Raw genomic sequence first — 57,671 nt, 5'->3', positions numbered from 1 at the left:
ACCCTTTGAGCCGGGCGGGGGCGGCAGCGCACGTGCACCCAGGGCCGCACGATGATCGTGCTGCGGAAACACCTGCTTTGCGCGCTTCAAAAGCGGGGCGTCGTCTTTCTGGCAATGGAGATTTTGATGGACACGGGACAGGCACAATAGCGTGCAGGTTCTTCCTCTGCGCCTTCTGACGAGGCGGACCAGGAAAGCTGCCTCGGCAGCTTCAATCGCGCCGTGGCGCTTCTAGTCGAAGACTTGACAGGGTATCGGACCCCGGCCTTCGCTCGCGCACAGATCCTGGACAGTTGGGTTCATGAAGACGGGCAGGGCGAAGCCGAAAACAGGCGACAGGGGCGCAGGATCAGGGCTTCGGATAACATAGGCGCGCACTCGCTGGATTTGTCCTCGCTCTCGCTGACCGCGCTGCCTGCTGCCCTGCCGCCCAGCTTGGTGGAATTGCGCGCAAGAGCACAACGAGCTCAGTAGCCTGCCCGTTGTCTTCCTGCCTGGTCTCCAGCATCTTCTCATGAGCCACAATCGCTTGACGAGTTTGCCGGACAATCTTCCGGCGACGCTCTCTGAGCTGGAGGTCGCTGACAACAGCTTGACCAGTCTGCCAGCTAACCTTCCGGCCCGGCTCCAGATCCTGAACGCAAACGACAACCATCTCACCAGCCTGCCGCAGGCTCTTCCGAGAGAGCTCACCTCGCTTGCCGTCAGCGGCAATCAGCTGACCGAACTTCCCGCGTCTCTCCCATCGTGGCTTATTGAACTCAATGTTAGCGGCAACCAATTGGCCAGCCTTCCCGATCCTCTTCCGAGCACGCTCCAAACGCTCAATGCCGGCGGTAACCAACTGACCAGCCTGCTTGAAGGTCTTCTCGAGGCGATTTTACCGTATAATAGCCGCGCCTGGAGAGTCTCGAGCTCGCCGATAACGCGCTACCTGACGATGTCCTCTCTCATCTGGCGGCGGCTGAAGGGTTACCGCAGCTTGCGCAGCTATCCCTGCACGAGGCTGCAGCACATTGCTCGCGGGCGACCCGACCGTGCTCTCCGAATGGCGGAACTTTGCCGATGAGCCGGGCGCCCAGGACTACGCAGCGTTCCTTGAGAGGCTGCGAGGCACCGTGAACTACGGCAATGACGGGTTCCGGCAGGCGGTGGCTGATGATCTGCGGCAAGCGGCCGCCAATCGGGCATTGCGGGAGCAGTTTTTTGCCCAGGCGTCTGGGGCCAACACGAGCTGCGAGGACCGCGTTACATTGCACTGGAATGGTATGCAGACCGCGCGCATCAACGCTGACGTCGAGAACGGAGTATATGACGATCGGCTTGGCGATCTGATCCAGCGCGGCCGTGTCACGTTTCGCTTGGAGACGTTGGACGAGGTTGCGCGCGACAGGATCAACTCGCTCGCAAGCAGCAATCCGAACGTAGATGACATCGAGGTCTACCTGGCCTATCAGCATCGGCTGCGCGAGCCACTGGAACTCAGTCATCTCGCCCGTGACATGCGCTTCCTGGAGGTTGCTCACGTCAGCGAGGACGATGCGACGGAAGCTCTCGACCTGGTCCTGGAGCGGAAAGCAAACCAGTTCGCCGACTACATGGCCAGCCGATGGCAACCCTGGGAGACGGTGCTGAGGCGCATCGCTCCAGACGAGCATGCGGCGATGGGAGACTGCGTGGTCGACGACATGGGCGAAGAGTTTGAAACCCGCTTGGCTAAGCGACTGGCCGAGCATAGTCTTCTAGGCGATCCAGATGCCGAGCGGGTGCTCGGAGCACAGGTTGGAAACGAGATCGCTGGCGAGATCAAAGGCGAGGTCATGCAGCGAGTGCTCGCAGAACATGGCCTTGAAGTATGAGGCCCCAAGCCGTTGTCGACATATTTTCATTGCCCTTGCGGACGTAACGAAGTCAAGGCCACGATAGCCCTTCCGATCCATATCTAAAGACGTTGTACGCCATCAATCAACGCCTTCATCAGGGCAGCTCGCTGCCAAAGTTTGATGCCGAAGTCGACAAGACTCGTTGAGTACGGTCCATTGGAGCCTGGTATCGTTAGGTGGGCCGGGCGAGAATGCTTGAACTTCGGCGCACGATCGCAGGCGAGCCCTTGTCATATCCATCCGCCGATTTGGTCAGCTTGCGAGGAAGGGCGGCAAGCCCGGATTGGCCTCGCTGGGGGCGGTGCCGGTGGTTTGGCACGCAGCAAACTCTTGATCTCGTCAGCTTTTCGAAAGCTTGCGGACATAGACAATCGAGAATCTGACTCTTGCCGAGCGCCCCGTTGGTTGGCCGTAATCAAAGCCGTTCGGATTGCTGCAGGGTCTATGCAAACATGAGGAGGGCAGGATGGATCCGGTTGACCCATTCTTTGATTCAGGCGCGTGGATGCGCGAATATGCCGCCCTTCAGGGGCGGTCTGGGGGGCGAGCGGACGGCCCACGCGAGCAGGGTGACTTTGAAGGTCGGCTGCAGGACTTGAATCTCGTTTCCCCTGACGCAAGTAACTCAACTTCGCCTGATCAACCTCGCGCAACAACTGGTCGCGCGGTCCGGCGGGACGATTTCGGCGGCTCGATGCGGCTGCCTCCGCAGTCTATTTTTAGAGAGAGCGCGCGGGGCGATGCGCGTCAGAGCACAGACATTCAGAACTTCCAGCTTCCCGCTTCGGCGCAGCCACAGGCTAGCCTGCGGGATGATCTGTTCAGCAGCGCGCGTTACAGCTTTCCAGACGCAGAGGCGGTTGCCTCGGTCAAGAGCGGAAAAAGCCGCAGCTTATGGTCACGCTTCAAGTCGGGAATCGGCAAGGCCCTTGGCGGGAGCGGGAGCGCAAAATCGTTGCGCGACCTGGACCAATCTGACGTCTTAGCGGCGAATCTACGAATTGATTACGCAAGGCAGCCGGGCCGGACGCGCGGGGTCTCTACCGCCGATGATCAGCTCATCGAAGATTTCAGAAACCAGGCCGCAGGTCATCTCAGCGACGGAACCATCAGGAATGCGGCAGCCGATTTGCGGCATTTGAGCGCGCGCCTGAGCGAGGCCGGCAGGCCCTCGATCGCCGATCGCATTCGCCGGGAATTGGAGAATGCGGAGCTGGAAAATCCTGATGTGGACAATTCCCAGCTGGAAGCCGAGCTCGATGAGGACGTTGACACTTACGCAAAGGATCGCGGCAGGCGCATCAAGGCCGCTTTGAAGAAGCTTCGCGAGGTCAGCGCCGGAAAGAGCCTGGCGGCCGACATCCGCCGGCTGGCTCCTCACGCTGAGGACGCAAATCTCATCCGCATGTGGGCTGAGGCGGACAAAGAGACACACAGGATCGAGCCAAAGACAATCGACAGGCAAACTCGCCGCATGTTCAGGCTGAGTGAGTGGCTGCAGACCCATAACAGGCAGCCGATCGCCGGCCGGCTGTCCACCCCAGGCCTCGCTCGGGATGTCGAGGAATACAAGCACGAAACGGGGGACACCAAGATCAACGCTGATCTGATGAGGCTCGGCCGTTTTCAGCAAATGCATCGGGCGAACAGGGCACTCGGGTTGGCGCCCCCTCGGGACCTTGGTCACCCTGCTGTGGAAGCTGCTCGGCAGGCCCGCTTGCCAAATGAGCTTCCCGCAACGCCGCCTACGCCGAGCGCGGGAGCGTGGGAATGGCTTGGAGAGCAAATGCATGGATCTGGTCGACAGATGCAAGAGCCCGCATCGTCGTCGTCGGTGCGGCCTTCATCGTCAAACATCTATGGCGGTCTCGGCTCCTTCGTTAATCTCGATCCACCCACACCTCTCGACTTGCGTGACGATGCGGGCTCTGCGCCTGCACCTGAATTTGCGACTGCCTCGTCCTCTGCAGGACCGCTGGGAGCGGCGCCGGATCTGCTGGACATTGGAGCGATCGTTGGCGCCAACTGGCGTCACGGCTCCCAGGCGGCTTCCGATGTGTTGATCGATGTCTTGGGCAATATCAATCTGCTGCCAAATCAGTTCGGCCCAAGTCGGTTTGCCATCAATGGAGAGCGATATTCGGCGACATTAGGACCGGGCGGTCGCAGGGATGTTCGCCTGGTTCATCACGCGCGCGCCGGCGTGATGAACGAAGCCGGGCCATCGCGGCCGCTGCATCGGCCGCCGCCGATCGTGAGCGCAAGACAAACGGCGGAAGGTCCGGTCGATCTCGGCCATCTTATCCGGGGCGGCTGGGAGCATAGGGAGCGGTTCCTGCCGCCTCACCTCGTGCGCGTTTTGGAGGGCGAGCGCATCATGCCCCAGCCCGGACGGCCGACCTATTTCGAGATCCGCGGAATACCTTACAGGGGCGAGCTGGTGGAGAGCGAAGGACGCCAGCGTGTTCGCGCCTATCCCGAACCTCGGTGAAAATGCAATGTGATTGCAATTCCAAATGCGCGTCGGGCAACTCGCGGTTCTACCACCCGGCACGCGACGGGATCTGTACCAACCGGTGCGGATTGCAGAGGTGGGGCGTGAATACGCGCCCGGATTCGACAGAGCCAGTCGATGAGAGAACCCGCCTCTCGTCAATGCACCAACCCCGATGCCATGGGGGCGGATCGATTTCGCCAAGACATTCGGTGACAAGCAAACGGTTGGCGTCCAAGACGGTGCGGGCAGGGCACAAACATTGTTTGATTCTCGGCCCTAGCTCTTGAGGTCTCTGCTCTGCGTCGAGAGCGATGTCTCCTTGGAGTTTTGCGACAGCCAACGGTCGTTGCTGATAAGAGAGCCTGCATGCTGCTTCGCCGTAACGGCAGCCATCCCGCCAAGAGCTCCCTCAGGCGGAAGATAGCAGCAGCATCCTTGGGATAAAGAGGCCGCCTGTGTCACTGCCGGCAGACTATAACACCGTTGAGGCAACCGGCATCGCTCTGCCACTTCTCCTGAAGCGGCGCTTGCGCGAGATTGTCGGTATACCTGAACGTCTTCCAGATCGTTCAGGGCGCAGTTTCGCGTCGACAAACCACGGAAATGACGCGTTCGGAACTGGGCTCTTCTAAGCACCGCCTCAGCCTTCCTGGGATCCAGATTCCCTTCCATCGCCTGTTGTCGCTGGCGCAGAGGCAGTCGGCCCTTCACAAGATCGCGCAGTCTCTAGTTCTGTGCAGCACGAGATGGTTGGATCAAAATGGCGTTCGCGATGATCAGAAGAATACCAACGTAGATATCAATAGATTGAGCGCGTGTTCAGTTTGGGGGGTGTGCGTGACGCTTGTAGGGTTGTGAATGTAAGATAGTCCGACGCCCGCATATATTCCCGGGGCAAGATGGGCGGTATAAGTTCCGGTGATTGCCGTAGTATCGCCATGCGCAAGCTGGCCTTTCGCCAGCGCAGCATCCACCGCAAATGTGCTCCACCTCGTCCTGCTAGCAACGATTGCAATCAGATCGCTGGGCCTGCTATCAAAGGTCCCTCTCGCATAAAGACGAAGCTCATAATATTGGCTGATCCTATTGAGGTCGGGCGGAAATCCCATGATGGAGAAGCCGCCATAGATGCCTCGATTCGGCGTCTCATTGACCTTACTCTGCCAGAGCTGCCTGTCCGCCGCGATGTAGTAAAAATGATTGCCGCTCTCTCTTTTTTGCTTGGGATCCACCAAACTCGCGTAGCGGCTGCTGTTGAAACCAACGCCCGCTCGCAACCAAGTGTCGGGTGCGCCTGGAGCTGCTTTGCTCCTATAGCCGGCTTCATCAATGAGAAGGATACCGGCATTGGCCGTGCTCCAGCTCAAGCCTGTGGAATTTTCTTTTATTTGCACATAAGGTCCGTCTGGACTAATCGAGCGCTGGACGGAGATCTTGTTGTACAAGCGATCGTCAAAATTGTACTTCAAGTTGACCGCCGGCGTCGGCGCAGCATTGGTGCTCATCCCCGCCTGGAACAGGGCAGACATGTTCGATCCTGTAATCCCTCCAAACAATGTGCCGGTGAACTCATTTTGGTTTCTGAGATAGCCAAGTTTGAGCTCAACGGTCCTGTCGAACAAAGTCTGGTAGTAGGCGAGCGTATTGAGACCCACTCGATCCGGACCCGAACGATCCCACGTCGAGTATTGCTGCTCGCCCCCTAAGACAATCTGTCCGTCGGAAATGCCAAATCGGCTGAGATCGTAGGTGACGATCATGAAGTTTGCCGACGCGAAGGTGGGATTCTGGCCCATATAAAGCTGATTTGCGATCGTGCTTCGGGCAGCATTTGGCAGCAGGTTGTTTGTAAAGCTGTTGTGCGTCCAACCGATGTAGCCGATGCCGATATCCGCAAGCGCCGATCTAACCCCGCCCTTGTCCTGATCAATCGTGTCCGCAGGCCCAGGTATGTTGAACCAAAGCCCTTTTTCACGCAGATTGTCGTATCTTGCGAGGGGATCGACCGTCCTTTCCGCTCTTGTCCAAACAGCTCTGCCCGCACGAACGTGCTTCTCAAAAGGCGCTCCGCCCGTTGGAGCTGGCGCTGGTGCAGGAGAGCTGATTGTCCGGCTCAACCGGAGCTTTTCAATCCGACCAGTCGCCTTTTGTTTTCTGCTGGCCTGATCTACAAGGCGGTCACTGCGAGCAACGACGCTCGGAGTTTGCGCCAGTACGGAATTATCGAACAGACCGGCCGCTAGCGAAATTGCGACGACAAGCCAACGATGTTGTACTCTCGACCTTAGACTGCAGGAATATGCCGCCGCCGCAGAGTATCTCCGCGGCACAGTCCTAAGGAAGACATCGCTCGCGGCGCACTTCGATTCCATGTCTGGCCGCCATAAATCGATTGCCTGGGCCGAATGGCTAAGACGACTCTCAGCGTCGTCGCGCCCGACGGCGAGGGATGGACTAGGTCTCGATTGTCCCGACCAGAACTCCTCACCTTGCAAGCGCTACCGGCCTGCGGGGCGATGACCAAGTCGCAACCTTGTTCAAGAATGATGATGCCGACGGGCGACCGCAGCTCATCAAAATGAAAAACGAAAGCGCCGCTCTGCCAATGGGCAAAAGCGCTGTGGTTGTTCACCTTGCCCGTCCGTGAGGAAGGCGATTTTGGCGATGAAGCCAGCGTTTGCGTCTCGTAAAGCACGAGACAATTTCCAAGTTCGGCGCGGAGCCTTTAAACTTGCCCATCCGGAAAACTCCGCACAAGGCTTAACCTGCTAGCCAGGACACAGGCAGGACCAGCCTCAGAGCAGCTTTTTCCGCCAACCAGCGGCAGGTTGCTGCCTCTGCCAATTCCGTTGTTACTGCAGAATCTGCGTTCCATCCGATTCCTCAAGGTGACCTGCGTTGTTGGCCACGCTTGGCATTAGCCGCCGCCTCGAACAACCCGCCGGAATTGGTAGTGCACGGGCTCTCTGAATGATGAGAGAATGCTGCTCCATTGCCAACGGGCGCGATAAGGCCGCGAGAGTCTCGTTTCGAAGACGAGCGACCAACCATCGAGTTGCTCAAGTGGGTGACATGGACGCAGGGGAGTTGATCGGGAGGTGGCCAGGATTTCTGATGATGAACGCTGGCAGCTCTTACGCGCGTCATCGTCTCAGGCTGTTGATCGACAAAGAGGCCTGCCGGAACGGGATATTAAGTGAGGAACAATGGAGTTGATTGACGCAGCAGCCCCTTCAGACAGGGGGGCGCTCTTGCAAAGGCCGACACGGAGTCTTGCGGTGCTCTTCGCGATGCCGCTTCTTCTCGTGGGCTTGTGTGCGTCCGGCGCCTGGCTTTGGGCTAACCTCGAACAGTCTGCCGCGATGCCGGAAGCCCAAGATGTCGCTTCAACGACGAACCCTTCGTCAGGGGACACGGGGCTTCTGACGGAGATAAGGTGGGGGCAGCAGAAAGCAGATGATAAAATCTTGGAGCTCGACCGCCGGCTCGATGCCCTGCGCGAGGACCTGAAGGGAATCCAGAATGGAATAACCATCCTGACCTCGCGACTTGACTCGCTGCAGAGCTTGACGCCTCTGCCGTCTGCTGTTCCCGCACCTCCTTTGCCGCTGGGGCGGGGTGTTTCGAGCAGCAACACGAAGCGCCTCGACCGGTCCAAACCAGAAGGACCGGTTTCCGTCGGCGGAGCGCCAGTGGTCGCAGGATCGAAAAAGGCTGGGTCTTAGGTCGAGACTGCCGTAGGTCTTCCTGGGTCTCCTGCAGCGAGGCGAACCATTGCTTCGCAAAGCGGCTCCCTCGCAAAACAGCCTAAGCTTATGCTGTGGCCGCCCATGAGCGAGACTTTTGACGAGGTGCTCATCGTAACGAGATCGCGGTCGGATCCGCTGAGCTGCGCTTTCGATCATCTTCCTCGGCTACAAGCGGTCGGGACTATGACCCACCAAGTGGCCGTCACGTCCGCTGCATTCGCGATGAACCTTGCGGGTCCGTAAAACTCTCTTGCGTAAGAGGTTCAATATTGCGGCAGTCTGCAAATAAAGGGAAATCATTCTGCGAGTTAACGGGTAACTTACTCGTTTGTTTCTTCCGGTCGACGATCTGAGAGACACGGCTGACCCGTCATCAGCGCTTGCCAATCTCGAGGCCATAGCTGAAAGCCCATCCCGCTGTTTCTGGCGATCTGACTGGACGCGCTTCTTCGGATCGTTCCATCGAACAAAAGGCTCCGGTCTGCTTGATGGGAAGTTTAGCTATAAGGAATGCGATCCAGATAAGTATCGAATGCGGCAGCAACTGCACGAATGAGCAACCGATGTTGCTGCTTAACCCGGATAACACCCTCTTCAATGTCAACTATCCCATCTTCGGTAAGCATCCCAAGGCGGCCCGCAGTATCTAGGAGAGGAATCGGGTCAAATCCGTGAGCAGCACAGATCGCGGGCATGTCGGCCTCTAAATCGCACATCAGACGCTCTATGATTGCGGCGCGAAGTCGGTCTTCGGAGGACAGAAAATAGCCTTTTGAGGTCGCCAGGCGCCCGGCGCGGATGTGCTCGTGATAAGACGTGGTTGCAGTCTCGTTTTGAACGTAACCCTCACGCAACCGGCCGATCGCCGACGGACCCAAGCCGATGATGGTCTTGCAAGTATCCGCCGAATAACCGAGGGAGTTGCGACGCAATCGACCGGCTTTCTGCGCCAGCGCGAGTTCATCGTCAGGCAGCGCAAAATGGTCGAGCCCGATCGGGCGGTAGCCGGCCGTGACTAGTGTATCTGCAATGGCCGCGGCTTGCTCGGCACGGGCGATATGATCCGGCAATGCCGTCTCATCGATATGGTGTTGACGTTTCATATAGGAAGGGACGTGAGCATAGCCGAAGACCGCAAGCCGGTCTGGCCGCATCGCCAGCGCTGTCCGCGAGGAATCGACGCAGGAGCGCACCGTCTGATGCGGTAACCCGAAGAGAAGGTCGAAATTGATGTGTCTTATCCCATGCTGGCGTAGACTCTCGACGACCGAAGCCGTCAGTTCTTCGCTCTGCACGCGGTTGACAGACTTTTGAACCACCGGATCAAAGCTTTGCACGCCGATGCTCGCGCGGCCGACGCCGGCCGTTTGCAAAGTTTCGACCATCTCGGCCGTGAGTCCACGCGGATCAATCTCGATGGCGATGGACGTAGACTTGCTGAACTCAAAGCGGTGGCGCAGAAGCTCCATCAAAGCGAGAAAATCGCCGGGTGCAATGATGGTCGGCGTGCCACCCCCGAAATGCACGTCGCTCACCGGCAGAGCGTGCGCGACTTGCTCTGCGACCAAACCTATCTCGTCCCGCAATACTGCGAGATACTCGCGAACCCGTCGCTTGCTGCGAGTAAGGCTCGTATGGAAGCCGCAATACCAACATATTGAGCGACAAAAGGGAACGTGGATGTAGAGCGATGCGGGCGCGTCGGCTGGCAGCTGAGACAGCCATGACGAACAAGTCTTGGCTCCGACCGTCGCGGAAAACTCTCTGACGGTCGGATAAATGGTGTACCAAGGCAGGCGAGGATCGCAATACTTGTTCAGAAGAGAGATCTGCAAGTCCGAACCGTCCCATACTCAAACAGGATTAGGCTGACAGAGGCGCGCCCTAACGTCTTTGCGTTAGGTCAAACCTGGCTCATGTTTCTGAAGCCTGGTGCCGCTTTCAATATCCTGCCTACGCGTGTTGGGGCAGGGTGAAGAAGAGCCGCTCGTTGAGAATTCATGGTTTCAGCATTGGCCGACGGCCAGACATGCTCGAAGCACGGACACGGAGGTCTTATCAGAAACAGCAGAGTGGCCGCGAGACCTTCAACACGTCCTTCCATGCCGATTTCGTTGTTTGGAAACGTTCGATGCGTGCCGCGGTTTGAACCCGCCTGACATAGAAAGACAAATTGCGGGCTACCCGGGAGCGCGGGGAGCGGAATGGCGCAACATGACGCAACGTGCGATTGGCGTCGTTGGCATAGTTGGCTAAAGCAGGTGTGATCTCGCGTATCGACTCATAAGCCTCAATTCCGCCACGCCGATCGTTTCATTGCTACGAGCATCATCACGGATGTACTGATGATGTTGGGGCGACCCCAGCGCACTTTCAGCCGATCGGCGAAGTGCGTCGGGGCGCCTTGGTTCAGGGCGGCGTCTCGCGCCTGTCCGATGCGGCGCATAGACCCACAACGACTCTGGACGTCTTGAATTGTGGCAAGGGAAATCTGTGCGCGACACCATTCGCAATACGTCTATTCCACGCCTCGAGCTAAGGTGTGTTCGTCTTGACAACGCCTTTGCAGTTATCCGCTGCAAAACCTGCAGTCATGTTCGCTGAGGTGAAACCACCTTAAGCTATTGCCGTTCTACACGGGCATCTTTCATACCCGCGCTCGTCGGTTTTAGGAGTTAGGCAAGGAAGCTCGGACCGAAATCTAAGCTGCAGCCCACTACGTTGCCTTCCGATCCTGACGCGCTGGATCTCGTGCCGAGCCCATCAAAAACCAAGTTCAGACTTTCAAGCCAAAAACCAATTGGATGCCAGCGAAGACCAGGAGCGCCACGAGAACGAATCTAGTGCATGTCGGGTTCAGCCATTTCAGGCCGATAATCGTTCCAGCGACCGCCCCTGACAGTGCGGAGATCGCGTAAAGGATCAAAGCCGGAGAAGGAATTTGCCCGGTAAAAAGAGATCCGACGAAGCCGACTGCTGAATTGGCCAATATAAAAGGCGGTGATAGCGCCACGGCCTGCTTCGCTGATGCCCAATTCAGTGCGACGAGCGTCGGGGCGAGGAACACTCCGCCGCCCACACCGGTCAGGCCGGAAACGAGTCCAAGGATCGCGCCAATACTTACGCTTGCCCACAGCGGAGGTTCGCAAGCGCGGTCGGCACCTCCTCTTCGCTGCATGATTATCCCTGCGCTTGCCAGAAGAAGTACGAGCCCCGTCAGTGTTTTGTACGTGGGCTCCCCGAGGACAATCAAGCCGCCGGCAAGCGAAGCTGGTAGGGACGAAAAGAGAAGTGGGCGCAGGATTGACCACTCAACAATCTTGTTGCGATTGAAGAGCCACGTCGAATAAGTCGCGACAATAATGTTAAGACCAAGTGCCGTCGGGCGCATCTCTGTCGACGACATGCCAGAAAATGCCATCAGCGAGAGGAATGCAGTGCCACCAGCCTGGCCGACGCTCGTATAGAGCAGTGAAATGATCGCGATGAGCAGGCAAACCATGCTTCACCGATTTTGGCGGCGATGGTCGCCTTCTTCCACCATGCTCATCATATTTCATTCATGAGAAACGGCCCATTTGTGTTCTGCTCGATGGGATCCAGCGTGGCTTCGCCGAAACGCTCAGCGGACTGCAATTGGTTCAAGTGGCTCGAGAAGTACCAATTGTGGATCTCCCGATCAATTGCCGAAATTGGTACTTGACCAGGTCGCAACATGCCTTTGAGGCCTGAAAGGCGGCTCTTGATGTGGCCAAACCGAGCCGCGGAGGCGAATTCCACCTCTCGACGTAGCTCACCTTGCGTCGCTGCTGGTAATGATCCTGTCGCGTTTCCCTCAAATGTCATGAATGCGTCGAGGTACTAGCCTCGCAACAAACCGTGCGCGTTCGGAACGAGTTCTGCCGCTAGAATTAGCGAAACCCAGAGTTGGTATCGCATTTGCTGGTCCGGCCGAAATCGTCTCCCCTGCTGGAGAAGCGCATGCAAAGTGTCCTCCGCGTCAAGCAGATCTCGCGGGTACCGCTTGCTCCTATTACGTCCCGGAACAGGCCGGTTCCTAAGCGCTCGGTCCTGTTGCGCTTTTTCTGCCGGGCGAAGTCGTGGGGACACCTGACGATGATGCGAAGAAAATGTCATCTGACTTGGCTGTTTCGCGTTGCCCGTCGATTTCGTCCCCGACGCCGCCGTAGTGCGGAGGATGAGCGACCTGATAGTGATGGCGAGTCGCGATCGAGGTAGAAGAGCTGATGTGCCTGTTATCCTTTTGTCAGCAAGGTCTTAATAGCGAAGGGGGGCAGATTTGGCCATCTCAGGCTGGCCGAGCTGTTCTCAGACCGCCTCAACCGACGCCGTGTGGAATCGACTAATTGGCTTGTGACTCGGCGCGGCGGCCTCGCTTTAGCAAGCGGGTGATACTTTACTTAAACCAGTTTGCACTTGAGGCGTCGAAACTTTGGGCGGAGAGGAATTTGCGCAAAGAACCCCGGCCGCGGGCCGGGGCTCCGATTCATGCGAGAGCGTGGAGATCGCTATCGGGCAAACGGCGAGCCAAATTTGTAGTTAAGCCGAGCCGTGATGAGATCGACGTCCTGATGCACGCGGTCTGCGCCAAGGGCGGCTGGGAAGCTGATGTTGCTACGCTGCATGAACAAGTGGTTATACTCGACGCCAGCTGACCAGTTCGGCGTGAGGCTGACTTCGGCACCGGCGCCCAGCACGCCTCCCCAACGCACATCATTGTTTGTCCCAACCTCCGCGCCAGTTGCCACCGTGCTGATGCGATAAGTGTTGCTGGTCAACGCAGCACCGCCCTTGCCGTAAAGGAGCACGGCACTGTATGCGTATCCGATGTGGCCAGTGAGTAGACCAAATGCATCTGTCGTGGTGCCGTTGGTGTCTGCCGGGAAGGCGGTGCTGACATTGGAGCCTTTGAAGTCAGCCCAGTTGCCCTGACCTTCGATGCCGTAGACCATGTTGAAGACTTGCCAACGATAGCCGATCTGACCGCCAAAGGTGCCGCCAGCCGAATCATGGCAGCCCTCGGAAGTGACGCCATTGAAATCCCAGCAATTGCGGCTCGTTCCCCAGCCGCCATTGACGCCGAGATAGTATCCGGACCAATCGATGATTGGGACAGCGGCCGGCAGCGGCGCCGCCTTGACCTTGACCGGCTGCTCGGCCAAGTCCGCGCCGAATGAGGGGGTGACCGCCCCAAGTGCGGCGATGCTGGCAGTCAGAATGAGAATCTTTTTCATCAGAGTGTCGTTTCCTTTCGGTGCCCCCAGCACCGTGCGTTTAGCAACGTGAACGGGAATTGCTGTAACTGGCGCACAACATGGCTCGAAAAGAAATGTGTTCAATCGCACGCGACGTCAGATTGCGCGGCGCGTGCCCCGCCGCCAGCTCGCTTCTGCCGTGACGCTACGGCTTCGCAGTGGCCCTCTCACCGACTTTTGTTGATAAAAACCGTCTATGATGGTCTGCAACGGAGCGCCGAGATGTCTGGCCTCACCGCTCTCCAACGGACGCTGACAGGCCGCGCCTAAAATGCTGGCTCAAAATGCGAGTACGTCTTTGGATGTGCAAGGCTGTGTCAAACTCAAGTCAGGATAAAAGTGCTGATCGGCCTTCTGAGCCAATTCAAACTCGTGGCCGCGCGTCTCATCGCTGATTTGAACCTGCATTCCGCTCAAGGGTCTCCGGTCGGCCGATCGGCGAAAAGCGGGTTACAGCTTGAAGGGAACGTTCTCAACAACGAAGGTGCATTTCAGTAGAGGAAACTCTGCTCGATCCGAGCCGACCCGTTTGTCCTGCCGTGGCGCCGAAGTGCGTTAATGACGTCAAAAGGCACACAACACGACAGTACAAGCGCTTTACTGCCGGGTCGACGGGGCCAATTCGGCCCGTAAGTTGCGTATCGCCTCGTTTGCCAGATTCAGAGTATTCCGCTCGCCCGTTTTTATCGAACATTCGAGGTGAGTGCGCAATCGGCTATGAAGAACGGCCTTGAGATGATGTGCGAGCAATGGGTCTGCCTCGACAAAGCTCCAGGCCTTGTCAAATGCGGCGCTCACGACGAGGTCTGGCACCTGCTCCTTCTCGGAAAAGAACTGATCCATCTCAAGTACTCCTGGACATCCCAAAACAAAGCAAACCGAGATTCTGCGGCGTGCTTCAGCCAGCAGGATTTGAACCCTGCGAATCTTCTATCGGATTGCTCTCGGTGGTTCGCCAGAATATATACGTGCTTGTTGAAAGTCCGATGACCCGGGCGTGGCATTGTCACGCGCATTTGGCATGGTTCGGAAAAATAGTAAAATGGTACGGATCGTCGCTCCCTTCTCCTCACGGTTGACATCGGTCTAAATCACGAGATGTGCCGCTCTTGAAACAGGAAGTTCGACGAGAAGCGGAAGCGGCGAAAGCGGAGTGTGCTGAGAAAGACCCTGGCCCATCACCGCTGGAGGCAAAGAAGTGTCTCAAAACGTAGCCGCGCTCGGTAATAGCCGCGGTGGGACCACGTGAGCTGTTACGGATGCGACATGTCGGCTTTCTGGCAAATAGCCTGTCATTCCGTTACGTCACCCCGTGTATGGCTTGCCGCTCGGAGTGTGCGCTTCTCTTCCAGGTCAGTGGCCTTAGCCAGGGAGCAAGGTGCAACGCTGGTAGCGCAACGGCTTCTTTGCATGTGCCAAAGTGTGGCCGTGCGTGACGGGCTGGAGGCACGGAGGACGCTGGCAAGTCGGCGCCGGGCAAACGCAGGTGAAATCTCATTCCACTGCCGCACGTGAAAAAATGAGCTTGGCAATCGTCATTCGATTGGCTGAAGTTCGCAGCGTTTCTGGTAAAGCCGCCACAGTCTGATCATAAAGGCGTCCCAAAATTCGGAGATCCTCGGGGTAGTAAACGCCACCGACTTGCGACAGTCGCATTCGTCCAGCGCTGGTCTTGGCATCGCCAAGCTGGACCAGCTCTTGCTCCGCCGTAATCATTTGGCCTATGAGCGCGTTGAGCAGCCGGACCGCTTCGAGTTCGTTGCCTTCTTCCCGCATGAGTGCTGCAATGATGTCGAGTTGAAGGTCGATGCGATCCTCGAGATACTGGATGCGTGAATTGGAAGGATCAAGTTCCATGGTATTTCTCCAAAGTAGCGAATGCAACACAGGCTGAGCAAAGGTACCGCTTCGCGTTCGCCAAATGGCGCACGCTTCCCGGGGCGAGTGACGGCTGCGCGAGAGGTGCAGCAATTTCCGGGAAGCTGGCACGCAAGTGCCGCGAAAGATTTGCAAAAGCGCAAAGCGCGCCTGGCGAGGAACGAACAATGATGGAGATGGCGAGGGAGGTGAACGAATGGTCGAACCGTCCAGCGCGCTGGACGAATGCGTAAAATCTGTTCGGCGCCACGCATCAGATTGTGCCGCTTTGGCCGCAGGCTGCGCTGACGGCGACGAATGTTTGACGCTATCGCCATGGTCGGAGCTAAGAATCCGGCCCCCCTCGATGCAGAGGGCAGTTCGTCTGACATAGCTCTATGCTGCGGAGCATTTACCATTGCCGCACAGTTTATGTGAGAGCTGACGTCTTAAGGTCATCAAATATCATGCCAAAGGGCGGCGCCGATCTAACGGCTTGCACCGCAGACCGCCATTTGGCCTTCGCACTGCATTCGTCAACCGCGTAAATCGCTGCCAAACAATGTTTGACGGAGCCGTGACAGAGGCGAGCTGCAGGGCGACAGAGCTGAAAAGGATCCATAAACATGCGCATTCGTGAACTGTGCTTTCCGTAAGCCGGCGGCCGACTTATGCGGCCTAGGGCTGGAACTAGTAAAATCGAAAGTGTTGATGGGATGCATCCAGTTCGTTGATAGCGCAGGCGAGCAATATCGCTGGCCTCATCGTGACCCCGATAATTGGTCGCCACTGCGGTCTAGCTCCGGTGATCGGAGAGGATGTCAGGCAGGCTGCTGATCAGCTGATGATCGGCCATGATGAGGGGCACGAAGTAGCAGCGCGAACAGCTTTCACCTGGGCTTCATTCCCAGGGTCTTCGCAAACCGAAGAAAGCGATGCGGAATCTCGACGCCTGTCCATCCGCTCGCTCCAAGTGTCAGCACGATGGACCGGGCAAGGCGTTGCTATTTGTCTATCATCGGACGGAGCAGCTCGGTCAGATGCAAGCTCGGCAGCTCTGCGAGCGCTGCAGCGAACGCGAAAAAAGCGCCGAAAGCAGCAAGTATGATGCAACTAGCGAGTATCGCTGCGAAGACCGTCTGACGGCGTCTCATCATTCGTGATCGCTTGCGTTCGCGGAAGTGGCGGTGCATACGAATTATGGCTCCTTGACGCGTTCAACCTGGCCGTTGTGCCAGCGGTAAACCAGAAATCCAGAAGCCGAGTTGTCGCCTTTTCCGTCAAATCTAACCTTGCCAATCACCGTGTCGATCGGCTTTGAGCGAAGTGCGCTAGGGACCAGCAAAGGATCGAAGGAGCCGCTGCGCTTCGCCGCCTCTGCCCAGGCTTGCACAGCTGCGTAAGCGTATAGCGTGTAGCCTTCGGCGGACCGGCCTGAAGCTTTGAGTGCGGCGACCAGGCCGGTCACCGAGGCATTCCTGGCGGGGTCAACCATGAAAGTGAACAATGTGCCATTTCCGGCGCTACCGGTTATGGCCCAGAATTCTGAGGTCATGAGCGGATCATTGGCCATGACGATGACGTTGGCTTTCGCTTCCGACGCCTGGCGGACAATTAAGCTTATTTCGGTGTGATAGCCGCCAATATAGGCAATACGTACCTGCTCCTTCTTCATTCTAGAAATCAACGCTCTGAAGTCCTTTTCACCGGCGAGGTAGCTTTGCCGAGTGACCCGTCGCCCGAATCGATGAAGCTGGGCTTCAACCACGTCGGCAACACCCTTACCAGCCGTGCTCTTGTCGTCGAGCACCGCAATGTTATCGTTGGATGGTTTGCATAAATGTACTCGGCGGCAAGGATCCCCTGTTGGTCATCGCGGCCGCAGATCCGAAAGACAGTCTGAAGCCCGCGCTCGGTCAGACGAGGGCTTGACGAGCCCGGCGACACCTGAACGATCCCCGCTTCAGCGTAGATGTCGGAGGCTGCGATCGACGAAGCGGAACAGAAATGGCCAACTACCAACAGAACCCGCTCGGTCGCCAGCTTGTTCGCGACTTCTACAGCTTGCCTCGGGTCGCAGCCGTCGTCGGCAACACTCAGTACGACCTTGGCGTGATCGGGAAGCAGGCCCGAAGCGTTTATGACCTCAACTGCAGCCGCCGCACCATCGCGCATCTGCGCGCCAAACGTTGCGCTGCTTCCGGTCATTGGGCCAGCAATGGCTATCCGCAGTTCAGAACCGCGCGTAAAGAGAACGAAGAGTGCAAAAGAGAAGCGCTGCACTTGCCCCAGAGATAGCCCGTATACTTATCATGCCGATGGTCATCTGAAGTAAAACCGCTAGAAATTGCGATAGGATGGCTGCTGGTTCGGCAAGCGCTCGCTACTTCGAACGTGCGCTCGACGAGCGTCCACCGGCGGCAAGGTCTACAATGTGACGTTAGGTGCGGATCAAGCCCTTTTGGGTCGGGCCATGTATGCGTCATGAATGCGGATCCACGGACAGATTGCATCTGTCGGCTCGATGCAAGCTCACAGTCCTACCAAGAGCGCTGCCAGCAATCCTGCCGCGTTTGAGCTTGCCTTAGCTCTCGGATGAAAGCGGAGACGAATGCATCAGGACGGCTGATCCTCTAGTCCGCCAAGGGCGAGATCGAGATATTGCATCAGGCAGGGATCCCAGCCCGCCAGGCTGCGGGGAGCACTTAACCGTGCGAGCACTGTCAGGATCATCGAAACGCGTGTATCGGCGCCGGCGATTTCGCCGATCAGCAGGCGCGCAGCCGTGGCAACAGCCTTTGCACGCTCGCCGCACGGCTCCTCACCTTCATCCATGCATGCGCGGAGGTCATCGCGGATACGTCGCCAACGATCCTCGCGCTCCGCAGCAAGATTGCAGATGCACGGCGGCGTCCCACCACGTGGCGCGACCCGCGCCATTGCATTCAGCGTCGCAGGTAGTTCATCCACGCTGACGTGCGCCTCGCCATCGATGGTCATGTTACGTAAGCGGTCGCGCAACTGAGTGGCTCGCGCAACTTGAATCTCTATTCGCTCTAGGTGTTTGCGCAAAAGGTCCGTGAGTGAGGTCGTGCCCTCCATCGCTTTACGGATCTCGATCAGTGAGAAACCAAGCTCACGCAACGCGCGAATCTGATGAACCCGCTGCACGCTTTCGCGGTCGTACATCCGGTGGCCACCTTCGGTACGCGCAGTGGCTGCCAGGAGCCCAGTGTGCTCATAGTGGTGCAGCGTGCGCACCGTTACTCCGGTCGCATCTGCAAGTTCGCCAATGCGCCATTGACGCCTTCTTGGTGCAGCTCTGTTCATGTTGTTCAATTTCAAAGCCTACAACCTGACGCCACGTATGATTCAAGCGGCTTTCTAAATGACCAGCCAAATCGTCTTCCATTGCAGCCCGCGAGTGGTGACTAACCTTAAGAGAGCCGCCGATCAACCCTCGGGGGTAAGAGCCATGAGCAAGTTCAACAAGCGAGCTAATTGAGTCTCGCCAGCCGTCGATCGCTGCAAGATGACTTTGGCGATCGCTGTGCGATTTTCATCACTCCGCATCGATGGAGGTAGCGCGTCAACTGCGCCGTCATAAACTCGTCCGAGGGTTAAAAGCTCTTCCGGATCGAAGACCCCGCTGCAATGCGTCAACGTTCAGCTCCTTGTTTGAAAGCGTCAAGCGTAGCGCACGTCAGCAAGACGTTTGGCTGCGGTAGGGCCAAAACAAGTCATACCTGCGGCAACAGCGATGAAGCGTCGATGTTCTGCTGGGTGATGCCACAACGCCACATGCCTGCGCGGCGCTTTCTCGCCGGCCCGGTGGGGCCTTTGCCATGTACTTTGCTGAGGCGCCGCCATGCTCAAAATGAAAATAGGGGAGGCTCCAAGGAAGCGAATCGGATCCGACCATCCGGAGCAACTACTGACCTAGCGAGTTGACGAGGAGAGCTTTGTTCATGCCCACTCTTTCATGCCCACTCTTTGAGACAGGTGCGTCCCGCGTACCGGGTCTGTAGCGTAAGCGGCGGCTCGAGCGTAAATGCGTTGCTCCGCCGATGTCTCTAAAGGCTGTTCTGCAGTCTTCCGTTCGAAGAACCTGACGCGAATGTAGGGAAGCTTCGAGAATGTCGCGCGGCCTGTGCGCTGAGAGCGTCCCTCGCCCTGGCGGTGAGGGCAAACCACGCGAGGCGATCGTGTTAGGACCGGTATTGCGAATGTGATGTTTGGAGAGACGGAACGTTGTTCCGACGAAAGCGAGACCGACCACATGATATGTCCCGCTGCGTCCGCGCCGAAGCGCCAATGATAGGAGGAATCTTGCGCAGTTGCGACGTCGGAGGCCTCCTGAAAAGTCCCATCATTCACAGGCTTTCCAAGGACCTTGTTGTGAAGCGCGGGCCATTGCACCGCTTCAGTGAGGCTTGGGAGCGGATGCGGAGCCTCGACGATCTGAAGGGACATTGTTGCTTGGAAATGCCTGGCCAGCCCCGGAGGTATCAGCCCTACGCGGTTAGTACCAAGCAAGAGGGCGGCTGAAGGTCTGTCCGCGTATGTCGATGCGACGAGAGCGGCCTAGATTGATTGAGGATGATCGCTCGTTTGACGTCTGGGGCTGGCCTTGCTGCTTAACTACGACATGGCCCATCGACATACATTGATCGGATGAGCGTCGGCATTGTCGTTCCCTATTCGTGCCGCTGCTGATGCAGACGAGCCTCTCCGCCTTGGCTCGCTCGAATGGACGTCGACACATCCTGACATCGCGAAGGAATCCCGCGACGTGATTGCTACAATAGAGATCAGCAGGAAGCCGATCGGACCAGCGCCTCCAGCTGGACGGTCTCGCCAAGTCCGCCGTCCCACGCGGTCGGGCTCGCTGGTGGCAGATCATCCCGATTTCGGTGAGCGCGGTGAGCCTATCAAAGCGCCCCGTCGACGGCGCGCGGCATGCAGTACTAGTCAGGATCGTCAGGCTTCAACCTGACGCAATGTGCGATTCCAAGTGATTTCATTCGCCAAGCAAAACACATATTCTGAAGACATGTTGTTTGGCGATCGTGCTTGAAGAAATCAAAGTAGCGCAGGCGCATCAGGCCCAACGTGTGATCTCACCGCGCGGACCTGGGAATGCGTTGGCCAGTCGCCCGCAATTGCTGGTCTGTGGCTGTTTGTCCGCAATGGAACTTAAAGCAAGGAAAGGAACAGGGTGCAAAGAAAGGTCTACGTCGTGTTGGGTCGTTCAGGTCGCGCTTGTGGTAAGCCTAGCAGCGCCTGCGAGTTGGAAGCTTCTGCTCCTCAGATGTCATGTTGGACGCCTCTTCGAGGAATATCCGCCGCATCCAGATGCTCGCGGGATCAGTGTTGTGGAAGGAGGGCCACTGCAGCGCCTCTGTGAATGTGGGCAGGGGCAAAGGCGGCTCAATGATCCGCAGGGGCATCCGCCTTTCAAAGTGCCTGGCCAGTCGTAAGGGCATCGTGCCGATACGGCTCGTGTTTAGCACGATAGGTGGAATGAGGCTAAAGCCCTGCACGACGACCTCAATTCGCCTTCTGAGTCCGTGCTCAAGCAAAAACCATTCTTCAAGGTTCGGTCTCAGTGCCCGCCCGAATTTAGCAGTGACGTGCCCCATGGAGGTATATTTCTCGAACGTAAGCGGCCGGGTCAGCTGCTTGTTCGCGCGGCATCCCACGCATATGAGAGTTTCGTCGAACAGCGTCGCCTTCGGATGCGCGCTCGACATGAACAGTTCCGGCAGCATGAGAAAGTCGACCTCGCCTCGCCGCAGCAGGTCATCTGGTTCATCGGAAAATGGCAACAATTCGAAGCGCACGGCCGGAGCTTCTTGCGCCATGCGGTCGACAATTCTACGAAAGAAGACAATTGTCATAAAATCCGAGAGAATGACCCTGAAGCGCCGACTAGACTGAGCGGGGTCGAACGCGTCGCGCGATATGATCGAGAGTTGGATGTGCAGCAGGGCTTCGCGAACCGGGCCTGCAAGCGCCTCCGCACCAGGGGTCGGGACAAGTTCTCGACCTTTCATAGTAAAGAGGTCGTCGCGGAAATAGGTGCGCAGCCTTGCAATGGCAGCGCTCATGGCTGGCTGGCTCAAGTTAATTTTGCGAGCCGCCGCCGTTAGGTTGCGCTCTGTCATCAGAGCGTCGAGCGCAACCAGAAGATTTAGATCAAGGCCTTTGAACCGCATGTCGGGAGTCTATCCATCGTGTGGATGCGTTCTATCGAAACAATCGATTTTACCAAACTGCGGGAGATTAGATAGCAAACTGAAGTTTGGAAAAGTAACTAGGGCGAACCACGATGGGCGTTGGCCGTTCACTCTCGCTTCGAGCGAGGCTCGCATGTGGACGAGCGGACTGCTCTATGTATTTTAATGGCCGCTATGGGTATGCGCTGTCGCGTCCTATCGCCGCTAGGGCCACTCGCTCGAATGCCAAGCAAGTCCCAATAAACCTTGGTATGCGGATTTCATCCATTCCCATATTCGAGGTTTACTCGCGTACAATTGAGAGCGCGCTCAGCCTCATTCTAGTGTCGAGAAATGGCGGCAAGCGCAGCTTGCAAATGCCGCTAAATCAAGGGCCGATTTTGACCGGCCTGGTTGAGCAGCGTATGCGGGGCGTTCTGAAGATGTTTAAGAAGCAGTTTGATTCGACGTCGCTCAGATGCGCAATCGATGGGGCAGTCGCGCGCCTCGCTGGCTTGGGTCCAGGCGTGAATATGCCGGACAACGCTAAGATAGGAACAGCAAAAGCTGCCTGGTGCAGGTCCTGGCGGGTTCAACCGGCTCAAAACCGTCTAACGCGGTCGCCTCTCCGCAGATTGGCGAGATCATGAGTACGGACCGCCGGGCAGCTCCGTTGCGGGAAAAGAAAGTGCGGCGCGGCGCGAACGAGCGATGCAGCGCTCCGACCAAGCACAGCGGCGCATCGCTGCTCCTATCGCTGCCGGCGAGTGACGAGATCCTGTGACCATCTCCGAAATCAATTCCACTGGCGTAAGGAAGCTCGCCATGAACATTGCCATATCCCCGACTACGGAGGGTGCCTCGGCGCGCGCCCAGGTGCGCTGGAGCCTCCGATGGGAAAGCGAACTGGGGCTTGACGATCACGCAGAGCTTGCTGAGTTCTTCCGTAAAAGTTACGGGCCGACCGGTGCGTTCAACGCCGAGCCGTTTCAGGGAAGCCGAAGTTGGGCCGGCGCAAGACCCGAGGTGCGTCTCATTGGTTACGACTCGCAAGGGATAGCAGCTCACATCGGACTACTACGGCGCTACATCAAAGTTGGTGGCGCTGATCTCCTTGTGGGAGAACTGGGGTTATATGCGGTGCGTCCAGATCTCGAGGGGCTCGGAATTAGCCACGCCATGCGCGTGACGTATCCGATACTGCACGAGTTGGGCGTTCCTTTTGGCTTTGGTACGGTCCGGCCGGCACTCGAAAAACATATGAGGAGACTGTTCCAAAGGCAGGGGCTGGCCACCTTGCTGAACGGCATCCGAGTCCTTTCGACCCAGCCGGATGTCTATCCAAATTTGTCGCCGACGCGCATCGAAGACGTGATCGTGGTGGTGTTTCCGGTTGGTCGCTCGATAAGTGAATGGCCAGCCGGAACGCTCATTGATCGGAACGGGCCTGAGCTATGACAGGCCGTTCCTCAATATCTGTTGTCCGCTGCGACTACGCTGACATGAGCGGAAGTCGAGCTGTCTATTTGACGTTTGACGACGGGCCAAACCCACTTTGTACGCCTGCGGTGCTCGACGTCCTTGCGCAACATCGGGTGCCCGCGACATTTTTTGTCATTGGCTCGTATGCGATCGAGCATCCCGACCTCATCCGACGCGTCGTTGCTGAAGGACATGAGGTTGCGAACCATACGATGACGCATCCCGATCTATCCATGTGCGGTCCTGCGGAGCTCCACGATGAAGTGCTAACCGCGAGCGACGCGATTCGTCTGGTATGCCCGGAGGCCTCGCTCAGGCATATGCGAGCGCCTTACGGAATATGGACGCAAGAGGTGCTTGCAATGACAGCGAACGCCGGCCTGACGGCTCTGCACTGGTCGGTCGACCCTCGAGATTGGTCCCGCCCCGGGGTTGATGCAATTGTGAATATGGTCCTCGCGAACGTTCGTCCGGGCGCAATTGTGCTCCTGCATGACGGATATCCTCCCGCTGAGGAGCAGCTGGGCATTGATACAACGCTGCGCGATCAGACAACGATGGCACTGGCGTTTCTCATTCCGGCACTACAACGGCGCGGGTTTGCAATCCGTCCACTTCCTCAACTCCACTGAAAAATCGATACCCAATGGACCTGCTTGCGACAACCAGTGCTGCCGCCGTTTCATCATATGCGCTCCTCTCGACTATCTATAAGAGCTTACAAGCGTTATATGCCCGGCCGGCAATGAGCTCACATCGACAGGACGAGCAGGGAGCAGCCGAGGCGCTTCTTCCCACCGTTGATGTCATCGTGCCGTGCTTCAATGAGGATCCAAACATCCTCGCTGGATGCCTACATTCGCTTGCCAGTCAAGATTACGCTGGAAAGATGCGGGTCTATGTGGTCGATGATGGGTCTGCAAACCGCGATGTTGTCGCGCCTGTGCACGAGTTATATGCGGACGATCCAAGATTCAGCATCATCTTGCTTGCAAGCAATGTTGGAAAGCGCAAAGCGCAAATCGCCGCAATACGTAGCTCATCCGGTGATCTCGTTCTCAATGTCGATTCCGATACGATACTTGCTGCTGACGTCGTCACAAAGCTCGTATTGAAGATGCGTGGTCCGGACATTGGGGCGGCGATGGGCCAGTTGGTGGCTAGTAATCGCAAGCAGACCTGGCTGACCAGGCTGATCGATATGGAATATTGGCTCGCGTGCAACGAGGAACGTGCGGCACAGGCTCGCTTCGGTGCCGTCATGTGCTGCTGCGGCCCGTGCGCCATGTATCGGCGTTCCGCACTCAACTTGCTTCTTGATCAATATGAGGCACAATTCTTTCGGGGAAAGCCGAGCGACTTCGGTGAGGATCGGCATCTAACAATACTTATGCTGAAGGCGGGGTTTCGAACCGAATATGTGCCGGACGCGATCGCATCCACGGTCGTCCCGCCGAGTCTTGGGCCTTATCTACGGCAGCAACTCCGCTGGGCGCGCAGTACCTTCAGGGACACGTTTCTAGCGTTGCGTCTGCTGCCAGAGCTCGATGGTTATTTGACGCTAGATGTCGTCGGGCAAAATCTTGGCCCAATACTCCTCGCCATTTCATCCCTTGCGGCGCTCGCACAGCTCGTGATCGGCGGCTCGATACCCTGGTGGACGGGATTGACGATTGCAGCAATGACTATGGTCCGGTGCAGTGTGGCAGCGCTGCGTGCTGGCGAATGGCGGTTTATCGGCTTCTCGCTTCACACGCCGATCAACATTCTTCTCCTACTTCCGTTGAAAGCGTATGCGCTCTGCACATTGAGCAATAGCGATTGGTTATCGCGCAAAGTAACCAACGTGCCGTTAGAAGATGAGGTACTGCGTGTGCTCCCGCCGTCGAATGATGCACTTGATGCAGCTCATGCGGGCGTGAGTCCTGCTCCGCTTCATAAGGCAGCGTCCCCGGATCGTCCATTGAGCCTCGTGGCGTCGGAGAACGCTTCCGGTCGCGATCATTCGACGGTCTTCGAATAAGTGGTCCGCTCATGAGTTTGGACGCAAACCATCGGCTATTAGAGAAAGAGTTGGCCGCCGACGACCCATGGAGCCTTGACAACAGCTCGTTCGAGCAAGCGCGATACGCAGAAATGGTTCGGATGTTGCGTTGCACCGGAGGCACTTCGTCCGCCCTCGAGGTGGGATGTGCTGCCGGAGCATTCACTGAGATGCTGGCGCCGCTCTGCGTACGGCTTACCGTGTTGGATGTCATGCCGCAGGCAATCGAGCGAGCGCGACTGCGGACAAGTAAATGGTCGCATCTGACTTGGGTGACCTGCGGCATCGAGCAGTTTTCGACGACTGAGCGGTTCGATTTAATCGTGGTTGCCGAGGTTCTGTATTATCTAAAAGACGTGGTCGAGATGCAGGCCGCTATCCGCAACATGGTGAGGCTGCTCTCGCCGGGCGGCACTCTGATTTTCGGGTCCGCGCGTGACGAATTATGTCAACGGTGGGGGCATGCCGCTGGCGCTGAAACGGTGATTGCTCTCTTCAAGGAAAGCCTGACAGAGGTCGACCGTCAGAACTGCCGAAGCGGATCTGCCAATGAAGACTGCGTGATTGTCCGGTTTCAGAAGCCGGACGGATCGTCAGAACAATCCAACGTCGGTCATTAGGCCAGGAGGGCGTATGCGCATCTGTGGAATTAAGTTGACACATGACGGGGCAATTGCGGTCATCGAGGACGGTCGGCTTCTCTTTTGCATGGAGCAAGAAAAGCGCGGCAACAGCCCACGATATCAGTCCGTCGACAATCTCGATGCAGTGGTGCTCGCCTTGGCGGAGCATGGGCTGGATCCGCGTGATATCGATCAGTTCGTCATTGACGGCTGGGACGGCGAGAACGAATCGCAGTTCCGGGTCCTAAGCGGAGCGGCGCCGGTCGTCCTGAAAGGGGCACCCTATGTCGAGCGTCATGCGGAGGGCCTCCTTAATTCCGTCGACGGCTTTGGGCTCATGCTAGCGGGCACAGATTTTCCGTACAAGAGCTACCCGCATGTCACGGGTCATGTCGCCTCAGCATATAGCACCAGTTCCTTCGCGGTCGCGGGACAGCCCGCGTTCTGTCTGGTGTGGGATGGCTGTATCTTTCCCCGTCTTTACCACGTCGAGCCGGGCGGGGCTCGGCTTATCGCCACGTTGTTTCCGATGATTGGCCATGCTTATGCTGCCGCGGGTCTGCACTTCGGACCGTATCGGCAGCCGAACCGCTCCAATTGGGATCTCGGTATCGCCGGCAAGCTTATGGCTTACATTGCGCTTGGCTCAGTCGACGAAAGCATCGTCGAGGTGTTTCAGGATCTTTATGAAACGCGCCTAGCTGGAGACACGGAGCAGGCTCGCCGCTACCGAGAAGATATCAACAATGCGGAATCGTCCCTTGCGGCGGTACACGAGTTCTTCGAGGCAAGCGCGTTGCGCCTGACGGCGAAGAGAGCGGAGGATATCCTCGCGTCATTTCATGTGTTTCTGGAACGTCTTCTTGTTAAAGAAATCTCGCTCCTTCTGCTGAGATATTCCTCGCTCCCGGGAGCGCGAAATCTATGCGTCGCCGGAGGTTGCGGTCTCAATATCAAATGGAACAGCGCCCTTCGCGCAACAGGACTCTTCGATGAGGTCTGGGTGCCGCCATTTCCGAATGACAGCGGCTCGGCAATCGGCGCCGCGTGCGGCGCTATGGCCGCGCAAGATGGCTTCGGTCCGCTGGAATGGTCAGTTTACAGTGGGCCGGCCCTGCAGGAGAGCGAAATTCCACCGGATTGGGAAGCTGCACCCTGCAGCCTGCGTGAACTTGCGTCAATCCTTGCAGACAACAAGCCCGTTATCTTTCTTTCCGGCTGTGCCGAGCTTGGGCCGCGAGCACTGGGCGGCAGAAGCATCGTCGCAGCCCCGACGTGCGCGCAAATGAAAGATCATCTCAACGACATCAAACGGCGCGAGCACTTCCGACCGGTTGCCCCGATTTGTCTGGAAGATCGGGCACCGGAGATCTTTAGCCCGGGCACGCCCGATCCCTATATGCTATTTGATCACCAGACCCGGGCGAACTGGCGCGATAAGGTCCCCGCGGTGGTCCATCTTGACGGCTCGGCGCGGTTACAGACGATCTCGCGCAATTCTCCTCACAAAATAGCCGCGCTTCTTGTCGAGTTTGAGCAACTCACAGGCATTCCACTGCTCTGCAATACGAGCGCAAACCTCCACGGACGGGGCTTTTTTCCGGACGCTGCCGCGGCGTGCACATGGGGCCGAGTCGATCATGTTTGGTGCGAGGGCATGCTCTGGAGCAAAACGGTCGTCCAGAAGCCATCGTCCACGGAACGACTTCTGCCAGCCTAAGATGAGCATGTCCACTGTGGCGATCGACCTTGCCGGCGTAAAAAAGTCATTTGGCGACAAGCTGATCGTTAATGACCTGTCGTTCTCGGTCGCGCGCGGTGAGTGCTTCGGACTACTTGGGCCAAACGGAGCCGGCAAGAGTACGATCGTACGCATGCTGCTCGGCATGATTGCGCCCGACGCTGGCATCATTGAAGTCCTTGATGAGCCCGTGCCTTCGCGCGCTCGTGCGGCGCGTATGCGCGTGGGCGTAGTGCCGCAGTTCGACAACCTTGAATCCGAATTCACGGTCAGAGAGAATTTGCTGGTGTTCGGCCGCTATTTCGGCATGAGCGCTCGCAAGGTCGCGGCGGTTGCGCCCTCGCTGCTCGAGTTTGCGCGGCTTGAAGCCAAAGCAGACGTGCGCGTCTCCGAGCTGTCTGGCGGCATGAAGCGGCGGCTAACGCTGGCGCGTGCCCTGGTTAACGATCCACATGTGCTCATTATGGATGAGCCGACGACCGGTCTAGATCCGCATGCACGCCACCTGATCTGGGAACGTCTGCGGGTGCTGCTTGCGCGCGGCAAGACAATCCTCCTGACGACCCACTTCATGGAAGAAGCCGAGCGGCTGTGCGACCGGCTATGCGTGCTTGAAAGTGGTTGCAAAATTGCCGAAGGCAAGCCAGACGCTTTGATCGACGAGCATATCGGTTGCAACGTGATGGAGATCTATGGTGGTGACGTCCATCGGCTCCGTGAGTTAATTAGGCCCTATGCGAAGCACATCGAAGTCAGCGGTGAGACGTTGTTTTGCTACACGCGCTATCCGGAACAAGTCCGCCTGCATCTGCGGGGACGAACGGATCTTCGCGTTCTGCAGCGTCCGCCGAACCTGGAAGACGTGTTTTTGCGGTTGACCGGGCGTGAGATTGAGAAATAAGCGATGGCTGATACTTATGCGTCCGGCATGCCGGCTAAGCGGAGATGCCCAGGCTTGGCAGGTGGCAGCACAAACCACGGAACCCAGGTCAGGCCGGAATCCGGCTGAAATCGGACGCACGCCGCAACGAGCAAGAAGCCACGCTAAGCATTTAGAGCACGCAAGGCATCAGGGATAGCGCCGCTATGAAGTTCTACCGACGGAGCTCATCGGTACCGCGATCACAGAGCCTGACCTCGAGTGAGAAGACGGACGGCAGGTCGATATCGACGTCTGTTGTCGAACAGGGCTCGCAGGAAAAGGAAATCCGGATGGTTAGCAGTTCGATGAATGAACGGTTCGTCGTGTCCCGGCGTCGCACGGGCTTTGGCGATTGTCTCTGGTCTCTGGCTGCGGCCTGGCGGTTCGCAAAGCAGACTGGGCGTACGCTGGCTATTGATTGGCGAGGGTCCTGTTATCTTGATGAGCCGTTCACGAACGCGTTTCCAATCTTCTTCGAACCGGTTGCGGACATCGCCGGCGTATCCATCATTTGCGACGACGACCTCAATCGTCGGTCGTTTCCCGCGCCATTCTTTCCGGCATGGTGGAATAAGTCGTCGATCGATTGCATCTATCGACCAGACCAGCAGATCTTTCAAGAGCGCGACGAACTTGATCAACTCTTCCAAAGCAACGCAGATTGTGACGCCGCTACGGTTGTTTGTGATGCCTGTCTGATGTGGCGTTGCGATCAGGAGGCGGAGCGAGAGATCTTTCGGAGTATCAAACCGCGATCCGAAATTCAGGCGCGAATAGACGCTATCTACCGCGAATACTTCGAGCCCTACAGCGTAATTGGTGTCCATGTTCGTCATGGCAATGGCGAAGATATCATGGGGCATGCTCCTTACTGGGCGGACACGGAGCGCGCCTTGCGGCAGGTCTGCAATGCCATCCATAGGGCGAAGGCTTTGCCGCACGCAAAACCAGTGAGAGCATTCCTATGCACGGACAGTGCGCTTGTGCTTGAACAGGTTTCAAAGATATTTCCTGACGTTGTTGCGATTCCAAAGCAGTTCCAGGCGCCACTGGCCGGCCCATTACACAATGCAGCGCTCGGGGTCGAGGGGGGCTTTTCTGCTCTGACTGAGATGTATCTCCTGGCGCGCTGCAACACAGTGATCCGGTTCCCCCCAACAAGCGCCTTCACGCGCTATGCCCGTCTCTTGGCTCCACGCGTGATAGAATTCGATTTGAGCAGTCCGAGCGAGTTGATCCTGATTGAAGAAGATCCACATGAGCTCGTGGCGTCATAAAGCTTGCGTCTCCTTTTATTGACTTAGCTTCTGCTCGTTGCATTTAGAAGTACTGGGAGTTCTTCGACGTATGGCAATCTTATGCCAAACGTGATGCAGGTGCCGCGGGAAACCAACGGGAAAAAAGCAATTGTTGTCGCCCCCGTTCGCCGAGAGGCAATTTCGACAATAGCGCTCATGGCTGCGGCGAACCGCAAATCCGACCGAACCGTCGAGCGGACGGCAACACATGCGATCTCCGGTGCCGACGAGAAGTCGGCTCGCGGGGCGAGCGCGTGCGAAAGGAAGAATCGATTGCGAGAAATCTAACGTGCCTGGTTAGTACGTCAGCTTTCGAATGGCGGCGAAGAACTCTGGTCCGTTATCTCGCGCGATGTTGACTTTGATCAGAAAGATCGGACAAGCTAGGTCATCCGATTGCGCAATCACGAAAGCGAGTGCGGGTCGCTGGCTTGTCACCAAGTCGACCAGTGTGCCCGCAAGCTGACATGGTGAACTAAGCGTCATTGTCGCAAAGCGTACCCAGTGCTGTCTTGAAGCAGCCAAGTATTCGATGTGCGCGACATTAGGACGCGAAGGGCAGGCGATTTATGTTCACCGCGGTGGCGTAATTCCTGCTACGCGTTCGTCGAAGTAACAGTGGAGGAGGCGGCTGTGAGTCTCGATCTGCCAAATGAAAGTCCGATCAGAGACCTGCTGCCCCAAGCCCATCTGGCCTGTAAATTTCAGGGCGATCGAGCTCGTGCCGATCAAGCTCCTGCTGATGGCACTGTCCAGAAGACCATGTTGCTCACCGGTGCGTCGCGTGGAATTGGGCATGCCACCGCAAAGCTGTTCTCAGATGCGGGATGGCGCGTCATTTCTTGCGCGCGCCAACCTTTTGATGGCGAGCGGTGCCCATGGGAGACGGGGAATGACGATCATCTCCAAATCGACCTGAGCGATCATCGAGTTCTTCCACGCGCGATTACCGAAATCAGAGAACGCTTGGACGGTGCGCCTCTGCATGCGCTGGTGAACAACGCGGGCGTCTCGCCGAAAACCCCGTCGGGTGATCGAATGACGTCATTGATCACGTCAACTGAAACCTGGATGAGAGTGTTTCATCTTAATCTGGTCGCTCCCATACTGCTGGCCCAAGGGTTGTTTGACGAGTTAAGAGCCGCGTCAGGATCGATCGTGAACGTAACGTCAATCGCGGGCTCGCGGGTGCACCCGTTCGCCGGCAGCGCTTATGCGACCTCGAAAGCTGCCCTTGCGAGCCTCACGCGCGAGCTTGCTCATAATTACGCGCCGTATGGTATCCGCGTGAATGCGATCGCTCCCGGCGAAATCAGGACCGGCATGCTGTCCCCTGACACGGAAACACGGCTCGTGCCGAGTATCCCGCTGCGGAGAGTGGGGACGCCGGATGAGGTTGCAAAGGTCATCTTCTTTCTTTGTTCAGATGCGGCAAGTTATGTCACAGGGGCTGAGGTTCCGATCAATGGTGGGCAGCACCTGTGAAGCGGCCGCGCTGGCGATGCAGCTGTCGTGAGCCGCAAACTCACGCATGGTCTCCGCTGACAGCGCGTTTGCAAATCCGCAAAAACTGAAACGACGGCACACACCAGAAGTTTATCGTCGTGCCATTAAAAATGTCACGGTTCAATGTGATCTTGTCGACACTTGGCGCTAGATCGAGAGTGACATGAGTAACTTAGCTCGCCGATCCGAACATGAATCCATGGAGGACACTCAAGACAACGGAGACCGGCCCGTGCTGCATATCCCTGCCTCAAGCGAAAGACCCGTTTCGGGGCCAGAGCCGGAGCTTAAGGCTTCAGGCGTGCTCGCGCACGAGAGCGCGCTGACCGGCCTTTTTGAGATATCGAAAATACTCAACGGTACTTGTAGACTCGAGGTCGCGTTGGCCAAGGTGGTCAACTCGCTGCAATCGTTTTTACAGTTGCGGAACGGCATCATCTCGCTGTTTGGCGATGAAGGGCTAGAAATTTGGATAGGCGCCGGTTGGAGCGAGGGCGACGAAGGCTATCGGGCTTGCCTGCCGCGGAATGCGGTCGACCAGATCGTAGCGACAGATAGACCTCTTATTGTCGAGAACTTGGCTGCCGCGCCGACCTTCAGTGCTGCCGACCGGGAGAGTCTTGGCGCGTCAGATGATACGCCCGTATCGTTCATCGGGGTTCCGATTCACAGCGGTCCAAGGGTCGTCGGGGCGCTAACGATAGATCGGGACCGAAACGATAGCTCAAGCGATCGGCTCGAGTACGACGCCGGTCTGCTCGCGATGGTCGCCAATCTGGTAGGGCAAGCAGTAAAGTCACATCCCCTGCTCGCCCGGGATCGCGAGGCGCCGGGGGTGGCGAACGAGGGGGAGAAGCCGAAGGGTAACCCTGGGTTACCCAGTCGCGAGCGTAAGAAGGGCCACGCACACGGGATCATTGGCGAAAGTGCCGCGCTGAGTAGGCTGCTCGAGAAGATCGCGGTTGTGGCCAAATCGAACAGCACGGTTCTGCTGCGTGGCGAATCCGGTACCGGCAAGGAGCTCGTCGCCAAGGCCATTCACGAGTCGTCAGCTCGCGTTAAGCGACCGTTCGTTAAATTGAATTGTGCGGCGCTTCCTGAGACGGTCCTGGAATCTGAATTATTTGGACATGAGAAGGGTGCATTCACCGGTGCGGTCACTTCGCGCAAGGGACGTTTTGAGCTGGCCGATAAAGGGACCCTATTTCTTGACGAGATCGGCGAGATCTCGGCGCCGTTTCAAGCGAAACTGCTGCGTGTTCTGCAAGAACAAGAGTTCGAGCGCGTCGGGAGCAATCATACGATTAAAGTCGATGTTCGAGTCATAGCTGCGACCAACAAAAATTTGGAAGAGTCCGTGGCAAGGAGCGAGTTCCGTGCGGACCTCTACTATCGAATCAACGTGGTTCCTTTGTTGTTGCCGCCGCTGCGGGAACGACGCAGCGATATTCCGTTGCTCGCCAGGGAGTTCCTCAGAAAGTTCAACAACGAGAACGGCCGTACGCTCACCCTCGAGGCAAGTGCGATTGAAGTCCTGATGAATTGCAGGTTTCCGGGAAATGTCCGCGAACTCGAAAATTGCATCGAGCGAACTGCGACACTTTGTGCCGGATCATCGATCGTGGCAAGTGACTTTGCGTGCCGCCACGGAGAGTGTCTGTCCAGGATGCTTTGGCAAGATACATCGAGTGACAGGACGGACCAAGCCGCGTCTATTCAGCCGATGCCGAAGTCCGTAATTCCGCTGGACCACGGCTTTCCGCCGCAAACCGTAAGTGAACTTGCCTCGTTAGCGCCAGCCGGCACGGCTCTCGTGGGTGGGGCGAGGATGGCTGATCGCGAGCGGGTCATTGCGGCGATGGAGAAGTCTGGCTGGGTGCAGGCGAAGGCAGCGCGCCTGCTTGGACTAACCCCGCGACAAATTGGCTATGCGCTGCGGAAATACGGGATCGAAATAAAGCGGTTCTGAACCATAACGGCCGACAGCGCATGCCGCGTATCATGAAGGTAACGGGTTGGCCCAGGCGACGTCGTTGCGTGGGCGACGAACCAGCGGGGCTGTAGCAATGGCTGCAGTCATCGGAGTTCGGCGGCCTGTTTCTGGGTGTCTCCCCTGGTGAGCTGTACGAAACATGCTGTCGGAGCCCTGACTTTTGTCAGCATTCGTCCGTCTTGAAATTCGGTCTAGAGTAGCGCACCTCCGGTAAACCGTCGTGTTTGCGTGCCGATTGCAAAGGGTCGGTGATGGTACAACACTTGCTGCTCCCCCTCGCAGCCGCACTGCTTTGGGAGCAAAACCGTGCACAATGTCGTCTGCATCAAACAGGTGCCGGACTCGGCCCAAATCCGTGTCCATCCAGTAACCAACACTATCATGCGTCAGGGGGTCCCGACCATCATCAACCCTTATGACCTCTTCGCACTCGAGGCAGCGCTGGAGCTACGCGACCGGTTCGGCGGCGAAATAACCGTGCTCACCATGGGGCCCCCATCGGCAGAGGATTCTTTAAGAAAGGCGCTGACTTTTGGTGCTGATCGCGCTGTTCTTCTCACCGATCGCTGCTTTGCTGGCTCCGACACGCTGGCCACTACGTATGCACTTGCAACCGCCATCCGGAAGATCGGCAAGGAATATGGCCCGACAAGCCTTATCTTCACGGGAAAGCAGACGATCGACGGCGATACTGCGCAGGTTGGGCCCGGCATCGCAAAGCGATTGGACGTGGTACAGTTGACTTATGTTGCCAAGATCAAATCCTTGGACCTCGCCGCTCAAGTCATTGAGGCCGAACGACGCGCCGAGGGCGGTGTGCAAATATTGCATACCAAATTGCCATGCCTCATCACCATGCTTGAGGCGACGAATCAAATTCGGCGCGGCAGGATGACCGACGCCTTGCGTGCCGCGCGTGCCAAAATCGCAAAATGGAGCGCGCAAGATGCGGGTGTCGAAGACATCTCTAAATGCGGGCTCAAGGGCTCGCCGACGGTCGTCAAGCGTGTGTTCGCTCCACCCGCGCGGGGTGAAAGGGCGGCGCTGGTTGAGGCTACGGAGCAGCCGGCACAGGCGCTGATAGACGCTATCTTCACGCGTCAACCAAAGCTCAAGACCGAACTTGCTACACTTGCGAGCGATGCTCGGTCGGGTACCCCCCAGTGACGGGAGATGAAGACGTTGCAAAGGATGCGTCAAGCCACGCATGTGTCGAGTGCAGCGCGCAATATGCAACCACGAATTTCGACCTATGTCCCGTAGACGACGCTACGGCCACGTTCGCCGGATCGCCTATTCAACGCGCATCGTCGATGCGCATCACGACCGACTACACCGCCATCTGGCATCGCCAAGGTCTCCATGAAAAGAATGGCCTGCAAGTGAACGCGTTCATACGCGGCGTTTGAAGGCCAATGAGCCCAGGCCGGTTAGGAGTTCGTCCGGACGACGTGGCTTCATTAAGGATCGTTCGCTTCTCATCTGCAGGAGTCAAATGACTGCTCAAGCATCTCGATTCGTACCGGATCAGCCTCCCAAGATATCCTGTGGGTATTTGACCGAGCGCGTGCGAGCTGCCTTCGGCCCACACCCGTTCACCGCGCAGATGTCGGAGGATCAGGTCGCCGGCCTTCTGCCTGAATATCTGGCGATGTCGCAGGCATTTCCGTACCTGCTGGCGGGGGCGCAAAGGGAACTCGTATTCCATGCGATGGAGCGCAATCAAGATATTGCGAGGGATATTGAACTGACCAGCGTGGTCGCGAATTTCATCTGTTGGAATGCGACCGGCTGCCATGGAGGAATACTGAGGGGCGGCAAGGCGGCGCTACCGGATATTCTGTTGATAGAAAACATTTACTCCAATCTCTTGCGAAAGGATGCCTTTCAGCTCCTCCGCAAGGAAATACGGCCTAACTATACTGCCAGGACCAAGCAGTACTTGCATTCTCTCTATGCCGGGCTGTCCTCGGACAACTCTCTGGTTCGCTGCGCCTACATGATCGCTTTTGAGCTCCATGCCGCGGACATGACCAAGTCGCTTTGCGCTAGCCTGGTTAATACTTTCAAAGCGCGGCCGGACGATCATGAATACTTTAACGGCCATGATGGTGGAAGGGATCCTGCGGAAAAGTACCACGGAGAAATGACCGGTCGCCTGATTGGTGAACTGGTGCAACTTAACCGTGGTGATCGATTTTTGGATGGATTCGATCGAGCCTATCGACTTAGCTTCCAGTGGTGCAGCGGTCTTATCGGGACCTTCCTCGCGCACGAGTCATGATCGCTCGGAGATCCTGCATCATGGCCGCTGCCATTGTGGCTCTATCAAGGTCCGCGTAAGTGCGCCGCAAGAGCTCACGGCGATGCGATGGTTCAATCTGCCAAATGGCTGGATCTATCCGCGTGCTCATAAATGGCAATAAGCTCCGCGTCGAACGCGACGAAGAGGTCCTCATCGCGTACCCGTTCAATAAGACCATCGCCCGCCACACGTTCTGTCGCGTTCGTGGCGTGAAACCGTCCTACAGGCCGAGGTCGAGCCCCTCCGGGGTCAGCATAAATGTCCGATGTCTGGACGGAAAGACGATCGAACGGATGAGAATAACTGAGCTGGACGGCGAGCGTTGGGAGCAAGCATTCGCGTCGATGCACCAGGACCTCAATACATGCTTTGAAGATCAAGGGAGTTAGCCCGGGTGGCGCGCGCAATGACTGATAAATCCCGTCTGCTTTCAGAGGAAGTTCTGACAAAGTACCGTATAGAGCTGTTAGTAAAGGGGACGGTCGTGATCGCCCCGCAGATATTATTCACCCAGGAAGACTTGACTAAGATCGATCGGCTTCAAGCGGAAATTCCGGAAGAAGACGTGCGCGAGGGAGATGCCGGAGACGTGCACAGTGTCTTTGTCAAGCGCGTTCGTTTGGACCCGCCCGGCCTTGCGCCTCGCAACGCAAGCGGTACAGCTTCAGGGCAGATCATGGAGCTGCTGGAAAGAAGCGACCGCAGCTTCGCGCTGACAAGGATATTCGGCGCATCGTCAAATTACGCGGTTCGTCGATGCCAGATGCATCGCCTGCCGCCGGGGTCGTTCGTCGGGATCCATTTGGATGCGGAGAGTGATCCAGATTTCGAGTATGCAGTCATTCTGCAGCTAGCGAGAGACTTCGAGGGCGGCGAGTTTGTGGTGTATCCAAAGGCCTATGAGCAGCACGTATTCCGTCCTCCATTTGGCGCGGTGCTTGTCACGACATGCAAAGTCCGGCATGAAGTAAAGCCAGTCTCAAGCGGAGAGCGCCGCTCCCTCGTATACTTCTGTTCCAAACGCACTGGCGCAAACCGCCGGATCGTTCCAGGGGCCTCCGCTTAGCTATGACCTTCCGTGACATTGTTCTGTGAGAGCGTGGCGAGCAAGCTCTTTCAGCCTGTGGTGAGAGGTCTCCTCCTGACGTCTGTGACAATCATGCCGGGACACTATGGCTAGCAATGTTCTATAAACGGACCCCCACGCCTCACGCGATGGGCCTCAATAATCGGTCCTCCAGATCGTGAGCGCCGAGCCTGTTAGGTGCAATCATGACACACTCGACGGTGCCGGCCTCTTGACCTGCCACTGAATTTTCATCCAGCGGCGGTTAGAGTCTCGGAGTTTTGTACGCCAAGTGGCGCGGGTGGAGCAACGGACGATCGGCGGAGCTGGTCGGGGTTGCGCAGCCGATCGTCCGTTGCGGTGAGGTGGGCGGCGTAGGCCGCGGGGGTCAGGTATTTCAGCGACGAGTGGGGACGTTGGTGATTGTAGTCGGCGATCCAATTGGTGATCTTGGTGCGGGCGTCGTCGAGATCGAAGAACAGAGTCTCGTTGAGTAGCTCGTCGCGCATCCGGCCGTTGAAGCTCTCGACGAAGCCATTCTGCATGGGCTTTCCCGGTGCGATGAAGTGCCAATCGATGGCTGCGTCCTTGCACCAAGCCAGCATGGCGTTGCAGGTGAACTCGGTGCCATGGTCGGACACGATCATTCCTGGCTTGCGGCGTCGCTCGACGATTGCCGTGAGTTCGCGGGCCACGCGCCGCCCCGAGATCGACGTGTCCGGAATAGCGCCCAGGCATTCCTTGGTGACGTCGTCGACGATGTTGAGGATGCGGAAGCGTCGGCCATTGGCGAACTGGTCGTGGACGTAGTCCAGCGACCAGCGAGCATTGGGCTTGGGCTCGACCAGGATCGGGGCCCGGGTCCCGACGGCCTTGCGGCGAGCCCGCCGCTTGCGGACGGTGAGCCCTTCCTCGCGATAAAGCCGGTAGATCCGGTTGATCCCCGATGGCTCGTCCTCCCGCCGCAGCAGGACGAACAGGCGGCGATAGCCGAAACGCCGCCGCTCGTTGGCGAGATCGCGCAATCGGCCACGCAGAACTGCGTCCGGTGGGCGGCTGGAGCGATAGCGGATCATCTTCCGATCCGCACCCACGATCGAGCAGGCCCGCCGTTCCGACAGGCTCATGACGGCCTGCAGATGCGCGACAGCAGCGCGCTTGGCGGCGGGCCCTACCATTTTTTGAAAGGAGCTCGCGAAGTGCGGCTGCATCGAGCATCTGCTCGGCCAGAAGCTTCTTCAGCTTCCCGTTCTCCTCCTCCAGGGCCCTCAACCGCTTCGCCTCGGAAACGTCCATGCCGCCGAATTTGGCCTTCCAATTGTAGATCGTCGCCTCGGAGATCCCGTGCTTGCGAGCCAGATCGGCCGTCTTCGCCCCGGCCTCATGCTCCTTCAGCACCGCAATAATCTGCTCTTCCGTGAACCGTGCTCGCTTCATCTGTCCGTCCTTCTTCGGGTCGGACTCTAACTCCTTATGGAGGAAATACTCAGTGGCAGGTCACTCTGGCCGCAAGTGGAATCACTCCCTCTTGCGTGTGCGGTCGGATAGAAATCTGTCCTTGGCGAAACGATCAAGCGCCGCTTGGAAGGATGATGATCGCAAATTTCTGACGGACAAAATAACGGTGCGACCGGAGTGGTCCAAGCCTAGTAGCCCGACCGCAAAGCCGATGATGCAGCGGCAGTGACCTTCGATATAATCAATTGGCTGACCCTATTGAAGCCACCGATGTCCTTCAATTATTCTCCTCCGGCACGCGAAGGATCGTTTTGAGATGCCGCGCTAGCGAGGTGGAGGCGCACGCGCCGATCAATCCTCGAAATGCTAGGCAGCTGGCAATCCACCCCACATCGCGACCGAAGCGGCCCGCAACGCTGGGGAAAGCAATTCGAATGTCGCGGGTTCGGCGAACTGATGGTGCGCGGTGCTGCGCGATGGGGCTTGCTCAGCTCAAAATATGCAACACCAGACATGGCTTTCGGACAAATGTCTACATCGACCATTTATAGCTTTGGTTCTTTGGCTGAGCAGTTCCGGACAGACATATGTTTGGATCCGAAGCGACAAACGCACCGAAGCGAGATGCGAACGCTAGCGCTGCATGGAAATCGTTGTCTAGCCCTCCCAGCTGATGGGCTGGAAGAAGGGATCGCGTGTGGCGATCGGTGGGTGGGTCTAGCCGACTGAGCCATTCGAAGTCCTTCCGCAATGCGGCAACCTGAATAGCCTACGCGCAACCACTATGACAGAATGAAGCCCCCTTTTTTGCGGCTCGTCATGTCGTGAGGCTCAAGCCGGGCTAAACGGACGCCAGGAGGGCCGCAAGCGTTCAGGGCCGCCAGAGGAAGTGCAGCTTCGCCGGTTAAGACCGTTGTTCGGTGAGCTGGCGAGTCTCCTACAGGGCGTCCGACGCAACTCGGTCGCTGACTTTCGACCAAAAGGTCGAGCCGCTCGAGGGGCGTATGCCAGCATGACGATCGACGATCGCTATGAGAGAGGCAAGCAGCCCGAGCTATGCGATCAGAAGCACGGCTGAGGATCGAGCAGATCCCCAGCCTGGAGACAGAGTTGGTCGCATGTGCGCAAAGCGAGACGTTGGCCTGCCGGGGGCTCGGCGGTATAACTGGCATCGCGGAGCTAACTGGCTCTCATGAGGACGCGCCGTTTTGCCTCCAGAAGATGCCCATCCAGGGTCTCGTGCAGTACACGACGTAGCTCTGGCGTAATGGATCTATCTGTATCAATCAATTCCCGAAACTTTCGAATGATGTGTTCGATCGTCGCGATGGTTCCATGTGCTTCCATCTTCTTCCAGGGCATACTCGGTTGTCTCCTTTGGCGGCTCGGGCGCTCTGTCGAGTGCCCGCACTTCAGCAATCGGGCCCAGCAGCGTTCCATCGGGTAAGACTTGGTTATCGGGCTGCGCCCCCGGGTGATATTGTTGTGCGCAGGGCAGACAAAAGCTGCGCTTCTGGATAACTTGGCTGTCAAGTGTTCGAAACAGCGAGCGTGCGAGTGTAGGTGAGCGGCTGCACCGCCGCGCGGTCAGTCGCTTCTCGTCCGAGTGCCACGCCATCCCGCAGGTTCGACGCTCGCCCGGCCACCACCAGTACCGCAGCCGCGTTCGAAAGTGCAGCATCGCGAGAGCGCCAAGTCCGGCTTCGATCAACGAAGCGCTCGTCGAGGCGTTGAGCGAACACATGGAGGTATCGCTCGTGTCAAGGATTTCTATCGCGGCACATCGTGCTTCCACCTTCGGCAAATATTGCGAATTGCGGATGCGGCGCCGTTGACTTCTTCAACCCTCTGCCGCGAACCTTCATTGCAATGAATATGCCCTCCATTTGCGAGGGAGTTGCGTATCCCGACATCTTGCGGTCGAACGCTGACTTAGCCTTCTCACAGGTCAGAGTAGCGCCAGCGACAACTCTGGCGATGAGCGATTTGATCGGTTCCATCGAACTTTACGCGTTCCTTTGATCAATTCGGCCCCGACTGCCAACCAAGAATATTGGAAGCCGAGTGCCGCGATGCAGCTGGCGGCTTATCCCTCACGCGCAATCCGACCTGATCTTCGATGCTGCTGACGGAGATAGGGCCGGATCGGCGCGACGCTACAACCTGACGCTACGTGAGGGGCAAGGTCTCTGCGTTCAATGGTGCTTTGATCGGATATCGCACCTAGCGTAGTCGCTGTAGTTGCCAATGTCAGAACAGCTGCTTTGTCTCACCCGTGTTCGAAGATGTTCGAACCGCCTCACAAGAACCGGCCTTCCTGCGCCATTTCGGGGCTGTTGAGCGGGGGGGTCTCAGGCACTCAATCGCCTGAGGAAAGGCAAGGCAGAGTTGAATCAACCTGCACCGTGCGACTTATAGGAGCATAGCGGTCCCGTGGGGGCTTCATGAGTGGTGAGCTGTGCGGCAGAACCCAGCGTTCTGTGAGCCAAGTCGGCGAATAGTGGTCGGGGCTCGAGCTAACGTTAGATCTTCACTTCGATTCACTACTCCTGTTGCCGCTGTGCTGCCCGGAGATCACGGAGCGACATTTTTGACGGAGACTGTCTTGCTTTGATTTCAGACACGCAGTGATAGCTGTTCGATCGGGTATGAGACTACTACAAAGTCGGAACACGTCCTCCATGCAAGCGTCTTTTTCTTCAGCAGTTGGTTGGCGATCAGCTGCGTGGACCGGTGCAAGCATAATAGCCGTCATTGCAATAATAAGCGCGGTGGTGCAGCACTGGAGCTTGAGCCGTGAACGCAAGCGAGGTCGTTGGATCTGAATCATAGCTTCCTTTCGGAGGTGGTCGTGCGTCTTGGTTGCGCTAAGCGCCTTCAGCGGCAGAGCGACCGTCCTAGGCGAGATGTCTGAGGCATTCACAAGCCCGGGCCCAGTCGGGATCGTTCTACGGTTAGTAGCAATCCCGACTTGTCTAAGACTCTACAATCTCACGTTACGTGCGGTTCAAGTCCCTTAATGTATTGATGCTTGGAAGCGGCCTGACGCTCTGGATGATAAGCGTCGCCTTCGATGTGTACTCAGCCGCTGCTGATTGACATTCGTGACGTCGGGCTGACCGATTGCGATAGCGGGGGCAATGAGCCTCGTCCCTACGGGATGATACGGAGCATCAGTGTCGCAATTCCTTGATCTACGAATTGCATGCTCTTCGCATGAATCCGAAGAGCATATTATCTCAACCCGATCATTGGCGAGGCCGCGCGCTAGCAACGCGGAAGAAAGCGGAGGCGCTCATTGATGGGAAAGCCAAGGATCGGCTGCTCAAGATCGCTGTGGAATACGACAAATTGGCGCAGCGGGCACTGATGTGGCAAATGCGCAGCAATGAAGACGATAGGTGGCCTGAGCAAGAACTATAGCGCTCTGCGAGGTCTCGAGAACCTAAAGGGGCTGATCTTGTGCGATCCGAGGCTGGGCGTACATCGCACAGCAAGCGCCCAAGGCGCTGCGCGGGTCATAAGGTGATGTGGCCGACCTCAAATGCCGCGCGCGGGTACGAGCAGAGCAGACGCCTGTCCAATAGATCTTTCAAGTTACCGTAGCCGCGAGGTTCTGGAAACCGAACACTCAAAGCAATGGAATGGACAGCGTGGAGCGCGCTGATGTCGGCTTGTGACTGCGGCGTCGTTCGATGTGGTTGTAGCCGCTTGCTGCTGTGCGCGAGACGATCTCAGAGGAGCGCTGCGACGACCCAATAGATGCCGGCCCAGAGTAGCGCATTCAAGAGCAATGCAGCCAAAAGACCCCAGTTCCACCTCTTCTGCGGCCGCTGGGAGCGACGTTCAGCTCCGACATGCGTGGTCGTTCGGAGCTTGGGTGCGCGCCAGTGTGCCATTTCATCTCGCTGCGCGTCGACCAAGCCAACAATGCCAAGCTTTGCATGCCTCCTATCGGCCATAAGTGTGCATTCCTCTTTCATAGCGGAGTATCAGAACCGACTCTCTGGCGCGGCCCATCAATCGGCTGATTGATTGCTCGTACATCCTGGGTAGAGCGAGGTCGCATTCGCGAGCACAGCAAGTGACATGCCACGGCCAGAACCGCGGTTAGCGCTCTGAATGAGGCAGATTGTCCATATAGAGCGGGTTCGCGATGTCGGACTTGCGACACGCGTGTCGGTAACAGTACCGGCGAGGAGGGTGAGCGGGGCGCGAACAACATACCGTAGATAACGCGTTCGGACCTAGATAGTGGTTGCTTGACATCGGGTGATAGTCGCCACTGCGCGGGATGATCTACTAACCGTTGTTTCTGACCGCTAGCTTACGACGAGAAAGTTGGTGATCCCGCGGATGGCATTGGTTCGGAGAACCGATTGGCCAGACGTCTGCGTCGACGTCCCAGACAATGTGGTTGCTACTGAGTCCAATTGTTCTTCACACAAATGGCGCAATAGGACTGTTCAGCCTTGGCTGGAAGTCGCGAAAGGCCAGTTCATATCTTGAGAAGCAGTAATGCGGCTCGAGCGAACTGTTATCACTGCTGGTGTTGCGATCGTGAGATCAGGAATTCTTAGGCCAGAGGAGAGACATGCCACGATCAGGGCGAATTCACTGGACATGAGGTGACGCTAACAACCGCTGATTTCGCGCAAGGCGATGTCTCTGCCGGCGGTCAGCAGTCAACACAACCGGCATTGGCTCAAATGACTTCGCCTTGTAGAGGTCAAATGCCGGGCCACATTAACGGCGGAAGATGAAATGACCGCGCGAGCGCGGAACACGCGTATCGTGCGCCGCACCTGCACAGGCGTCCCCCTAAGGGCCCGGTTTGAGCCTGCGGGATTAGTAGGAGGAGAGTAGTGGTGATAGACATGTACGGCTTTTGGGGATGGTATCCTTTAGCGTGGCTGTGGAACGCTGGGCCGAGAGCCGAGCCGCTTGACTTGTTGCGAGACAACGTCATCTACGTAGACTTCAGGGCCATCCGAGAGGCAAAGGAGAGGACGTGCGCGCGCGGATGATAGATAAGCTGGAGGCCGGTCGTGTGAGGCACGGCCGCTTCGCTACTGCTCCAGGGTCAGGACCTTGCGGTCTTTTCTTTGTGCAAGGGCCTTGCGGGTGTGAACTCAAGATAAGTGCGTTTGTCCGGCCCGGCTGGGAACACGTCGCTGTTTCAACCCCACGGCGTTGTCCGAACTGGGACGAGATGTGCTTTGTCAAAGACCTGCTTTGGGACGAAGAAGAGTGCGTTATGCAACTGCATCCGCCACATTCGCAATATGTGAATAACAGCCGATATTGCCTCCACTTGTGGAAACCTACCTATCGGGACATTCCGATGCCGTCCCCAAGCTATGTAGGCGTCGTTGGACTAAGTCCCGCCGACGCGGCATCGTTATTCGCGCGAATGAGCGCTACAGCATGATGGGAGCTAAAGGAAAGACCGCGCGGGTGCAGTAGCATCGGTTCGGTGCCGATGAGCAAGTGAGACAATCCGGTCCTAAGTACCGGCGCCTGTCGCAATGAGCACAGGCCCAGGCTGAATAGATGACGAGGCCAGCTTGACTAAGGCCGGCGCCATGTCATCTGCACCAAGCTGCACCACGATTCACAAGTTTGATGTGCCTTCGCCGCGAAGCAATTGTTATCTATCGGCTTGTCAGCCCGCGCGTTAGTCCGGCGCGCGGGCAGAGGTGTCGACACGGGACGTCAGCATCTCTCAATCGATCTGGTGGTCAGCTGGCCGTCAGTTTGCAGCATTATCTTTTGGAAGCGGGGGTGCAAGCCGCGCGCTCTCGTTCTGAGAAAAATTGCGCTGAAGAGGCAGGCAAACTGTATGTACAACAAAGTTATTAGCCAGTATGCCCGCCCAAATGCAGCTCACGAGCCAAGTAGCACTGTGGACGGTAGCGAATTCGCGCAAACGCTCGCCGATCTAGCTCGACGGGAGAGCTCGCCATCTTCGGCATTGCTCGATAGAATGGGACTCTGCTGCAGCAAGCCAGATAGCCCAAGCACTCATAGTCGAGCCACTTCGCCTCAGAGCATATCTTCACTATCCTCCGGTTCGGATCTATTGGCCCCAACGACCCCTATTCGACCTCTGTTCGAATACAGGACTGCTGAATTGCCCGAGGCCAATGTCAGCGGAATTTGCGTTGGGTTGGCAGCAGAGTGGCTCCTCAATCTCCCAAGTAGTCCCTCATCCCGCATGAATGCTCTGCGTCCGGGTACTGAAAATCATCGCTCCGCGGCAATGCGACAGCAGCGTTATGAAGAGCTCAAGACACAGCTGACGAGCGAGAGTAGGGGGGGCATTAACGTTCAGGCGAAGAGTTTGATGCTGCGCGAAGCCGGTCTAGACCCCTCCAGCGCGGAGACGCGATATCGGTTTGACACATCTTCGCGCCTTGCTCCGATTATTAGCGAAGTCGTTAGCGATCCCTCCGTCTATTTGGTGAGTTTGCGTTTCGCCGCAGGTGGCGCTCACACAATCGCGACGTCGACGTCGAATGGAGTGACGACTCTCTTTGATCCCAACTATGGGGAATTTACTGTTCGATCAGAACAGATGAATGCGCTGTTTAAAAGCTTGGCCGACCGATACAGTAGCCTGAATGGACATGATATATCCACGGTTGTCACACAGAGAGTGACTTGAGGATCCACAAAGTTTCGACGGATTTTGCCGAATACCCGCGCGGAGCCTCATCGGTCCATGCGAAATGCGTCGCCTCATTGGGTTCGCCGCCCCGTTTGTTCGGATATCGTGCTCCCCACAGAAGCTCTCTCGAAGTTGTAAACAGAAGAGTAAATGTTCAGCGATCCGGTTTGGCTGATCGCTCAGGCTCCCGAGCCCGGGCTGTTGCGCATTAAGGCGCCTCGACGGCCAGCGCTTGCACTCAGGCAGAATATTCTCTCGGGGGAATTCTCCACACTTGATCGATCGCAATCAGAACGCGGTCGGTAACCAACGCGTCCACAGAGTCGGCAGAACCTGTAGGCCATTTTCATCCGGGTCATTGCCTGTCGTTTCCATACTGATTCGCCATCAAATAGCTGCTGCTAGTGACATTCGCATGCCTTCGCACAAACCCAGGCTTTGATTGCCGCGAGCTATGAAGTTATCTGCACCTTTCCTCTCGTTGCTGTTTCTGGTGCCCGGCATTGGTGTGGAGCGGGAGACCATAATGGCCTGGGAAGCATATTTATAAGCGACGAAGTATCCTGAGGTGTGAACCTGAAGCCTTGGCCGCAGGAGCGAGCGAAGAGCGAGCTGATAAGCTTGTCTCGTAAACCGCCGCCCGGCGGCGTGGATCTGGTCTCGCTCTCAAGCCGCAAGCAGCGCGGTTGCGACTCGGCGATGGTCGGGCCTGGCCCGTACGCTGTCCGCGCACAAATGGTTGAAGTTAGCAGAAACGTGACTCGGCGCCAAGATCCCCACGCATACTCGGGGCGAGCGCTGTCCCTACCACGCGCCGCTAACTTCCACTTCAATTTACACGGATTAGCTTTCCGAAAGCTGACGAACCAAACGTGATGCACTGAGAGGCCCCTTCCAGTCCGCTCTCTCCAGTCTCTAGCCCGCCATCTGTCTAGCGGGCAACTACCTTAAGGGTATCGTCGAGCGTAAGCAGTAGCCCTGATGGCGGCCCAACCCGCATAGATGAGCACGGCACCATTAGCCTCATCAAACCCAGAGAGCTTGTCGACCGCAGGAGCATGGATGGAGGTCGCTCCAATCGACCGATACAAGTCGGCGATCTCATCGCGCGCGGCCTTTGAGAGGATGCGATGGCGAAGATGTGATGGGGCGCCTAAGTCGGCCCCACGAAGATGCGGAGGATGTGGGCGTCTCGGTAGTGTTTAGCCAAAGGCGCTCCCTCAAGGTAGCCGCGGCCGCCTAGCTAGCAGCTGGACGCGTTGATTGGCTAGAATGCCGTACCCAAGCACGTTCTAACCGAGCTCCGCAGCGGGGGAGCTAAAGGTGGTCCGTCACTTTTAGCGGAGAGCTCGGCAATTGTGAGAGCGAGCATTCTCGGAGTTAAAACAACCTGTCGGCCAACAACTAATTCATCGCCGGCCTGTCATCGCCGAGGGAGTTGGGTTGGTGCACTGCCGCCGCGTAAATAAAGAAGCTGACGCCGATGTGATGGCAAGCGGTCAAGGCCGCGACATGCAAAAACCCTGACATTTGCCAGGGTTTCGCTTGTCATGGCAACATTGAGAAGTTGGATCAAAAATCCATACCGCCCATTCCGGGTCCCGCAGGAATTGCTGGACCAGGCGGAGCTCTCTTCGGCAACTCGGCAACCATCGCTTCCGTCGTGATAAGAAGCCCGGCCACGGAGGAGGCATTCTGGACGGCGATGCGCACAACCTTGGCAGGGTCAATAATACCTTTGGAGATGAGATTGCTATACTCACCCGTCTGCGCATCGAAGCCAAAAGAATACTGCTCGTTATCGAGCACTTTGCCGACCACGATCGAACCGTCTTCGCCGGCGTTTATCGCGATCTGCCGTGCCGGCCAGGAGAGTGCCTTTCGCACGATCTCGACGCCGGTCTTCTGGTCGTCGTTCTTGGTGCGCAGGCCCTTGAGCTGCTCGGAAGCACGGAGCAGGGCGACGCCGCCGCCCGGGACGATGCCTTCCTCGACAGCCGCGCGGGTCGCATGCATCGCGTCATCAACGCGATCCTTGCGCTCCTTCACCTCGACCTCGGTCGCGCCGCCGACGCGGATCACCGCGACGCCGCCGGCGAGCTTGGCCAGACGCTCCTGGAGCTTCTCGCGGTCGTAGTCCGAGGTGGTCTCCTCGATCTGCGCCTTGATCTGGGCCACGCGCGCCTCGATGTCGGCCTTCTTGCCGGCGCCGTTGACGATCGTGGTGTTCTCCTTGTCGATCATCACCTTCTTGGCGCGACCGAGCATGTTGAGCGTGACGTTCTCGAGCTTGATGCCGAGATCTTCCGAGATCGCCTGGCCGCCGGTCAGGATCGCGATGTCCTGCAGCATGGCCTTGCGGCGATCGCCGAAGCCCGGCGCCTTGACGGCCGCGACCTTCAGGCCGCCGCGCAGACGGTTGACGACCAGGGTCGCGAGCGCTTCGCCTTCGACGTCTTCCGCGACGATGACCAGCGGCTTGCCGGTCTGCACCACGGCCTCGAGCAGCGGCAGCAACTCGTTCAGCGAGGAGAGCTTCTTCTCGTTGATGAGGATGTAGGCGTCGTCCATCTCGACGCGCATCTTGTCGGCGTTGGTGACGAAGTAGGGCGAGACGTAGCCGCGGTCGAATTGCATGCCCTCGACGACGTCGAGTTCGGTCTCGAGCGACTTGGCTTCCTCGACGGTGATGACACCCTCGTTGCCGACCCTCTTCACAGCGTCGGCTAGAAACTTGCCGATCTCGGCGTCGCCGTTAGCAGAAATTGTGCCGACCTGGGCGATCTCTTCGTTTGAGGTAACTTTCTTAGAGTTTTTCTGCAGGTCCGCAACCACGGCCTCGACCGCGAGGTCGATACCGCGCTTGAGGTCCATCGGGTTCATGCCGGCGGCAACCGACTTTGCGCCTTCACGGACGATTGCGGCCGCAAGTACGGTCGCTGTTGTGGTCCCGTCGCCGGCAGCATCTGCAGCTTTCGAGGCGACTTCGCGTACCATCTGTGCGCCCATGTTCTCGAACTTGTCGTCGAGTTCAATGTCCTTGGCAACGGCGACGCCGTCCTTGGTAATACGCGGCGCGCCGAACGATTTGTCGAGCACGACATTGCGGCCCTTTGGACCAAGCGTGACCTGGACGGCATTGGCGAGAATGTCGACGCCGCGCAGCATACGATCGCGCGCATCTACTCCGAACTTGACTTCTTTTGCTGTCATAGAGAATTCCTGAGTCCCTACTAGTTTATCCTTTAGAGCGCCCTGTAGGCTCTCCTTCGAAGGGGTGGGCCGTGCGAGCGCAGTATTACGCGGCGTGCTTCTTGGACAACACATCGGTGAGAACGCCCAACACGTCGCTCTCCTTCATGATCAGTAGATCATGGCCATCGATCTTGACTTCGGTGCCTGACCATTTGCCAAACAGCACCCGGTCGCCGACTTCGATATCGATTGGAATGAGCTTGCCGCTCTCATCACGGCCGCCCGGACCGACTGCAATGACTTCGCCTTGCGATGGCTTTTCTTTAGCCGTGTCCGGAATAATGATTCCACCAGCGGTCTTCTCGTCGGCGTCGATGCGGTTAACCACGACGCGGTCGTGAAGTGGTCGGAAATTCATAGATGGTCTCCTGAGCGTTTGACAATTGGAGTTGGACACAATGTGACCGACGCGATTACAGCAAGAGTCAGGCCAAAAACGAGCTTGGGAATCTCCTTCCAATTTCGCTGACGCTTACCCGACGTAGGCGCGACTTTGTCCGAAAGCAAACGTCCTGCCGTGCATAGTCCGCTCGGCAGTTGTGAAAATGACATCGCATCCCAAAACAGCTTTCCTGATCCGCGGACTGGCGAATAGTTCCCCGCTAGCATTAGGCGATTAAAATGCAATAGAGTTTGATGTCTGTCTCGATCACGTGTTTGAAGCCCCGCGCCCCGTCCTGCCGCGGTAGCGCATCGTGGGTCCAGAAGCGTTTGGCTAAGCGCGGCTCGTCGCATGCTGCAGAGAGATAGGTCGGTTATCTCTATGTTGGATGGACACCGCTCGATGCGCCAAAAATAGACCGAGTTGCTCATCCAAACGGAGTCGATCTGTGGCTGCTTGAAAGAAGTAAGGCGATGATCTGGCTCAATGCGACCGCATCTCAACTGAGTTCGAGAATTGCATCGCCAAGCATTCCAATTCCAGGCCGACGGGCCGAACAGCTGCTGGAGATAAAGGGAACCGGCGGATTGGTGAAAAGTGTATACCTTGATATGCCTTGTGAAGCGGCTTTTGGCGTGTGATGGACTTCGAAGTCAAACTTTATCTGATCGCCGCGCACCATGGAAAAGCAGCTGTGTCGTCTGTAGAAGTGCATCAGCACATCGTCTCCCTTCTTCAGAAGCCGAATCCCGTCATCCTGGATATCGGCTGCAATGACGGCACTGATACGCAAAAATTTCTCGAGTTGTGCCCGCAACCTAAGCTTTACTGCTTTGAGCCGGATCCCCGAGCAATCGCTCGCTTCAAAAAGAGGCTGGGGCAGTCTCTGAGCCGGGTGACGTTGGTTGAAATCGCCATCAGTGATCGAAACGGGACGATCGACTTCCATCCAAGCAATGCTGACGGGGATGCAAGAGATTGGGACCTATCCGGCTCTATCCGCCGTCCGAAGAACCATCTTACTGAGTATGAATGGGTCCGGTTCGACCATCCGGTGTCAGTAGAAACACGGCGGCTGGACGACTGGTGCCGCGAAGCCAAGCTGGACGAGATCGACTTCATCTGGATGGACGTCCAAGGAGCCGAAGCCGACGTCTTCGCTGGCGGTATGCGGACCTTGAACAACACGCGATTCGTCTACACTGAATATAGTGACCGCGAGCTCTACGAAGGGCAGTTAACCCTGCAAGCCATTCTCGACTTATTGCCATCATTTGAGGTGGCAGCTCACTACCCGCGCGCGGTGGAAGGCGATGTATTGCTCAGAAATAAGCGAGCCTAGCGGCGGGTCTTATCGAGAGTCATTCTTAAGGGCAGGACCAGAGGTCTCGATGGGGAGCGCAGCTACACCAGGCGATCGTCAAATCGAGCGGATGTCGTAGCGGGATAGGAAGTGCAGCGTCGGGCTAGCATTGAGCCTGCTTGTAGCCAGCTGGGCATGGCCTGTGCTGTGACGATCCTATGCTCCACGCGCCCCAGAGAGAGCGGACTTGGGCCAACCGGGTAATGCGCTGGCGCTGCGTATCGGCGAGTCGTAAGGAGAGTGCTCGGATGGGGCTCCTTGCCAAGCGTGTTCCGCTGAGCGCTCGGATTACCAAGCAGGCGCTCGGTTGGAGAGCCCGCTTGCGAGGCTCAGCCGTGTCTTTGGTCCAAAGGAACAGCCCGCAAGTTCTCAGCACTAGACCATTTGTTGAATAGGTCCCGCAACCAGCGCTGATGGCGTGATTGCCGAACGTGACGCGCTTCATGGGTAACCAGGCTGTGTTACATTTCCAAGCAGGGCGCGGCCTGCGCTCTGCAGCGTTCCCTCGTTTAGCGCTGCGTGCTGGGCAACGACAAAGCTGTCGCACATGGCGCGTGCCAGATTTCCTGCTGTATAGAGCGCCTCAGTTCCGGCAAGGCCACTTGCAAGCCTGCAGATCTCAGCGCCCTGCCGTGCGGCATTGGTCGCGGCGAGCCGCATGAGCATCGTGGCGTTCAGTGTGACCTCACCCGCGAGCGCTTGCTGCCAAAGATCCTCTGTGGCTTCATAAAAAAAAGAACGAGCGGAACGTAGCATCGCTTCGGCTTTGCCAATTTCGAGTTGGACATAACCACGCTCAGCCATCACGGGCGCTCCAGTGATCGAGGCGCGGCTTCCAGCCATGGTGGTCACGTCGTCTATGGCGGAGCGCGCAATTCCGATTCCAACGATCGCATGTACCTGGGCCGCGAAAGCCACCGCCGGATAGCGATAAATTGGGCCGTCAAGCGTCGATGAACCGCCGCGGATCAAGGTCCATTCCTCTGGCACTACGACGTTGCTGACAACAATGTCGTGGCTTCCGGTGCCCTGCAGGCCGATAACATCCCAATTGGGCCGGATTGTCACCTTCTCGGCGGGGATTATCGCTACACGCTGGAGGTCGCCTGTCGAATCACCTTCTACAGTAATACCAACTCCTATCAAATCTGCTCCCGGCGAGCCGCTCGCGAATGGCCAAACGCCGTTCACGATAAACCCGCCGTTGCATCGCTTGGCTGACTGAAGCGGGAAAATCGCACCGGCCAATGCGACGTCAGGTCCATTGGCATACACTTGTCTAAGTGTGTCGTCCGGTAGAGCCGCTAGATACCGAGCTCCATCCCCAAAGCTGGCGACCCAACCTGCGGAACCGTCGACTTCAGAGATCCGTTCGATCAGGCGACAAAAGTCCGCTGGTGTCCGCTCATCGCCGCCGAAACGCTTGGCGACCATGGCCCGATAGACGCCGACGCGCCTGAAGCCGTCGATGATCTCTTTTGAAATCTTCTGCGCACGGCCAAACTCGTTGCGACGCTCACGGATCTCAGCGAGTAGCGGGGACAAATTAGCCCAGGTGGTAGCCTTGGCATGGGATTCGGCAGCTATCGTTTCTTCAGGGGCGTTCATAAATCGTCCTCCTTGCTGAACCGGTTCCGAGCGTCGCTCTTTCGTATCGCGCGCGACGCGCCAGGTGATTGATACCGGCTGGACTGCATTCGCGAAGCTGTCGCAGTTGATCTCGAATGCATGCTTGAAAGCCTCGTCATAAGGCCGTCCGAAGCTTCAGCGAGATACGCTGCTGTATGTATTGAAGCTTGTGCCAGGCCATCGACACGCGGCGGCGATGTAAAGCCGTCCTTGCCGTACTAGATTTCCGGTGTTCGAGGAGGAATGCTATGTGATAGTTGCTGCATGGACGTTGTCGTCACAGTTGGGGCGAGCCAAGTCGAACCAAGGACAGAATTCCGCAATTGCGCTCGGGATGATGCCCAAGCCGATCGCTTCGTTCCCCATCTTCCTAGCAATCGACGTGCCATTAAGCATGCCTGGAGGGCGCCTCTGAAACGCGCGAGATCACTTCACTCTGTCAGAAAAATGGAGGCGCCTCCGTGTCTGCATTCAGACGTAAATGTCGTTGCTTAACGGGAAAAAGGGACGAGCACGGATCTCGACGACCGCCGGTCGGATTCAAAATCATTCTCAAAGCTGAGGCCCCCAAAGCTCTCGAGACTATCGCGAGTCATTGAGTTCAATGCCGCAACGTGTTTCGTTGCAATTCGCCGCGGAACCATCATTATCGTGGTTGCGGCTCAACCTTGCCAACATCAGCATATAGAACAGGAGGAAAGCTAAGAGGCCACGCATACCGAGGGGTCTGGCAGCGAAAGCAGTTATAGAGCGAATGGTATCCGGCACAGTCCTTGTAAAAACACAGAACAACAAGGCGGTACAGCACCAATGTGCTGTATCAGACTGCGGTGACTTGCTGTGAATGCGAGGTATTGGCGTCAGTTCACAATATCGACCTTGCCAGTTTCGATCCGATACAGGGCCCCCACGACCTTCAGTCGGTTCTGTGCGACTGCAGCATTCAGAATCGGACCGGACGATTTTAGCTTGTTGACGTTGTCGATCACATTCCGTCGCGTTGCTTCGGCGAATGCGTCGACCTCGTTCCCGAGAGATGCTGTCACGGCGGGCGCAAGTGAATTGACCAGGCATGAAATTTGGCCGTGCGTCGGCTTATCTTGATGGAGTGACCTGATCGTGTCGTCGATCGTACCGCAATGATCGTGGCCGAGTACAACTATCAGCGGCGTGTTCAAGACTGAGACTGCATATTCCATATCGAGCGTACCGTCGCCAGCAAAGTTGCCGGCGACGCGGCAGACGAACAAGTCGCCTGGTCCGCTATCGAAGACGCGTTCGGGCGCCACGCGAGAGTCGGCGCAGGTCAAAACCGCCGCATATGGATTTTGGCCTCCCAGTAAGACTGGGCGCTCGCGCTTGAAATCATCCGCCCGTGGTTCGCCCCGAACGTACCGATCGTTCCCCTTCAGCAGCCGCGCTAGGGCAGCACCCGGCAAGAGCAGGTTGTCTGGTGTTGGCTGGGTTGGCTGGCCCTTTACTTCCTTGACTTCGACAATGCCATTACCGAACTGCCGCAGAAGTGCCGAACCTGCAAATAGCAACAGCGACCGACGCGAAGGCGCAAACTTCGATAGAAGGCACATGTTTGGAGAGCGGCCAGCGTGCATGGGTCGGCTCATGGCGCGGCCTTCCGCCACCCGAGGGCTTCGGCCTCAGCTTCGCTACAGAGCCAACGCTCGCCGCGTTTGCTTGTCATATCGAGTTGCTCGTAACCGGCTTCCCCTGGAAGGTGATAAATGCGCTCGTCGCGCGCAAGAATTCCCTTTATCCGGCACTCGGGGGATGGCGGTTCCGATCGCAGAAGGGATCCCAGCAGAATTTGCTGATCATCGACCGGAACGGTCCTCGCGCCGATGACAACCGTGCTCCAGTTGCGGCCGCGCAAGTCCCCGGGCGCAATGAACACTCCGGACCACAGCCCCGCATAGGTTGTGCTCGCAACTAATTCAAAAATGACGTAAGTGTGGTGAGACGCGGCGGCCGACAATGCCCAACCCGCACGTACCATCCAAACGTTCACATCTTCGCCTTCGATGAAACAGCTGCCCAGAGCTCGCCCATACTCGTCGGCTTTTTGAGTACGACAATCCCACGATCGCCCATTCGAATGCTTGATAAGCTCGTCGCGGGCAGCTATGCCGCAGGCCCATTTCCGACCTTGGGCGTCGAGGCAAATCTGATCTGTTTCAGGAGCTTCGATCCCCGAGAGCCGAATGTTGGTTCTCTCGATCTCGATCGTATTGCCGTCAAGGATACGCGGAACGCCACTGAGTGTCGCGCCGCAGACCGGATGTGTGATGAGAGCGAGAAGTGCGAACATGATCCCTCGGTGGTCCATCACGCGTTACGTTTTGCTCCTGATCCATGTCTCGCAAAGTATCGTTCCGATGGAGTCGACTGCTCAACCGCACGACAGCCTTAATCCGCCAGCTCATTCAGACATGTGGGTTTAAGATACTCTAGCGTGATCTGGAAATTACGACCTGACGCTGCGTAAGGATCAAGCGATTTTTTCCGCAGCCCGTGCGGCAAATACGAAGATGCAACTCTCTCACTGGAATCGCACGCGACCTTCTCGAGACCTGAGGAGGAAATCTTTGGGCTCGACGCTGAACTGTCGATCCCAGACAAATTTGTAGCTCAGAACGCTACGCTCGGTCCTCCAAATGATGGCGGGTAAGCAGCGTCATGGTGAAGACAGGTGGAGGCGCAATGTGGCGATGGCTTGTGACGAAGTACATCGGAAAGCAACTGACTTCCGGCGATTCCGGTCGGCGACGATGAAAATCTGTCCTAATTTCTGTAATGCAGTCTAGCATTGCGGACGACGGCAGCGACGCGCCACAATTAGAGCCGTTCCCGATGGAATTTTGCTTCGGGCGCTTCAGTGCAACAAGCGCCTTTGCATCAGCCGGGAAGGTCGCTCTGCTGCGGTTTGGCCGATTCAAGTGACTCAGCATTTTCAGAGACCTCACCACAAAAAGGGCAATGCTATGGGCGCAGCCGTTCGGGACCGACCAGTCTCCTCTTATGGGCTTGAAGTGGATGGCCGACTGAGCGCCGAGATCGCAAGGCGAGACGGTGCTAGGGCGGCGGGAGCAGAGCTAAAGAGCTGGTGTCCTGCGCAGTTGAAGGCCGGCCCTCGGAACTTTAGTGTCCCGTTCTTGGCAACCTTTCCACCGACGCCTTTCAGCCATAATTGTCTAGTGCCAGCTCGACGCCAATGATCTCGCGCTCCTGAGTTGGTGCTCAGTCAGTTGATGTGCTAAGCGCGCCGGATCGGCCCCGGAGACGAACGTATCTCTACGTCCCTCCAGTTAAGGATGCATGGGCTGAGCCTTGGGAGCATGGGGAGCCACGGACGGTGCTGACCGGGCAGACCGCAGCTCACAAGCCACGCCGCCAAGGTGTGCTCGATGCAAAGATTGAAGACTTGCTTCCCGACCTTTGTGAAGACAGGGCCAAGGCTGCAGCCCGAGCTGCGGTGCTGACGATGCATCGTGATCTGCGAATGCGTTGACGATCACAGCTGCTGCCCGCGTTCGAAAGTGCAGCAGTTCGGCGCGATGTTTCGAAGACCGTTTACTCTGGCCGCCGCCCACCAAGCTTTTCCTCTCCCTTCAATTCGGTAGGCTCGAACCAGGAATCGGGCGGAAATGTCGCGATACGTTTTGCAAAACTGGATTGTGGCTCCCAATCCCTTCCTTGGCCTTTCTCAAAAGCGATGACATCGTTGTGTGTGAAGTGACGCGACCCTGGGGGCTTACAGTTGACTAATAGCAGAACGCGCCAAAGATCACCTTTCTGGGTCAGCTTGTCACTCCTCTTTGGTAAATAGTCTACTCCAACAGGGTCAACGACAGTACATCCGCCTTGCTGAAGAAGATCGCCGAGCCGGCCTCTTGGGGTGGTCACAAAGTTGAAGTTGGCCGGATCATGGAGAAAGCGGAAGTTTGCGTTTCTTTCGCCGTTCGCGACTTCACTTGCGATCAACGAGAGCGCCAGCGCCCGCCAACCTAATTCCATCGGCTTTGCATAGAGTGACGCAAGTTCAGTCGTGCCATCAGGCGTAATCTTCCAGGTGATAACGTACTGTTCGTCCGATTTGTTGTTCCGGTGCCTCGTCCATGCGACGAAAACAAAGTCGTTGTCACCAAGTTCAGCGACACCCCACATTTGAGGGACGAACTGTGCCACTTTCGAGACATTGGAGATGACCTGTTCGAGCGTCTCACCATCTTGCGCCCGCCACGTTGATTTGAATCTTTCGATAATAGGGCTGTCGACGGAACGAATACCACGGCCCATCGCGGTCGGCCAAGCGAGGCAGAGGAGAGGCGCACCTAGAAAAAGCCATAGCAGGTATCTTGCAAATTCTCTTTTCATAGGAGTGGCATATCCCAGTTCATCCGGAGTCGTCGGCCGCGGGTGACCTTGACTTGCTCTGAGTAGGCACAAGAAAGTTAGCGACGACGCGAGGTTGTTCCACGCAAGCACGCGCGGCCCTATGTGGCGCGCCGCTAACTTCCCTGTCAGCCACAGCGTCAAGCTGGGCTGGACGTGCCCAGCAGGAGCAGTCTGGGCGTGCTGAGGGCTAGCATTCTTCGTGCCAGGTCATAGGTGGAAAGCTGTGCCGGCTTTATGTCTGCGTGTCGCCTTTACGACGCGCACACGTTTCGATGCTTTCATTCGGTGTAACGGCTCGAGCTGGCGCACGCTCGTCCCGCGTCGGATATCCACCGCAAGAGATGAAGCCTCGGACGCAGTATCAGATTGAAGTCTGGGGTCCGTCTGCCACCGTTGAAGCGTTTGTTTCGGTATCGTGTTCTTGGTCGATCTTCGTGATGGCCAGCGACCTGAAGCCAAGTCGGCCGGTGAGGTCGCGGCCTGCCGCAATCAATCTGCTTGCTGACTATAGTGCCCATACTGAGCGCCTCCGCCCATTCAATGCGGACCCTTTGGCTGCGAACAGTTGCCCGATGGAGGTACGGGGCGACTTGCTCCACCAGAAGCCGAGGGCATTCTGCTCGAGGCGGCGATTGCCTTTGTCGCGAAGGCTGCCTTGTCCTCTTCATCGTCTAGCGCACAGCTCCGCCCATTTGGCTCCGATGTAATTGCGAGATCTTTGATATGCGACCTCCGAGAGCGACATCTCTCATCAGAGAGCTCTCGAGATGGCGCTAATCATTGAGATGCTAGGGCCGTTCGCTTATCAGTGATCGCAAAATAGTTTGCTACATGATCTGGGAGGTTGACGGCAAACCTCACCAACCGATAATCCAAACCGTCGAGGTTCTCCGGTTCCTGTTGGAGCCGGAGCTAAGAGGGAAGCCGGTGCAAATGCCGGCGCTGTCCCCGCAACTGTGAGCGGCGAGCCACTGTCCAATAATGCCACTGAAGCCTGGACGGATTCGGGAAGGCTGGACAGCAGCGATGACCAGCAAGCCAGGAGACCTGCCCCGACAATATATATCGGTCCACGGGCGAGGTGTCCCGGTGGTACGCCAAGCAGCTGTCGCACGCGCGACTTGCTCTGCCTGCGTCCGCCATGGCCTCGTCTCCAACAGGGGTTAAAGCTATGTCGCTCCTCTCGCTTCCAGTTGCTACGCTCGGTACGCCTCGCATCGGTCCAAGGCGAGAGCTAAAATTCGCTCTCGAAAAATATTGGGCCGGGAAGATCAGCGAACAGCAATTGCAGGAGGACGCATCAGGCCTGCGCGCTGCGAACTGGGCTCGCCAAAAGTCGATAGGCATTACGATCATTCCGTCGAATGACTTCTCGTTGTATGATCACGTGCTCGACACGAGTGTCATGGTAGGCGCGATCCCAGAAATCTACGCTTCGAAAGGAGAGTCCGTTTCCCTTAAAACCTACTTCGCTATGGCCCGCGGAACGCAATGCGACGACCGGGGTAGGAGCGTCGATCAGGAGAGGCGGGGAGCTGCCTTACCCGCGCAGGAGATGACCAAATGGTTCGATACCAACTACCACTACATGGTTCCAGAGTTCTACAAGGGACAGACGTTCAGATTGTGCTCTCGTAAACCGGTAGAGGAGTACGAAGAAGCAAAGGCTCTCGGGTTTCAGACCCGGCCCGTACTTATCGGGCCGGTCACATTCCTAAAGCTCGGCAAAAGTGTCGATCGCGCGTTCCAGCCCCTCTCCCTATTGGATGATCTGATATCGGTCTACATCGACGTTCTCCATGAATTAGCCCAACGAGGGGCAGGTTGGGTTCAGTTTGACGAGCCTTGCTTGGCCCTTGACCTGGACGAAACGGCGCGAAAAGCTTTGCAACATGCCTATCGCCAGTTCGCGAACGAGGGACCGGCTATCAAGATCATGGTTGCAAGCTATTTCGGCGCCCTGGGCGACAATCTGAATACTGCCCTAAGCCTTCCAGTCTCCGGTCTGCACGTCGATCTGGTTCGAGCGCCAGAACTATTGGAT

39 protein-coding genes, 1 pseudogene and 1 riboswitch (1 of these 41 cut by a window edge) are annotated in these 57,671 nt (G+C 57.3%); of the genes and pseudogenes, 19 read left to right on the top strand and 21 right to left on the bottom strand.

Annotated elements, in window-relative coordinates; translation table 11 throughout:
- Positions 1–514 precede the first annotated feature (514 nt).
- The 3 genes from P6U31_RS29415 (at position 515) to P6U31_RS29405 (ending at position 4,374) form a co-directional block, all read left to right on the top strand.
- A complete protein-coding gene (locus P6U31_RS29415; protein WP_407185227.1) occupies positions 515–1,069 on the top strand; it encodes a hypothetical protein in 555 nt (184 codons plus the stop codon).
- Positions 1,017–1,859 carry an NEL domain-containing protein gene (locus tag P6U31_RS29410; RefSeq protein WP_407185226.1) on the top strand — a complete coding sequence of 281 codons (843 nt, stop codon included), beginning with the start codon at positions 1,017–1,019 and terminating at the stop codon, positions 1,857–1,859. The genes P6U31_RS29415 and P6U31_RS29410 overlap by 53 nt, the downstream gene beginning before the upstream one ends.
- A 490-nt stretch (positions 1,860–2,349) precedes the next feature.
- A complete protein-coding gene (locus P6U31_RS29405) occupies positions 2,350–4,374 on the top strand; it encodes a hypothetical protein (RefSeq protein WP_407185225.1) in 2,025 nt (674 codons plus the stop codon).
- 782 nt (positions 4,375–5,156) lie between these two features.
- On the opposite strand, the gene P6U31_RS29400 is transcribed toward P6U31_RS29405, so the two are convergent.
- The 11 genes from P6U31_RS29400 to nodD1 all read right to left on the bottom strand — a co-directional run bounded on the left by P6U31_RS29400 (position 5,157) and on the right by nodD1 (position 21,480).
- Complete coding sequence (locus tag P6U31_RS29400) at positions 5,157–6,497, bottom strand: carbohydrate porin (protein ID WP_407185224.1); 1,341 nt, start codon at positions 6,495–6,497, stop codon at positions 5,157–5,159.
- A gap of 2,129 nt (positions 6,498–8,626) precedes the next feature.
- Complete coding sequence (gene hemN / locus P6U31_RS29395; protein ID WP_407185223.1) at positions 8,627–9,964, bottom strand: oxygen-independent coproporphyrinogen III oxidase; 1,338 nt, start codon at positions 9,962–9,964, stop codon at positions 8,627–8,629.
- A 941-nt stretch (positions 9,965–10,905) separates the two neighbouring features.
- Complete coding sequence (locus tag P6U31_RS29390; protein ID WP_407185222.1) at positions 10,906–11,631, bottom strand: sulfite exporter TauE/SafE family protein; 726 nt, start codon at positions 11,629–11,631, stop codon at positions 10,906–10,908.
- A 47-nt stretch (positions 11,632–11,678) separates the two neighbouring features.
- Positions 11,679–11,975 carry a hypothetical protein gene (locus P6U31_RS29385; RefSeq protein WP_407185221.1) on the bottom strand — a complete coding sequence of 99 codons (297 nt, stop codon included), beginning with the start codon at positions 11,973–11,975 and terminating at the stop codon, positions 11,679–11,681.
- A gap of 683 nt (positions 11,976–12,658) precedes the next feature.
- Entirely contained in the window at positions 12,659–13,384 is a 726-nt protein-coding gene (locus P6U31_RS29380; RefSeq protein ID WP_407185220.1) for an outer membrane protein, read from the bottom strand.
- A 618-nt stretch (positions 13,385–14,002) separates the two neighbouring features.
- Positions 14,003–14,248, bottom strand: a complete 246-nt coding sequence (locus P6U31_RS29375; RefSeq protein ID WP_407185219.1) for a hypothetical protein — start codon at positions 14,246–14,248, stop codon at positions 14,003–14,005.
- A 651-nt stretch (positions 14,249–14,899) separates the two neighbouring features.
- The gene (locus P6U31_RS29370; protein ID WP_407185218.1) at positions 14,900–15,262 is read right to left on the bottom strand and encodes a NolY; all 363 of its coding nucleotides are present in this window, start codon (positions 15,260–15,262) and stop codon (positions 14,900–14,902) included.
- Positions 15,263–16,460: 1,198 nt separating this feature from the next.
- On the bottom strand, positions 16,461–17,030 hold the full coding sequence (locus tag P6U31_RS29365) for an ABC transporter substrate-binding protein (RefSeq protein WP_407189976.1): 570 nt from the start codon (positions 17,028–17,030) through the stop codon (positions 16,461–16,463).
- Positions 16,946–17,437 carry a branched-chain amino acid ABC transporter substrate-binding protein gene (locus P6U31_RS29360; RefSeq protein WP_407189975.1) on the bottom strand — a complete coding sequence of 164 codons (492 nt, stop codon included), beginning with the start codon at positions 17,435–17,437 and terminating at the stop codon, positions 16,946–16,948. Before P6U31_RS29360 ends, P6U31_RS29365 begins: the two co-directional genes overlap by 85 nt.
- 441 nt (positions 17,438–17,878) lie before the next feature.
- The gene (locus P6U31_RS29355; RefSeq protein WP_407189974.1) at positions 17,879–18,592 is read right to left on the bottom strand and encodes a MerR family transcriptional regulator; all 714 of its coding nucleotides are present in this window, start codon (positions 18,590–18,592) and stop codon (positions 17,879–17,881) included.
- Positions 18,593–20,535: 1,943 nt separating this feature from the next.
- Positions 20,536–21,480 carry a transcriptional regulator NodD1 gene (nodD1, locus tag P6U31_RS29350; RefSeq protein ID WP_407185217.1) on the bottom strand — a complete coding sequence of 315 codons (945 nt, stop codon included), beginning with the start codon at positions 21,478–21,480 and terminating at the stop codon, positions 20,536–20,538.
- 825 nt (positions 21,481–22,305) lie between these two features.
- Between nodD1 and P6U31_RS29345 the strand changes: the two genes are divergently transcribed.
- The 12 genes from P6U31_RS29345 (at position 22,306) to P6U31_RS29290 (ending at position 36,460) form a co-directional block, all read left to right on the top strand.
- Entirely contained in the window at positions 22,306–22,938 is a 633-nt protein-coding gene (locus P6U31_RS29345; protein WP_407189973.1) for a NodA family N-acyltransferase, read from the top strand.
- A complete protein-coding gene (nodB, locus tag P6U31_RS29340; RefSeq protein WP_407185216.1) occupies positions 22,935–23,594 on the top strand; it encodes a chitooligosaccharide deacetylase NodB in 660 nt (219 codons plus the stop codon). Before P6U31_RS29345 ends, nodB begins: the two co-directional genes overlap by 4 nt.
- Positions 23,595–23,608: 14 nt before the next feature.
- Positions 23,609–24,985 (top strand): chitooligosaccharide synthase NodC, encoded by a 1,377-nt coding sequence (nodC, locus tag P6U31_RS29335; RefSeq protein WP_407185215.1) that lies wholly within the window; start codon positions 23,609–23,611, stop codon positions 24,983–24,985.
- 11 nt (positions 24,986–24,996) lie between these two features.
- Positions 24,997–25,626: a nodulation methyltransferase NodS gene (gene nodS, locus P6U31_RS29330; RefSeq protein ID WP_407185214.1), complete on the top strand. Its 630-nt coding sequence runs from the start codon at positions 24,997–24,999 to the stop codon at positions 25,624–25,626.
- A gap of 13 nt (positions 25,627–25,639) precedes the next feature.
- Complete coding sequence (nodU, locus tag P6U31_RS29325; protein WP_407185213.1) at positions 25,640–27,349, top strand: nodulation protein NodU; 1,710 nt, start codon at positions 25,640–25,642, stop codon at positions 27,347–27,349.
- A 1-nt stretch (position 27,350) separates the two neighbouring features.
- Entirely contained in the window at positions 27,351–28,271 is a 921-nt protein-coding gene (gene nodI, locus P6U31_RS29320; protein ID WP_407185212.1) for a nodulation factor ABC transporter ATP-binding protein NodI, read from the top strand.
- 185 nt (positions 28,272–28,456) lie between these two features.
- Positions 28,457–29,569 (top strand): nodulation protein NodZ, encoded by a 1,113-nt coding sequence (locus tag P6U31_RS29315; RefSeq protein ID WP_407185211.1) that lies wholly within the window; start codon positions 28,457–28,459, stop codon positions 29,567–29,569.
- Positions 29,570–30,223: 654 nt separating this feature from the next.
- Complete coding sequence (locus P6U31_RS29310) at positions 30,224–31,075, top strand: SDR family NAD(P)-dependent oxidoreductase (protein ID WP_407185210.1); 852 nt, start codon at positions 30,224–30,226, stop codon at positions 31,073–31,075.
- Positions 31,076–31,259: 184 nt separating this feature from the next.
- On the top strand, positions 31,260–33,065 hold the full coding sequence (gene nifA, locus P6U31_RS29305) for a nif-specific transcriptional activator NifA (protein ID WP_407185209.1): 1,806 nt from the start codon (positions 31,260–31,262) through the stop codon (positions 33,063–33,065).
- Between the two features lie 330 nt (positions 33,066–33,395).
- Positions 33,396–34,256 carry an electron transfer flavoprotein subunit beta/FixA family protein gene (locus tag P6U31_RS29300; protein ID WP_407185208.1) on the top strand — a complete coding sequence of 287 codons (861 nt, stop codon included), beginning with the start codon at positions 33,396–33,398 and terminating at the stop codon, positions 34,254–34,256.
- 328 nt (positions 34,257–34,584) lie between these two features.
- Positions 34,585–35,373 carry a hypothetical protein gene (locus P6U31_RS29295; RefSeq protein WP_407185207.1) on the top strand — a complete coding sequence of 263 codons (789 nt, stop codon included), beginning with the start codon at positions 34,585–34,587 and terminating at the stop codon, positions 35,371–35,373.
- 427 nt (positions 35,374–35,800) lie between these two features.
- Positions 35,801–36,460 (top strand): 2OG-Fe(II) oxygenase, encoded by a 660-nt coding sequence (locus P6U31_RS29290; RefSeq protein ID WP_407185206.1) that lies wholly within the window; start codon positions 35,801–35,803, stop codon positions 36,458–36,460.
- Between the two features lie 251 nt (positions 36,461–36,711).
- On the opposite strand, the gene P6U31_RS29285 is transcribed toward P6U31_RS29290, so the two are convergent.
- The 3 genes and pseudogenes from P6U31_RS29285 to P6U31_RS29275 all read right to left on the bottom strand — a co-directional run bounded on the left by P6U31_RS29285 (position 36,712) and on the right by P6U31_RS29275 (position 39,918).
- Positions 36,712–37,897 (bottom strand): IS3 family transposase gene (locus P6U31_RS29285; protein ID WP_407185205.1). Its coding sequence is split into 2 segments (ribosomal slippage): positions 36,712–37,645 and positions 37,644–37,897, totalling 1,188 coding nucleotides; the frame shifts between segments, so codons are not numbered across the junction.
- Positions 37,898–39,447: 1,550 nt separating this feature from the next.
- Positions 39,448–39,603 (bottom strand): annotated as a pseudogene (locus tag P6U31_RS29280) (anthranilate phosphoribosyltransferase); the annotation flags it as partial.
- Positions 39,604–39,678: 75 nt separating this feature from the next.
- The gene (locus tag P6U31_RS29275; RefSeq protein ID WP_407185204.1) at positions 39,679–39,918 is read right to left on the bottom strand and encodes a hypothetical protein; all 240 of its coding nucleotides are present in this window, start codon (positions 39,916–39,918) and stop codon (positions 39,679–39,681) included.
- A 3,842-nt stretch (positions 39,919–43,760) separates the two neighbouring features.
- Here P6U31_RS29275 and P6U31_RS29270 point away from each other — a divergent pair.
- Positions 43,761–44,585 carry a YopT-type cysteine protease domain-containing protein gene (locus tag P6U31_RS29270; RefSeq protein ID WP_407185203.1) on the top strand — a complete coding sequence of 275 codons (825 nt, stop codon included), beginning with the start codon at positions 43,761–43,763 and terminating at the stop codon, positions 44,583–44,585.
- 1,156 nt (positions 44,586–45,741) lie between these two features.
- On the opposite strand, the gene P6U31_RS29265 is transcribed toward P6U31_RS29270, so the two are convergent.
- The 3 genes from P6U31_RS29265 to P6U31_RS29255 all read right to left on the bottom strand — a co-directional run bounded on the left by P6U31_RS29265 (position 45,742) and on the right by P6U31_RS29255 (position 48,201).
- Positions 45,742–45,798 carry a hypothetical protein gene (locus P6U31_RS29265; protein ID WP_407189972.1) on the bottom strand — a complete coding sequence of 19 codons (57 nt, stop codon included), beginning with the start codon at positions 45,796–45,798 and terminating at the stop codon, positions 45,742–45,744.
- A 362-nt stretch (positions 45,799–46,160) separates the two neighbouring features.
- On the bottom strand, positions 46,161–47,801 hold the full coding sequence (gene groL / locus P6U31_RS29260) for a chaperonin GroEL (RefSeq protein WP_407185202.1): 1,641 nt from the start codon (positions 47,799–47,801) through the stop codon (positions 46,161–46,163).
- Between the two features lie 85 nt (positions 47,802–47,886).
- Positions 47,887–48,201, bottom strand: a complete 315-nt coding sequence (locus P6U31_RS29255) for a co-chaperone GroES (RefSeq protein WP_407185201.1) — start codon at positions 48,199–48,201, stop codon at positions 47,887–47,889.
- A 497-nt stretch (positions 48,202–48,698) separates the two neighbouring features.
- On the opposite strand from P6U31_RS29255, the gene P6U31_RS29250 reads away from it, so the two are divergent.
- Together P6U31_RS29250 and P6U31_RS29245 are read left to right on the top strand one after the other, a co-directional pair.
- The gene (locus P6U31_RS29250) at positions 48,699–48,866 is read left to right on the top strand and encodes a hypothetical protein (RefSeq protein WP_407185200.1); all 168 of its coding nucleotides are present in this window, start codon (positions 48,699–48,701) and stop codon (positions 48,864–48,866) included.
- 53 nt (positions 48,867–48,919) lie between these two features.
- The gene (locus P6U31_RS29245) at positions 48,920–49,567 is read left to right on the top strand and encodes an FkbM family methyltransferase (protein WP_407189971.1); all 648 of its coding nucleotides are present in this window, start codon (positions 48,920–48,922) and stop codon (positions 49,565–49,567) included.
- 462 nt (positions 49,568–50,029) lie between these two features.
- Here P6U31_RS29245 and P6U31_RS29240 read toward each other — a convergent pair whose 3' ends face one another.
- From P6U31_RS29240 to P6U31_RS29225, 4 genes are all read right to left on the bottom strand, one after another.
- Positions 50,030–51,196: a flavin-dependent monooxygenase gene (locus tag P6U31_RS29240; protein ID WP_407185199.1), complete on the bottom strand. Its 1,167-nt coding sequence runs from the start codon at positions 51,194–51,196 to the stop codon at positions 50,030–50,032.
- Between the two features lie 881 nt (positions 51,197–52,077).
- Positions 52,078–52,827 carry a carbonic anhydrase gene (locus P6U31_RS29235; RefSeq protein WP_407185198.1) on the bottom strand — a complete coding sequence of 250 codons (750 nt, stop codon included), beginning with the start codon at positions 52,825–52,827 and terminating at the stop codon, positions 52,078–52,080.
- 8 nt (positions 52,828–52,835) lie between these two features.
- Positions 52,836–53,540, bottom strand: a complete 705-nt coding sequence (locus P6U31_RS29230) for a thermonuclease family protein (protein ID WP_407185197.1) — start codon at positions 53,538–53,540, stop codon at positions 52,836–52,838.
- 1,262 nt (positions 53,541–54,802) lie between these two features.
- Positions 54,803–55,606, bottom strand: coding sequence for a nodulate formation efficiency C protein (locus tag P6U31_RS29225; RefSeq protein ID WP_407185196.1), 804 nt, complete (start codon positions 55,604–55,606; stop codon positions 54,803–54,805).
- 887 nt (positions 55,607–56,493) lie between these two features.
- Positions 56,494–56,697: riboswitch (cobalamin riboswitch) on the top strand.
- Between the two features lie 101 nt (positions 56,698–56,798).
- Between P6U31_RS29225 and metE the strand changes: the two genes are divergently transcribed.
- Positions 56,799–57,671 carry the 5' portion of a 5-methyltetrahydropteroyltriglutamate--homocysteine S-methyltransferase gene (gene metE, locus P6U31_RS29220; protein WP_407185195.1) on the top strand. The gene runs 1,473 nt beyond the window's last position, so only the first 873 of its 2,346 coding nucleotides appear in the window; its start codon is at positions 56,799–56,801; the stop codon falls past the right edge of the window.

Source organism: Bradyrhizobium centrosematis, assembly GCF_045571495.1.
Classification (GTDB): domain Bacteria; phylum Pseudomonadota; class Alphaproteobacteria; order Rhizobiales; family Xanthobacteraceae; genus Bradyrhizobium; species Bradyrhizobium centrosematis.
Note: the sequence above shows the minus strand (reverse complement) of the source record. Positions and strands in the feature narration are given on the sequence as shown.

Excerpts from the sequence above, each read along its gene's own strand:
- P6U31_RS29415 (WP_407185227.1), top strand. The coding sequence starts at position 515 with ATGAGCCACAATCGCTTGACGAGTTTGCCGGACAATCTTCCGGCGACG.
- P6U31_RS29405 (WP_407185225.1), top strand. The coding sequence starts at position 2,350 with ATGGATCCGGTTGACCCATTCTTTGATTCAGGCGCGTGGATGCGCGAA.
- P6U31_RS29390 (WP_407185222.1), bottom strand. The coding sequence starts at position 11,631 with ATGGTTTGCCTGCTCATCGCGATCATTTCACTGCTCTATACGAGCGTC.
- P6U31_RS29385 (WP_407185221.1), bottom strand. The coding sequence starts at position 11,975 with ATGACATTTGAGGGAAACGCGACAGGATCATTACCAGCAGCGACGCAA.
- P6U31_RS29380 (WP_407185220.1), bottom strand. The coding sequence starts at position 13,384 with ATGAAAAAGATTCTCATTCTGACTGCCAGCATCGCCGCACTTGGGGCG.
- P6U31_RS29375 (WP_407185219.1), bottom strand. The coding sequence starts at position 14,248 with ATGGATCAGTTCTTTTCCGAGAAGGAGCAGGTGCCAGACCTCGTCGTG.
- P6U31_RS29370 (WP_407185218.1), bottom strand. The coding sequence starts at position 15,262 with ATGGAACTTGATCCTTCCAATTCACGCATCCAGTATCTCGAGGATCGC.
- P6U31_RS29360 (WP_407189975.1), bottom strand. The coding sequence starts at position 17,437 with ATGCGCGATGGTGCGGCGGCTGCAGTTGAGGTCATAAACGCTTCGGGC.
- P6U31_RS29355 (WP_407189974.1), bottom strand. The coding sequence starts at position 18,592 with ATGAACAGAGCTGCACCAAGAAGGCGTCAATGGCGCATTGGCGAACTT.
- nodD1 (WP_407185217.1), bottom strand. The coding sequence starts at position 21,480 with ATGCGGTTCAAAGGCCTTGATCTAAATCTTCTGGTTGCGCTCGACGCT.
- P6U31_RS29345 (WP_407189973.1), top strand. The coding sequence starts at position 22,306 with ATGAACATTGCCATATCCCCGACTACGGAGGGTGCCTCGGCGCGCGCC.
- nodB (WP_407185216.1), top strand. The coding sequence starts at position 22,935 with ATGACAGGCCGTTCCTCAATATCTGTTGTCCGCTGCGACTACGCTGAC.
- nodC (WP_407185215.1), top strand. The coding sequence starts at position 23,609 with ATGGACCTGCTTGCGACAACCAGTGCTGCCGCCGTTTCATCATATGCG.
- nodS (WP_407185214.1), top strand. The coding sequence starts at position 24,997 with ATGAGTTTGGACGCAAACCATCGGCTATTAGAGAAAGAGTTGGCCGCC.
- nodU (WP_407185213.1), top strand. The coding sequence starts at position 25,640 with ATGCGCATCTGTGGAATTAAGTTGACACATGACGGGGCAATTGCGGTC.
- nodI (WP_407185212.1), top strand. The coding sequence starts at position 27,351 with ATGAGCATGTCCACTGTGGCGATCGACCTTGCCGGCGTAAAAAAGTCA.
- P6U31_RS29315 (WP_407185211.1), top strand. The coding sequence starts at position 28,457 with ATGAAGTTCTACCGACGGAGCTCATCGGTACCGCGATCACAGAGCCTG.
- nifA (WP_407185209.1), top strand. The coding sequence starts at position 31,260 with ATGAGTAACTTAGCTCGCCGATCCGAACATGAATCCATGGAGGACACT.
- P6U31_RS29295 (WP_407185207.1), top strand. The coding sequence starts at position 34,585 with ATGACTGCTCAAGCATCTCGATTCGTACCGGATCAGCCTCCCAAGATA.
- P6U31_RS29290 (WP_407185206.1), top strand. The coding sequence starts at position 35,801 with ATGACTGATAAATCCCGTCTGCTTTCAGAGGAAGTTCTGACAAAGTAC.
- P6U31_RS29275 (WP_407185204.1), bottom strand. The coding sequence starts at position 39,918 with ATGGAACCGATCAAATCGCTCATCGCCAGAGTTGTCGCTGGCGCTACT.
- P6U31_RS29270 (WP_407185203.1), top strand. The coding sequence starts at position 43,761 with ATGTACAACAAAGTTATTAGCCAGTATGCCCGCCCAAATGCAGCTCAC.
- groL (WP_407185202.1), bottom strand. The coding sequence starts at position 47,801 with ATGACAGCAAAAGAAGTCAAGTTCGGAGTAGATGCGCGCGATCGTATG.
- P6U31_RS29255 (WP_407185201.1), bottom strand. The coding sequence starts at position 48,201 with ATGAATTTCCGACCACTTCACGACCGCGTCGTGGTTAACCGCATCGAC.
- P6U31_RS29250 (WP_407185200.1), top strand. The coding sequence starts at position 48,699 with ATGATCTGGCTCAATGCGACCGCATCTCAACTGAGTTCGAGAATTGCA.
- P6U31_RS29240 (WP_407185199.1), bottom strand. The coding sequence starts at position 51,196 with ATGAACGCCCCTGAAGAAACGATAGCTGCCGAATCCCATGCCAAGGCT.
- P6U31_RS29235 (WP_407185198.1), bottom strand. The coding sequence starts at position 52,827 with ATGCACGCTGGCCGCTCTCCAAACATGTGCCTTCTATCGAAGTTTGCG.
- P6U31_RS29230 (WP_407185197.1), bottom strand. The coding sequence starts at position 53,540 with ATGTTCGCACTTCTCGCTCTCATCACACATCCGGTCTGCGGCGCGACA.
- P6U31_RS29225 (WP_407185196.1), bottom strand. The coding sequence starts at position 55,606 with ATGAAAAGAGAATTTGCAAGATACCTGCTATGGCTTTTTCTAGGTGCG.